The following is a 55439-nucleotide window of genomic DNA, read 5'->3' on the forward strand; positions in this document are numbered from 1 at the left end:
GAGGAGCGGTACTCCGAATGCGAGCTCTCCGATTGGAAAATTCGGTTCGACCCAGTGCCAGTAGCCCAAGACCTTGGTCATCGTGTATTCCATCGGAAGATCGACCAAGACGGCGATGAATCCGGCCGAGACTGCGGCGACCGCCCCTGACAGGAATCGGCAGCAAAGTTGGTAGCACGCTGCGGTGACCATCGCCCACGCAACCGGTAGCAAGACCGGAAACAACTGCTCACGAGGAAGTTCAACGACGGGTACCCAGGCGTGGGTGTAAATGTATTTGCCAAATGGATAGCCGGTGTAGAGGCTGCAAATTTCTACCGCCGCGCCAAGGAGAACCAAGGCTAAGAAGGCTCTGAACGCAACTACGAACCCGCGATCAGTTGCAAACGGGGCGAACAGCGCGATGCACCCGACCAAGAGTGTGGCAACACTGGCGATTGGCTTGATCGGGCCAGGATCTAGTTTGAGAAAGGCGGATAAGACCGAGCCGAGCAAGCTAAACAAAATCAGCCCGATAAATGATTTTGTCCAACCGGAAACTCGTTCTTCAGCCAGCATCGAACCTAAAGTTACCTGTAAATCGTCCTGCAGGCAGAAAGATGTTTTGGGGTAGCATATTGCTTCGGCTGGAGAGATGGCTGAGTGGTCGAAAGCGCCCGCCTGCTAAGTGGGTAAGTGACGCAAGTCGCTTCTCGGGTTCGAATCCCGATCTCTCCGCCAGCCTAAGCACATCCGGATTCAAGACGATGCGCTCGATTTCCCCCCTCCTTTTACTTTTGGTTACTGCGATCAGCCAGGCTCAGGTTGATGCACTTCAAGATTATTTGAAGATCCGCAAGAGTTCGGGAATCACCACAGCATCTGGCGTGGAAGCGCTGGAAACCGTTTTCGGCAAGCGCACTTTCGAGATCGTTGGTCATGTCAAAGGATCAATTCGAAGCGGCGAGTCCGGCACGATCATGGTGGAGGCGAGCAACGGCATGCCGCTACCAATTCAAGCGAACCCGGTTCCAGACTGGCTGATCGGAGGCAATGTCGAGGCGCGACTGTTGATCCGCGCCGAGCGATCGCACGAAACCGCTCCGATCCGAGCGACCTTAGTTGGTGCGGTCCCCGAGCACATGATCGCCGCATGGGAGCTCAAGGACAAGCCCAAGCCGAGCACCAAGCCCGTTACCAACCCACCCAGAACTGGCAGCAACGGAAGGCCGGCACCTCTCCAAGGTCAGCTAAAGCCACCCTCGAATGGCAAGGTCTGGAACCTTCCGAGCAGCGACGCGTTGCCCTTCTACCGCGATTTCATCCAGAAGCAAAATAAGCGACTTTCGTTCGCTGAAGCTGACCGTATCGCCCGAGGCGTGATCGGCTTCAGCATTAAGTACGGTGTTGACGCTCGTCTCGTGATGGCCATGATCATGGTGGAAAGTGGGTTCAAACCGAATTCGAAATCTGGTGCCGGAGCGATGGGGCTTGGGCAATTGATGCCCGGCACAGCCCGTGAATTGGGAGTTTCAAACGCTTACGATTCCATCGAGAATCTTTCTGGGATGGTGCGGCTGGTTCGGTCGCATATCGACCGTTACAGCGCGACGACGGATAGTGATTACGAAGCTCTGGTTTTGATGCTCGCTGCCTACAACGCCGGCCCTGGCGCGGTCAGAAAGCACGGAGGCATTCCGCCGTACCGCGAGACTCAAGACTACGTCCGTAAGGTGACTTCTATCTATCGCCAGCTCTGTGGTGAGTGAGATTGTTTGCTCTAGAATCCAGGTAAATTCGAAGGAGTGGGCTCACGGGATGTGGCTCAGCTTGGTAGAGCGCCTCGTTCGGGACGAGGAGGTCGGAGGTTCAAATCCTCTCATCCCGACCATTCCTGCTGCCATTTCCTCATAAGAGCCAATTTGGCCCTCTGTTCTTACAAGGATAGATTGATTCAGAACTCGTCGAAAACATGACGTAGATCATAAAACCCCAGAGCAGGAGTTCGCAAAATTGTCTTGGGCCTAGAAATCCGGCCCGGGAACAACAATGTTAGAAACTCAATCTGAATCCCTCTTCGCCAAGTTGGGCGGGTCTGCCGCCGTCGATGCTGCTGTTGACAAGTTCTACCGACGCGTGCTCGCCGATGACCGAGTCAACCGATTCTTCGAAGGCGTCGACATGGACAAGCAAGCCACCAAGCAAAAGGCATTCTTGACCATGGCGTTTGGTGGTCCAAATAACTACACCGGCCTTGACATGAAAAAGGGCCATGAGCACCTGCTCAAAATGGGCATGGATGACACTCACTTTGACGCGATTGTCGAGAATCTCGGCGCGACGCTTAAAGATATGGGCGTTGCGGACGAACTGATCGCACAGGTCGCAGCCACGGCAGAAACAACTCGTGAAGCCGTGATGGGGCGAATCTAAATCATTGGGCACGGGCATGCTCCTGCTTGCTGGCGAAACCTTGGATGTTCTGCCAGGGGAGACCGTTCTTGACTGCTTGGTGCGGCACCAGGTGGAGGTTAAGAGTGGATGCAAAGCTGGAGCATGCCAAAGCTGCCTCGTTCGAACGAACAACGTCCCACCCGCAAAATCGCAGAAGGGCCTACGCCAAGATCTGATCGACCGCGGCTACTTCATGTCTTGCCAATGTTCCGCGGACGAACTCGCCGAAATCGAACTCGCAGATACCGAAGTCTTTCCGTCGTACGAAGCAAATTTGATCCAGGTGGATCAATTAGCGCCGAACATCTTTCGCTACTGGCTCTCGCCAGAATCACCGATTCCGTTTCGGCTCGGTCAATTTGTGAAGCTCAAATATCACGCCGTTGAGAGGTGCTATTCGATCGCTGAGGAGCGGGACGGCATGCTCGGATTTCATGTGCGATTGATCGAGGACGGAGCCATGAGTTTGCTTCTTCGGCACGCCAAGCAGGGTGGTAGCTTTACGATCACTGGCCCGCTTGGGAATTGCAGCTATCAGGCCAAATCTAAAGAACAGCCGCTGCTGTTGGTTGGATCGAGCACCGGGCTCGCCCCGCTTTATGGCATTCTTAAAGATGCCCTATGCGCGGGCCATTCTGGACCAATTGCGCTGTATCACGGGGCGGCGGATGCCACCGGAATCTATCTTCAATCCGAACTTCTGCAACTCGCGGATAATCATCCGAATTTCAGCTATGTGCCCTGCACCGATGTTGAACAAGACGAATTCCGAACCGGGAGCCCGGTCACTATTTCATTATCCGATCTGCCGGATTTGACCGGATATCAGGTTTACATCTGCGGGAATCCTGCGATGTCCCGAGCGATGCAAAAGAAGGCGTTCCTCGCGGGAGCAAATCTCGCCGATCTCTTTATGGATCCGTTTGAAGCTCAGTAACTGCGCTACTTGCTGCCCAAAATTCTAGAGATTTTTTTCCCGGCGCGTTTACCCAACTTCTGCATTTTGTAGAGCTTCCCACGCAAACCGGTGTAGGTATTCACTGGAACGCTGAGCAATTCCGGCCAAGCGTCTTTACAAGTTTCCACCAGGAAAGACTTGCCAATACGATCTTCCCACTGAATTTGGTGCATGAGCATTAAGTTCTCCTGGCTCAGCATGGGTGCCAAGTTTGGAGCCTGTCTGCCTAAAGTATTTTGATAATTTGCCCATCCACCGAGTCGAATTTCGGCGAAGCTCATGCTCAACACGCTATGGAGGTCGTCCCTCTCCAGTTCGTGGATGTATTTTTCCATCCTAGAGATGTATTCAGGAATAATAGCCAGTCGCATTCGCTTTAGAACTTCTTCAGCTGTAATTTTGCGATCCGGATCATCTTCTGGCTTCTGATAGACATAGCGGAAGTTCTCACCTCCCAGTCCGTTCAAAATCGTTGTCTTGGGCATGTAATCGGAGACAGTTCTCCAACAGTACGCCAACCCGCCACTGATGGTGTAGCCCACCATCTCGAAAAATTGCTTTCGTTCTGCTTCCGTGGACTCCTGCACTTGAACAGATTCCCAAGGTATCCCGGCAATTTTCGCGATCTGACCAGCGATTTTGGCTTCAATCGGGTCAATTTTAGGGCTCACCATAGAAAACGCTGTGAGATCTTCAATTCCTCGGGAGCAGGCCAACACGAATCTCGAATCGTTCCCAGCAGTTAAGGCGAGTACTGCCGGACCGAGTTTCTTTATTCCGCGAATATGGAGGTTGGTATTCGTTGCAACTTTCCGAACCGTCTCAGAATAGGTGTGATGACCGTGGCCCGGATGTCCGCGGAGACGAAAAGTCTCCAACGTGCTAAGGTTCAATCCGTGATTCGGCAGAACTTCTTCGACATCTAAAAACGGTGTAAAACCGAGCGGGTAGTAGCCATCGCTGTTAGGGTGCCCTGTGATTTCGACGAGCCTATGATTCAGATTTGTCGAAAGCAAATATGGGTTTGAGCTGACGACGCCGTCGGAAGGACGAAATGACATGGGCATCATCATCGTGGCGCCGCCTTCGGCATACCCCGCATCAAAATCAAATGCTACCCATCGCCCGCCCCAGTTAAATCGCCTGTTTGGGTTGCTCGCGGGAGAAACAGGGTTGTCGGCATCAATTGCATGACCGATGACGACCGTGTTCCCTACCTCTATGATTGGTAACACTGGGTGGGCAGCAAATGTCCACCCTGCCTTTTCGATTGACCGAAAGTCTTCTGGGACTTGAAAGCTACCGATTGGACCCGCAATGTAGTGGCCGTGCCGTGCATGAGGCATTGTCGCAGGTTCCAAAGTTGCCATAGTCATTCAAAATTATTGGGCAAGATCTGGTTCAACTTTAGCAAGGAATGAGGTCGACACACTCGATTTCGAAGACCAAATCTGTGTGTGGGGGAATCACATGGCCTGCACCGCGCTCGCCATAACCCATCTCGCTTGGGATGTGCAGAGTTCGCTTGCCGCCTTTCTTGATGCCGTAGAGTCCCATCGTGAAACCTTGAATCAGGCTCGTGACGCCCAAGGTCACCATAAAGGTTTGGTTGCGGTCTAGGCTGGAATCGAACTTCTCTCCATCAGTGAACATGCCCGTGTAATGGAGTTCGAGCTGATCCCCTTCCTTTGCTTCCGGTCCATCGCCGACGACTGTATCTTCAATCTGCATCATATCGGCAAGATTATATCTGGTTGAAGGTCGCCGGCTACGGGTAAATTCAAGGCAAGCGTGAGGCAACGTCGTCCCAAATTTTCATCGCTCGCCTTTGCGCCGCCCTATTTCCCTGAACCTGTGGTGGTGCCGCAAAACGTCGCCAGCGATGGGTACGATGCCCGGCTGAGTTTTGTTCGACGGGTGATTCTGGTTCATGCATTGACAGTTGCGATCGCAACCGCGCTCGCGATTTGGCTCCCGATATTCTTATCCAGAGAAGCTGCGATTATGGTTCTATTGGGTTCCATCGCCCTTCTGTCGGCATTTCGAAAGATTCTCCATGGGAAGATCGGAATCGCCCCGACGACCATTCTCGCCACAACAGCTATCATCGTCAGCGCATCTCAAGTGGCGCAATATCTGGAGCGAGATGGATGGCCGGTGATGGTGCTTCCGCTCGGAGTTTTAGGCGGTTTGCTCTACACCATCGCCTGCGGCAGAGACTTTAGCTTCGTGGGGCAATTCGTGCTCGCAGGACTATTCACGGTCCTGGGCTGCTTTGGCATCGCGTGGGCTTGGCCCGGCGCAGTGACAAATCCTGGCCTTGCAGGACTCTTCGGCGTCCTATCACTTTTGTACTATGTGTACGATCTTGCCATGATTTTAAAGCGGCGTAAGTCTGAAGAATGGGCTTATGCCGTGGCAGATCTGTATTGCGACACGCTGAACGTGTTCACCTATCTCTGGCGTGTTGTTCAGCATTGGCGCAAAATGCAACTGTAGGTCCGATTCTTCGATGTACCAAGTTACTGCCATCATCCGACCCCACCGACTGGAGGACGTCAAAGCCGCAGTCGCCGATGTTGGCGTTACTGGAATTTCCGTGAGCGACGTTCGTGGTTGCGGAAACTCACCTGAGCCTCCAATGTTCCTGGCTGGACAAGAGATCAAGATCGCCTTGCCGCTCAAATCGAAACTGGTGACGGTCATCACCGATGAGCAACTTGAACCTGTTATCGAAGCAATTTTGATGCACGCACACACCGGAGAACCTGGGGATGGCAAAATTTTTGTCGAACGTGTTTCAGATGCGATTCGAATCCGAACGATGGAGCGTGGAAACTCCGCCGTATAACTAGCGAATTTAAGTCGTCATAATAAGTGCAAACTGCCATGTTGAATAAGAATCGATTTTTGCTGTCCGCTTTTGCGGTACTGGTTTCGGCCGCCGCCTTCGGCCAGATCAAAATGAAGTGCAGCGTCGCCGATGGTCAAACGATCAAAGGCGTCCAGGAATTTAAGGTCACCATTGAATCCAAGCATCTGGTAAACGATGTCGAATTCTATGTCGGCGACGACCTGAGATCAACCGACGATAGCACTCCGTACGAGTTTTTCGTTGACACGGTCGCAGAGGCAGAAGGACCGCTCAAGGTCAAGCTCCTTGCGTACGACAGCGAAGGTGGTAAGGCCGAGATCATGCTCAACCTGAAAGTGGACAACGAGGTCGGCAAGGGTGCCGATTTCCACGTCGACCTAGGTAAGGACGCTCTGTCTGAAGGCAAGTGGGAAGAGGCTATCATGCAAGGCCGAATCGCCCTCAAAGCCAAGGCTAAGTACATTCCTGCTCGAATGTTGCTTGCCCGAGCGAACTACGGCAAGGGACTCTATGATGCCGCTCAGAAGTTCGTGGAAGGCATTCTCGCCGAAGATCCAAACAACATCGAAGCACTCGATCTGAAGTCTGCAGTTGCACTCGAAAGCGCGTTTGGCGCCCGAACAGGATCGCGCGACACCCAAATCGTCGCCATCGGCAATGCGCTCAAAATGGCGGCAGAAAGTCGGGCAAAGGTGTACACCACTCAATTGGATGCATTCGGCGCCATTAACGAAGAGAACCGGATCAAGTGGGCTGACCTCGCCATTCGCGCAGGTCGCTATTCCGCAGTGATTTCTGAACTTGCACCGCAGTACCGGGCCAATATTCAAAACTCGTCGATCGTCAACCGATATCTCTACTCGCTCATCCGCGCGGGTCGAGATAGAACCGCGATGGAAGTTGCTCAGCAATATGCCAAGCGCGGAGTGCCAGACGCGGCAGGATACGCGCTCATCGCGCTGACCTATGAAAAGGCAGGAGACTCCGCGACGGCAGAATCGATGGAGCGAGAAGCAATCAAGTCCGACAGCACCGATCTCACCGTTCGATCGGCACTGGCTTACCTTGCAATGAGTCGCGGTCGATCTAGCGCATTTGTGCAGTTTGTCAACGACCTCGGTCAAGAAGAAGATTTCCGGTTTGAAGTGCTTTCTTACCGCTCGCAAGCTTCGTACCTGGGCAATGACTACGAAGGAGCACGAAACTACTTCGAAGAAGCGGTTCTGAACGAACCGACAGCGTCTGACACTTACGTTCAGCGCTCGGTCCAATTGATGGCTTATGGCACCGATCCAGGTTTGACTCCAGAAGATCGTGGTTACTACTTCGGTTTGGCGAAGGTGTTCTTGGATGCGGCCCTGGTTGCACGCCCAGAATCATACGAAGCGCTAACCGGCCTATCAATCATGAATATGATGGGGAACAAGGCTGCCGAAGGGCTGAGCTTGGCCCAATCGGCCGCAGCTGCCGGACCAGAATACGCCGCGGCTCACTACCAACTCGCCTTCTGTGCGAGCGTGGTAGCGAACACTTACAACGTTCAATCGCAAGCATTGGAATCCCAAGCAGAAGACCTCAAGCGGAATCGCCAATTTGACGAAGAAGCCAAGGTTCGCAAGAGCTCTGTTGAAGCGAGAGACTACAGCAAGAAGATGTCGAATCTGGCAGATTCTTCGCTGAAGAAGGCCGGGGAATTGGATAAGAAGAACCTGGCTGGCCGTTCGTTGCCAAACCTCAACGAATCTTGGATCTACTACGTTCGATATGGTCGAACTCCGATGCTGATCCCGCCACAGTACTGAGCTGAAGTCAGTGCCAATTAGCGCAAAGCGGAGTATCCGCTTTGCGCTTTAATTTATGAAGATGCAGCGAACGAAAGCAATGATCAAGTTGGCAGATCGTTTGTTTGCCGAACAATCTGACAGAGAGTTGTTCCTCGATACACTCTGTGAAGGACGAAGTCAGCGAAAGGCTGTAATCGATTTTTCGGGGAATTTAGACTGGGTTCAACCGTTGCCCGCGTGTCCGTTCGTGAAGCTTGTCCCAGACGGCATGCGCGTTGGCGAACTTCCGGAGTATTCCAACGGCGCCATATATCCGCTTGATCTTTCCTCCTGTCTTACTGCTTCTGCAATGGTAGCGCTTGACAACGCTCCGAAGAGAATTTTGGACCTTTGCGCGGCACCAGGAGGGAAGACAATGTTCGCGGCGGCCCAGTTTCCGGGTGCGTCGTTCGTTGCCAATGAGGTCATCGGCAAGCGGCATGGAATGTTGATCAGCAACCTGAAACGGTGCAATATTGATGCCGAAGTCTGGGGGGTTGATCCGAAAGAGATCGCTTTGCAGCATCCAGATGAGTTCGACTTGGTGATTGTTGATGCACCATGCAGCGGACAATCGTTGATCGCAAGGGGGCAAGATGCATATGGCTGCTTCTTGCCGGACACCATCCGCGCGAACGCCCGGCGACAAAGACGAATACTCAGCGAAGCCATAAAATTCGTCGCGCCAGGAGGCGCAATGCTCTACACAACGTGCACGTTTTCTCCTGAAGAAAATGAGCTAATAATTCAACAAATAATCGAGGAAAATAGTGATGTGCATGCCGTGGAAGTCGCCCACCTTCATGAATTTCAATCGATTTTTTCGGAAAATAAATGCTATCGACTTTATCCTCAAATGGGCTTTGGCGCAGGTGGCTTCTCTGGCCTCCTTGCGAAAACTAAGTAGGGAAACGAACCATTCGTTTATCGCAGGATCAAATTAGCAGGTTTGAAATGCGGGAGCTGCGCGCAGAAGCTCGTAGGCATTCCACAATTGCCCATAAAGCCACTCGTCGTTGCCAGATTGGAGCGGTTGCATCCCTCCATGTTTCTCGAAGTTTGACTTGAGTGATTGATAGCTCTCATCAGACAGTGTTGTGTCGAAATAGATCAAAAAGCTCATTACCAGCGCGTCGAGTGAAGCGATTTTGCGGTTCTTGACCCAATCGAGCATCTGCTGCCCGCATGGCCCTGCGCCCCATTTCTTCCGCTCGGGATCTTTGGGTTCCCAGGTCAAAATTCCGCCGAATTTCATCCGCCACATCATTGTGTTGGTGTTGATCCAGTCCTCGCCCCAGTCCCATCCGGCTACATTAGGCGGCATCAACAGGTTCATCCCGCATTGCCCGAGCATCCAAGTCACTCCCCCGATTGAATCCATCGCTTCTTTGCTCAAGGGTTCATTAAACCGCTTGCTGGAGCCTCCAACCAACGGCGGTACGCAGCTCATTGAATTCATGGCGCGACAGATTCCAACCAGATAGTCCACCGGCGACTTGATCTTCTGACGGTACGACTTCTCGCCATAGAATTCTGGGTGGCGACCGATCGCATAGAGAACAGCGCGAATAGAACCTTCGGACTTAAGGTAGGCGTTGATCAGCGGTTCGAGCACACGCCGATCTTCTGTCGGATACGCGAAGTAGGACCACAATTTCCCGCAGATGAACTCGGCGCATCGAGGAAGCATCGCGACATGCCTCAACAACGCCTCACCAGTAAAATTGGCCGTCTTACCAAGCACAGACTTCTGTCCAGAATCAAAGAACTCTGGACTGAAACAAAATCCGCTGTACGGCTGCTGGTATTTTTCCATCAGCTCGAGCTTGAGGTTGTTTGAACCTTCGATTGACCAGTACCGGTTGATGCTGCTCCAACCCGTAAAGCACCGCGAAGCCTCCTTGATATCGCTTTCTGAGTAGTGTCCGACCCCCAGTGTATACAGCTCAAAAAGCTCTCGAGCGAAGTTCTCGTTTGGATGGGCTCGCGTGCTGTCTGTCATCGTCAGCATCGCCATAAACGACGGATTCTTAGCGATGTTCTCAAGCAGGTCGCCAAATTTACCGGTCGGATTTGACCTCAATACGTTCATGTATTGAAGCATCATCAATCCGTCTCCGCCCGACTCTTCATCCACGGCAAAATGGTCGTGCCAGAAGATTGCCAGCTTCTCCCGCAGCGGAGTTTTTGTTGTGAGTAGGTGGTACACCCAATGTGACTTCAAGCGCCACGCGCCTGGCTCCGCGTCTTCGCCTTCTCTGAAGGCAAAGCGGAACGGGTGGACGGTATCAGGCTCGGGTTTAGCGTCGATCAGCTTCGCTAGTGTGCCTTCCACACGCAATGGCTTGTATTCGGCCATCTCGTAGTGGCTCGCGCCGAGGCCAAATCGCCTCAAAAGATGCGCAACCTTCTGATCTTCCGTCAACACCATGCTTGCATTCTATGACGAAAAAGCCCCGCAACTTTGTTTGCGGGGCCATTATTTTTGAATTAGTCTTTTGGTCGGTAGGGCCGGTTCGGTCTTGAACTACCACCCGAGCCATAAGGCTTCTTGGGACGGTCGTCCCGGTTGCCATAAGGCCGCTGAGGGCGATCTCCGCTTGGACGCTGTGGCCTGTCACCGTATGGTCGTTGCGGCCGATCTCCAAAGTCTCGCTTTGGTCGATCGTCCCGATTACCGTAAGGTCGCTGAGGGCGATCGCCGCTCGGTCGCTGTGGCCTGTCACCGTATGGTCGTTGCGGCCGATCTCCAAAGTCTCGCTTTGGTCGATCGTCGCGGTTTCCATAAGGTCGTTGCGGGCGGTCTCCGTTCGGACGCTGTGGCCTGTCACCGTATGGCCGTTGCGGTCGATCACCAGAGTCTCGCCGTGGACGATCTTCTCGATCACCAAACGAGCGCTGTGGTCGATCTCCAAAATCTCGTCGTGGACGATCTTCTCGGTCTCCGTACGAACGTTGAGGTCGATCACCAAAGTCTCGTCGTGGACGATCTTCTCGGTCTCCAAACGAGCGTTGTGGTCGATCACCAAAGTCTCGTCGTGGGCGATCTTCTCGGTCACCAAACGAGCGTTGAGGTCGATCTCCAAAGTCTCGTCGTGGTCGATCTTCTCGGTCTCCGAATGAGCGCTGTGGTCGATCTCCAAATTCTCGTCGAGGACGATCTTCTCGGTCCCCAAACGAGCGTTGTGGTCGCTCTTCACCATCGCCAAACGTCCGTTCTCCTCGCTCGCGTTCGCGCTCCATCGTCCGGCGTCGGTCTTCAGGTCGTGGCCGTGCATAGCTGCGCTGAACGTCCGGTCCACTCATTTCGAGCAGTTGGTTAATCTCAGCGACTCCGAGCCGGCGTGCTTGTCCAGAAGCCAGGCCCTTGATCAATAGGTGCCCAATTCGAACCCGGGTGAGTTCTTCGACTGGGTGACCCACGGCGTCGCACATCAACCGGATCTGACGGTTCCGGCCTTCGTGGATCACCATTTTGAGCTTGGTGGTATCCGTGCGCCGTTCGTAATTCAACAATTCGACATGAGCTTCGGAAGTCCACCGCCCCATGATGCAAACCCCTTCTCGGAGCCGCTTCACCGACTTTTCTTGGACCTCGCCCTTGACGATCACGTCGTACTCTTTTTCGACACCGAATTTCGGGTGAGTCAATCGATCTGCCAGGTTCCCGTCGTTTGTACAGATCAAGAGCCCTTCGGTGTCCATATCGAGCCTTCCAACAGGGCGAAGCATAACGCCCACATCAGGAAGATAATTGACGATTGTCGACCGCTTTCGGGGGTCGCTGAGTGTGGTCACGACGCCCTTTGGCTTGTTGACCAAGTAGTACAGAAGGCGCTCAGGTTGAACCGGAAATCCGTCTACCTTGACGATATCGGATTCGGGGTCAAGCTTGTGGCCCTGCGTGGTGACGAGTTGGTCATTGACCTCAACTCGGCCCTCTGAAATGAGTGCTTCGGCAGATCGGCGACTTGCAACGCCGCATCTAGCGAGATATTTGTGCAGTCGCTCAAGCTCAACTCGCACTGGTCGGTCAGAAAAGCTGCGTTCGCGTCGCTCACGGTCCGGTCGAGGACGATCATATCTCGACGCCGATGGATCGGCATGGTTGATCCCTTGAACTTCGTTAAAAAGGTGCTTGGCAGATCGACTTGGTGGTCGTCCAAAGCCTGGTCGTGCGGGCCTGCTCGGTCCGCTGGAGTTGGGTCGAAATGATTTCGAAGGGCCAGCGTCACCCCGACGCGGGCCTGCAGACTTTCCTCGGTTGGAAAAGTCGCCGTTATTTGGTTTTCTCAATAGATCCTCGTACGCTTTTTGTAGAGCAGTGCGCCACCAGCGACTGCCGCTCCAAGAGCGTACCACGCAAAGGCCGGAATTCGACCTTCAAAGTTGAACATTTGTGGCTTTACATCCACACTTTCTAGCGCGACTACCGGGACTCGGACCTGAAATCCCGTGCCGTCATCGGCAACCGCATAACCCAGCTTTTGCCCAGCCTTGATCGGTGCTACCGCGCGGTTCTCGAGCCGGAAGGTGAACTTCGGCTTGGTGCCAACCTTGCTCAATAACTGCGTATCGACCAATGGGGCGAGCCCCAAAGTGGGAACCGTTCCGCCGGTGATCGGTACCTCGCAAAGGAGTTCGCCGGGCCGGGCGGAGAGTCCGACTTCGTAGTTTGAGAACGACCACTTCAGCATCGCATCCTGATCGACTTGGGTATCCGGCGAATTCATGATCACGGTGATAACACGGAACCCATTGCGCACTGCGCTACCCACGTAGCAGTGACCAGCATCGTTTGTAAAGCCAGTCTTGATCCCATCCGCGGTTGGGTCTTTGAGCAACCACTTGTTGCGCGTCTCTAAGAAAGTATCTTCTTGATTGATTGACCTTTGGATCACGCGCTGCCTGGTTTTGGCGACTTCGCGAAACATCGGATTCTTCATCGCAACTCGCGCAATTCGGGCGAGGTCGTGTGCGGTGGTCACGTGCTCCTTATCGGGGAGTCCGTGGGGATTGTGAAAGTGCGTTCCAGTGCATCCAATCTCCTTGGCGCGCTCGTTCATCCGATCGGAAAATGCGCTGACTGAACCTGCTAGACGCACCGCCGCGGTGTAGCAAACGTCATTTGCGCTCCGGAGAATCATTGCGTAAACCGCGTCTTCAACCGAAATTTCCTCGCCGGGCCTGAGATGAAGGCTCGAACCCTCGACCGAAGTCACGCTTGCCGGCGCTTTCAGAAGATCGAACAGGTCCTTGCTTTCCAAAGTCAGCAACGCCGTCATGATCTTTGTAGTGCTTGCTGGATACCGCGGCACATCAGCATCCTTTTCCCAAAGCACTTTGCCCGTGGCTGCGTCGATGATGATCGCGCTTTTGCCCTGCACCGTCGGCGCCTGCGCGAAGCATGAACCGAAGAAAAAGAAAGCGAGAATGGCAGCAGGGAACTTCATGACTGAACGAACTCAGACGATTCTACCGGTTCGGATTCTGGCTGCGTTTCGATCGAATCAAAGTCGATTTGGGGGAGTTCGCTCAAATCGTTGAGCTTGAACTGATGCAAAAACTGTTCGGACGTACCGTATAGCAAGGGTCGCCCTGGGGTTTGCTTTCTGCCGACTTCTTTCACCATTCTCCGGTCTAGGAGTGCTCGGACCGTGTGGTCGCTTTGCACTCCACGAACAGCCTCAATTTCGGCCATCGTGACTGGCTGTCGGTAAGCGACAATCGCCAGAGTTTCGAGTTGACTGCGGGTGAGCTTCTGCCGGGCTGGACGTAGGAACCGAGCCACAATTTCCGCCATTTCGGGCTTGGTGCTGAACTGGAATCCTCCAGCGATTTGCATCAGCTGAATCCCGCGATTCTCGGAGCATACTTGTGCGATTTTTCGCAGTTCATCGCGCACGACAGTCTCTTCAACATCGAGTAGTTTTGCGAGCTCTGCAGCGGGTACTGGAGAGTCAGCGACGAACAGAATGGCTTCGATCTGATTCGAGAGGTTCATGCCGCCACCGCCATCAAATAGAACCGGACCTCGCCATTCTCCAGCACCGATACTCCTGCAGTGCCGAGTCGGATCAGCTCCAGCAAAGCGAGGAACCACCATAAAGCCTCAACTCGCGTGTACTCCCCTTCGACGAGGTCGACCAGTGATCGCTGGTCTTGCGAAAGGCATCTCTCGACCACCTGCATCATTTCGGCTAGCGACCGTCGAGGTCTGCTCAAGAACACTTCGGGTTGCTGTGTGGCGCGTTCTAGGAGAGCTTCCAACGCTCGAGCTAGATCGTTTCCGTTGACGCCTTTGATTTCGAACGGAATTTCGTAATTCGGCTCGCCCGCGCTCCGGAAAAACAGCTCTTGCCGATCTTCAAATGAAAGGCTCAACGATTTGAGCGCGGTTTGGAAATCGAGAATCCCTGGGCCGTCGTAAACGTGTAATTCATCTTCGAGCTCTTCAGGTTCTGGCACCGGCAAAAGGCGATGTGCCTTCCGCTCAACGAGGTAGGCAATGGCAATTAAAGCGGTAGTCGCACCTTCCAAGTCCTCGGAATCGCTGCCCATTACGTACTCGGCGTACGCCTGGCAGATCGGCAACATTGGGATGTCGTACAGGTCGACTTTTTGGTGTAGGACACAGCGCACCAACGCGCCCAAACTTCCGGTGTACGCTTCGCATTCGATCGCGATCTCGGGCGGGGCAGTCAATCCCAGCGGACCCTGAAACACCAGAGTCTCTTTTGCGCGCACGAGCGAAGTTGACATGCTGAAAAGGACGAACAAATTGCGCGATTTGGAGTTCGATTTTGATGCCAGCGGGTATCGTATTTCGTATGCGCAAGGGACTGTGTGGAGCACTACTCATCATCGCCAGCAGTGTTTCCCACGCTTCCACATCCTTTTCCACAAGTTATCCACCCGATGGCTCGATTGGCAACTACAAAAAAATCCTGTTGATCCCTATCGACGATCGTCCAGCGACAGGACAATTTCCGGCCATGATCGGCGCTATAGCCGATGTCCGAGTGCAAACTCCTCCAGCATTTTTGTTGGGTCGTTTCTTGAATCCGGGTTCACCGGACGCACTCCTGGACTGGTTGGAATCACAAGATCTGCGACAATATTCCGCAATCGTTGCTAGCGCAGACATGATCGCCTACGGAGGGTTGATCGCTTCAAGAACCGGTACGACTTCTTTGGAATCAGCTAAGTCGCGAGCTGCTCGGTTTGAAGAGATTCGTAGTCGTTTCCCACAAACAAAGTGCTTCGTCTTCAGCAGTTTGATGCGGCTCGCCCCGACCGCGACGACAGAGAACAGGCCCTGGCGCGAGAACCTCGTTCGAACGGTCATCTCCCGCGAGAGATTCTTGAAGCGGCCGATGTGGGAGAACTTCGTGCCGTTTTTCACAAACTCCTCACGGTTGCCCGAGAAGATTCTTGCCGACTTTGACGCTGTTCGGGCACGAAACTTTGAATTCCAAACCTACTTGATGAACCGGACGAAGGCAGGGAGTTTTGACTTTTTGGTGCTCGGGCAGGACGATGCACAGCCCGAAGGTCCGCAGATCGCCGAGCAACAAAAGCTGCGATCTTTCAACAACGATCCGAATTCCTTGGATCGCATCTATTTTTGCGAAGGAATTGATCAGCACGCGAACGTTTTGGTGAGCCGAGCGATCCTTTCGACGATTGGGTGGAAACCACGCGTTCGTGTGGTCTACACGGATAACCAAGGGGCCGAACTTACTCCGACCTACGAAATCCGTCCACTCAAAGAGTCTGTGAATGAGCAGATCATCGCGAGTGGCGGCGAGATCGCCAAATCCGTCGAGGATTCAGATTATTCGCTGTACATCAACACTCCAAACCCGAGTCAATCCAGCTTTGCCACTTTCTCCGGGAACCTAGGCGAAGAACTCGAAATGGGATTCCCAGTGGCGGTGGCCGACGTCAATCTTGGCAAGACTGGCACCGGCGATCCGAACCTTTTTGACGCACTCACCCAAGGCGACCGGGCCATGAAATTGATTGGATACGCAGGCTGGAACACGGCGGGGAACACGATCGGAACCACCATTCCGATGGCGAATGTCTACCTGGCAGCAAGGCGATTACCCGTCGATCCGCTTCAGCGCGAACTAAACCAGAGAGCATTTTTGTTGCACCGGCTCGTGAACGACTTTGAGTACCACCGGTTCACGCGCCCGATGGCCTACGAATTCATCGACAACAACCCGCCCGCAACCCGAGAAGAGACGTATGGAGAGCGATTTGAATCCGTCAACCGACTGGTCCAACAAGATCTCTCACAGCGACTGAACCGAGTTTTTACTCAACAATTCCTCGGCAGGACTTTCTTTGCGGGTACTCGCCAATATGTGCTCGACGGGATCGATGCGGTCAGCGTCGATCTACCTTGGCCCCGTGCCTACGAAGTTCGGCTCGGATTCCAACTCCGTGCGCAAGAGGTCAAGCGCTAAGCCATGATTTCCAGGCTCATGGGTGAACTCCTTGAGGTCGGCGGGGGCCGGGCGGTCATCCTTTGTGGTGGCGTCGGCTACGAAGTGTTGTTGCCCGAATCGGCTCTGCATGCGCTGCCACCAATCGGAAACAGCACGAATATTTACACGCGTCAAATCGTGCGAGAAGACGCCTTGTTTCTCGTCGGATTTCTTTCGGAAGGGGATCGAAAACTATTCGATCTACTCTCGGATGTTAAGGGCTGCGGTCCGAAAATCTCCTTGCAAGTGATCAGCGATCTCGGAGCAGAATCGGCATTCGAATCGATCGCCACAGAAGACGCAAAGGCTCTGGCCAAAGCCACCGGAGTGGGGCCGAGGCTTGCAGAACGGATCATTCTCGAACTCAAAGACAAAGTTCGGCAGGTCGGATTCGAGCGAAAACTCGTTGGCGTTTCGACGAGCGGCAAGGCGGTGGTTGCGGCCGAGGACGATCTGGTTGAAGCACTGATGTCACTTGGGTATCGCCGCGCCGAGGCCGAAGCTGCTGCCTCACAAGTCTTGCCGAGCGAAGGGGACCTCAGTGAAAGATTACGCATCGCCTTGCGAGGGCTGACGAAGTAAACCACCATGTCACACGGCCGCGATAACAAGGAACTCGATCCGTTTCAACACGTCGTTGACCGGGCGCCAGATTTGTCGCTTCGTCCAAAGCGGCTTTCAGAGTTCATCGGCCAAACAAAGCTGAAGGAAAATCTCGCGATCTTTCTCAAGGCGGCTCAAGTTCGCCAGGAGCCGCTGGATCACCTCTTACTTTACGGTCCGCCCGGTCTAGGAAAGACGACCCTTGCTCACATCGTCGCTGCGGAGATGAACACGCTCATCCACGTCACCAGCGGACCCGCTATCGAGCGTCCGGGCGATCTTGTAGGGATTCTCACCAACCTCGAACCTGGGGCGGTCCTGTTCATCGACGAAATCCACCGACTTTCGCGACCGGTCGAAGAAATTCTATATCCAGCAATGGAGGATTCAAAGGTCGATATCATGATCGGCAAAGGACCCGCCGCGCGTTCGATCCGCCTCGAACTACCGCAATTCACGGTGATTGGTGCGACCACCCGACAAGGCTTGCTCACCGGCCCACTCCGCGATCGATTTGGGATCGTGATGCATTTCGCGTTTTACGATTCTGAAGCGCTGTTCGAGATCATCACGCGATCAGCAGGAATCTTGGGCTACTCAATCACTCCCGACGGAGCGCGGGAACTCGCAAAGCGTTCTCGGGGAACACCGAGAATCGCCAACCGCTTGCTGCGACGGGTGCGTGACTTTGCTCAGGTCGAGGGTCTCGTAGAGATCACTCACGCCTCATGCGAGCGCGCATTGAAAATGCTCGAAGTGGACTCCTGCGGACTAGACGAAGTCGACCGAATGATCCTCAAAACGATGATCGAAAAGTACAACGGCGGACCAGTGGGTTTGGAGACGATCGCGGCTTCCACGGGCGAGGATAGCGGCACCATCGAAGACGTTTATGAACCGTATTTGATGCAGATGGGATTTGTGCAGCGGACGCCACGAGGCCGGATGGTCACCGCCTCGGCGTATGCTCATCTGGGAATCCCGAAGCCGAAAACAGCGGCACCAGACACTCAAGGCGACCTCTTTTAGCCGTGCAACAATTGCAGGAATTCGCACCCGACTCGTTCTACCTTGATTCCGAAATGATGGGGCCGGGGCACATTGGCATTTCGCTCCTGCGCTCGGGCGGTGAATTCGCTATCGTCGATACTGCGATGGCGCCAGCTGCATCTCGAATCATCGATTCCATCCAGGCTCTTGGCGGCTCACCAGAGGCAGTCACCGCCATCTTTGTGACCCATGTGCATCTCGACCATGCTGGAGGCGCAGGAAGTCTTGCAGAGCTATGCCCGAACGCCAAGGTCATCGTTCATCCGCGAGGAGTCCGGCATATGGTTGACCCGAGTCGGCTCATCGAAGGCACGCGGGCAGTCTGGGGAGAACAGAATTACTCAAAGTTCTTTGGCGAAGTTCGACCTGTTCCAGAGCGACAAGCAGTCGAAGCCGATTTCAGCACTGAGGTTCGGTTCGGGGATCGCACATTTCAAATTTTCGATACTCCGGGCCACGCCAAACATCATTACTCGCTATTCGAACCCGCATCGGGAGTTCTCTTTCCGGGTGACACGCTCGGATTGGCCTATGATGGCCAATCGGTTTTCCCGTCGAGTAGTCCGGTCCAATTCGATCCGGATGCTCTAAAGGAATCTGTTCGGCTCTTCGCAAATCTAGGTGCTTGCTGCGCTGCCATCGCGCACTTCGGAATTCTCACCGACGTCGAAGGCGCCTGCGATCAAATGCTGACGCGCATCGATGGATTTGTGGACGCCTGCCAAAACTCCGATTCTGAAAATGAACTTAGGGAGAAGCTTTTGCAGCTTCTCCCCAGTTCGGTCCGGTCCATGTATGAGCTAGACGCTCAAATCAACGCACAGGGCTTGATGCACTGGAAGGCGTCTCAATAAGCCTTCGCGAAGATCACGCGCTGCTTTGACGGCTTGCCAGAAAACACGCACGTTCCTGGCTTAGCGTCGTCTGGATGGAGCGGCTGGAGCGGGATGCACCGAATCGTCGCCTTCGTGATCTCAGCGATTTTGTCTTCGGTTTCCTGAGTTCCGTCCCAATGCGCGATCACGAATCCGCTGCCGCCTTCGCCTTCGAACACCTTTGCGAACTCGTCCCATGTGTCCACGCGCTGAGTCATCTTTTCTCGTCGTTCGGTTGCGATTTGGAGCAGATTGTTCTGCGCGGATTCGAGGTAGTCGAGCACCGTGTTGCCAAGCTGATCAAAGCCAACAAACTCTTTACCTTCGGCATCTCGGCGCGAAACAGGGCAAGCCTGATTGTCGATATCTCGAGGACCGAGTTCGATGCGGATGCACGCTCCTTTCAGCTCCCAATCATTGAATTTGAATCCAGGTGAGAGGTTCTCCCTGTTGTCCACATGGACCCGGACCTTTTCGTCCTTCCAGCGCAAGCCTCGGAGCTCTCCGGCGATCCGGTTAGCTTCTTCCATGACACGCGGTCGATCTGCGTCCTTACCGATCGGTACGATCACAACCTGAATTGGCGCGATGCGAGGTGGAAGAACCAAACCCTTGTCGTCGGAATGCGCCATGATCAGCGTGCCGATAAGCCGTGTCGAAACGCCCCAGCTCGTGGCGTAAACGTATTCCAACTTACCGTCTCGGCTCTGGAATTTGACGTCAAATGCCTTAGCAAAATTCTGCCCGAGGTGGTGCGATGTGCCCGCTTGAATCGCACGGCCATCTTGAACCAACGCCTCGATGCAGTACGTGTGATCGGCTCCGGCAAACTTCTCGCCTTCCGACTTAACGCCGGTAATGACGGGTACGGCCAAGAACTCTTCAGCGAAAGTCTTGTACACGCCGAGCATCTTCATCGCCTCTTCTTCGGCCTCCTCGTAGGTTTCGTGCGCGGTATGACCTTCTTGCCACAAGAACTCCGCCGTGCGCAAGAAGAGCCGTGTGCGTCGTTCCCATCGGACCACGTTTGCCCACTGGTTAACGAGAATCGGCAGGTCGCGATAACTTTGAATCCAGTTTCGGTATGTGTTCCAGATGATCGTTTCGCTGGTCGGACGAATAATCAGTTCCTCTTCCAGCTTGGCCGTTGGGTCCACAATGACACCGCCACCGTTCGGATCGTTCATCAATCGGTAGTGGGTCACCACGGCACACTCTTTGGCAAATCCTTCGACGTGATCGGCTTCTTTGCTCAAGAATGACTTCGGGACAAACAAGGGGAAATAAGCGTTCTGATGCCCGGTGGCCTTGAACATGTCATCCAAGCCACGCTGCATGTGCTCCCAGATGGCGTAACCATGCGGCTTGATCACCATGCAACCGCGAACATCAGAGTGTTCGGCGAGCCCGGCCTTTTCGACAACGTCGTTGTACCAAGCGGAGTAGTCCTGCTCGCGGGGTGTAACGCCCAAATTGTTTGCCATAAGCCCTATTTTGGCATAGGCAAGGTCACTTTCGAACGATGCGAAGCTTCACCAGCTGGCTAGCCATCAGATTGCCGGACTCATCGTAGGCCTCTGCCCGCAGCAGATGATTGCCAGGCTCATAGTAATTTGGATCGATCATCATGCCCCAGTCGCGCTGAGAATCGCTGCTGAACAGCGGCTTCCCGTCAAATACAAACTTGACGAAACTGATGTCTGCATTGGCGTCAATCGCTACGCTGATTCGGGTCCTCTCAGAGATTTCCAAGCTTTTCGAAACTCGGACTGAATAGCGGCCCTCCTTTGAACCTGAATCCTGCGGTGCAGAGAGGAAGTAATCGTTTCGAATCGCCCGCCGATACGCTTCTAGCACTCTCGAATCGTGTAGCAGTGAGTAGTTATTATTTCGGCGGTGGGCTAGCGCCAAGTTGTTCGAACTGAAGTAGTTGATCGCCTTCACACGTGGAAAGTCGGTGCGAAGCGACTTATAAAGGTCCAAGATGTTATTCGCTGCAAAATAGCCCAGCGACCGGTTCTCGAGGGCAGAGAAGTGAGTCGTGGCGTACTCGCAGATCATGATCGGCTTGCGGTCGGCATATCGTTCATAGACCGGAGTCAACAGGTCCATCGGAGAAATGTCTTTCGCAGGGGCCATCGGGTCTTGATTGAAATAAGACACGTTGTACAGGTTCACACCAACCCAATCGACCTGATCGTCGCCCGGATAATACTCTTCGATGTTCTGAACGGGAAGCGCATAAGGACACCAAACCATCGCGACATTTGGCGCGTTGTCTCGCATGATTCGAGTGACCAAGCTCCACTTTTCTTTGTACAGAGTCGGATCGCCGTGATACTTCACCCAATCCCCGTTCATCTCGCTGGCAAATCGCAAGAAAACTCTGGTACCACTAAGCCGCAGGTCCTTGGCGAGTTGGAGGAGGTACTCATCCTCGTTCACCATTTCGAGGCCGTCATTGGGTTCCAACGCGATGTGAACAAACTTGTTTTGCGAAGCGAGATAGCGCAACCAATCGAGCGGAATAGGCCGGCCATACCCGAGGTAGAAGAAGTACATGGCATGGGGTTTGTCCACCCACTTCTCAAACTCGTCAGGACGTCTTCGATCAGCGTGATTCGAATCCTTGTAAATCTGCTTCAGGTTGGATTCGAGGTCAATGTAGGCACCCAAGTAGCAACCTCGCGTGGGTTCAAACTTGGCCAATCCGATTGGTTCCTCGCGCACTGGATTGGTTTTCTCGGCGAGGACATACAGCCGGGAAGGGTGAAGCGTTGGTTTGACTTCTGCAGACTTAGACAATTCCGAACGCACCAAGACGGCGCCCGCGACAACCACGAGAACCGCCAGCATCCATCGGAATGCTGCCCCTAACCCCATGCTACTTTCATTCCACATCCGGGTTCAATTCAACCACGACCGGAACGATAAAGTGCCCTAATCGAGTTTCTCGCCAAGTTCAGGCTCGGCGGCAAGGCCCGGGAACTCGGCCCTAGAATTCGCGCCCGTAATGTCGTTATCGGTGGCGACTCGTGCAATGATCTCGCCCATCATCGGAGCACTCACGCCTTCCCATCGGCCCTGAAGGATCCCGCGCTTGCCGATGTAGACCCAGGTCGGGCTCTGCTTAACCTTGTACGCCTGCGAAGTGCGGCGGTCTGGATCCGCAATAGTTGGCACTGGCAAATCGACCTTGGACTTCCAGGTATCAAACTCCGCAACACTAACTTGCGAGACGATCAGAACCTGTGCAGACTTCTCGCCGAGAGCGGATTGCAGGATTCCTGTCGCCTTGATCGCCTTGGCTTCGACGGCCCCTTCAGGACTTGTGAACAACACCACGAGAGGGCGATTCATCGTGATATCCAGCATGGAATAGTTTTGCTTGTCTTGGGCTTGACCTTGGAACGGTGGAGCCAGTTCGCCGGCCTCACTCCGCATAAGCGCACAACCCGAAATCATTCCGAGCCCGATCAACGCAATTGCAAATTTCTTCATGCTTGCTCCGTGGGGACCAGCCCCGAAAACGCGACGAGTAACCATCCCGTGATGAATGCAACACCTCCAAACGGTGTGATCATTCCCAACATTCTTGTCCCAGTTGCCGCCAAGGCATACAGTGAACCTGAAAAAAGCAAACAACCGACCAGAATCAAGGCAAATCCAGCGAAAGCCCGCTTCGGCACGGAGCACCGGTCGAGAAGCAATAAAATCAGTAATGCTCCAATGGCTTGAATCTGGTGATACTGGGCACCGGTGTGAAAGATCACCATCGATTCCGCAGGAACTTTCTCGCGAAGGCTGTGCGCGCCGAAGGCCCCGATCACGATCGAAAGTGCGACGTTGATGCCCGCCAAAGGCAATGCCCATTTGGGTGTCATTTCAAGGTAGAGGGTACCGAATTCTAAGCGGCTTCGGCGGAAGTCTTGGTCATTGATTGAAGCGCGTGAACAACCGAATCCGCAGTCTCTTTGTTCTTCTTGGCTTCGTTCATTTGGGCTTGGATGCTCTTGTACTTCTCTGAGTACTGTTCGTTGACCTGATCCACCCCTTCATCGGATCGCATTTTTGCGACCAAGTTTCGCCTGTTGAGCTCATTTTGTGCGGCCATTCGCCGCAGCCCGTCCACGATCGTGAAGATGATTCCTAGCGCAATCGGAACGCTAATGGACAGCAAGATAATCCGCCCCAACGAACTGCTCGGGCCAATAGCTCCCGCCATCCCCGAAACGAAGGTGAGCAGAATCGCATAAATCGCGAATCCGGCGCAGCCCATGCTCGATGCGAACATACAGCCGACTTGGGTTCGGTCGCTCGAAGTTGTCAGGCCGACTTCTTGGCGATTGATCGCCTCCGTAGTCTCGCGAGTGTAGCGCAACATGTTGATCTCGTGATCGCGCCAAGCCTTCAATTCTTCAAGCGATTTCGACGAATTCGTGATCTGAATCTGGTGAGATTCGGATTCGGTTTTGGCTTGCCGGATGCAGATCGAAAGTGTATCCATCGATAGCCGCTTGCACTCTTGGCGGCTGAACCATGCCACCAAAGCGTCGTTGGAATTCACCGCCTCTTCCAATTCTGCCAGCGGCCCAGTGACGGTCAACGGCGGTTCAAGGTGAACCCCGTGCTGTTCGCCTGTGCTTTGAATTCGATCCAGCAACGAGCGCCATTCCGCAACGTCTCGCTTTGCTTCACGGACCTGAACATCGGCAAATCGAATTGCGGACTTGTACCAATCTCCGGCTTGAGATGCTAGCTCGGCATCTCCAAGAAGGCTGAGAATTAATAGAGGGCTTGCCTCAAACGCTTCATCCAGCAAGGTCGGAAGCTCGCTCGTGTGATCCGAAAGGATCGTATACCGAACCATTTCTGCACAAGTCGAAAGGGTCTTTTCGGTTTGGTAGACCTTGAGCATGGTCTGGTACGCCGCTTCGTGCAATCCGCGCTGGGACTGTAAATGCGCGAGACAGCGACTTGACTCAATGAAAATTGCGTCGCGATACTTCGAGGTCTGAAGGGTGGCTTGAATGAACGCGGTGATCGCCGCTTCGGCGCAATTCTCCCGCATCATGTTCACATAGCCCTGCATCATCCAGGTGTATCCGTCACGCTGGCCGATCGGCTGCTCCAGCACTTCGCTAAGGCGACTCAGCGCCTCGTTGATCCACTGCTCTTTGTCTGCGGCAGATTCCGCCATGGCACGTTGGATCGCTTGTTCGCCGAACTGGCGCGCCTTCAAGATTCTCTCAGGCATGCTGTCCAGCCGCTGGACGCTGGCGAGCCGAAGTTCTTTGATTTGATGAGTGGCTTCGCTGGCAAGGGTGTCGATCTGGTCAGAAACAAACGCTGCCGTTCGACGCTGGCACGCACCATCCTGCTTGTCCGATTGCCCCGCATTGAGCACTCGGTTGAGACCTTGATGCAGCGGATGATCTTCGTTTCCAAACAAAGTGCGCATCGCCGATTCCGGCAATACCGAAATCACGCTATTGGCTTGATCGATCGCGCTAGAGATTTGCGCGGAGAAAAATCGCTCGAGATCTTCTTGGTGTGGAGCTAAATAGAATAGCCCCAGACGGTACTCCGCCTGAGTAAATAGTCTCGGTGCGCTATGCAATGACTCAGTCAGAAGATGGGAAACGTCAATGCTACGCATCAAACTCATCCTCCGATAAGGTCATAATCCTTTGCATGCTCCTTGACGGTAAGAAAGGTCTCGTCCTAAACGTGGTCAATAAGAATAGTATCGGTTGGGCAATAGCAGAAGCTGCAGTGTCCCACGGTGCAAAAGTGGGTGTTGGTGCCCAAAATGATCGATTGTTGGAGGCCGTCGAGAAGCTCACGGGCGATAATCCAGCCTATAAGAACTTTGTCGTCGACTTTACAGACGATGCCCAACTTGAAGCATTGGCAGAAGCCGTGAAGAAGGAATATGGCACGATTGACTTCGTGGTGCACTCTGCTGCCTACGCACCAAAAGAAGACCTTCAGGGACGATTTATCGAAACTTCGCGAAATGGATTTCAAATCGCAATGGACATTTCGGCGTATTCGCTGATCGGTCTTTGCCGCGTTTTGGAGCCATTGATCAATGACGGAGGTTCGGTGATGGCACTTTCTTATCTCGGTTCAACTCGCGCCGCGATGAACTACAACGTGATGGGCGTCGCGAAAGCCGCACTAGAATCCTCAGTGCGGTACCTCGCTTCGGACCTTGGTAAGCGTGATATCCGAGTGAATACTCTCTCACCTGGACCAATCAACACAGTCGCCGCGCGAGGCGTCAAGGACCTCACAAAAATGATCGATCACGTGATGGAAGTCGGACTTTTGCAAACTCCGTTCGGTCAGGCAGAAGTTGGAGGATCAGCGGTTTACCTGATGAGCGACCTCAGCAAGGGCGTCACCGGTCAGATCATCTTTATCGATAACGGCTATAACGTCGCCGCGCTGTAGCGGAGCAACAAAAAAAATGCGATTGCTCACCGTGCCCAATTGGTCCTTTGGGCGCGACAAAGATTTGTTGCGGATTTTTGAAGACCTCCTCACAGGCTGGGATTTGAAGGTCCACTTCTTGCAGTCAGACCTCGATCACAACCGAACGGTGAGCGCATTTTCCGGCGATCCAGAACTCGTCTTTGAGCGGCTGGAAAGGTTGGCAGAAGCTGCCTTCGAGCGAATCGACCTCAATCGGCACATTGGCGTTCACCCCAGAATCGGAGCCTTGGACGTCTGCCCATTCATCGTATTGGAGCCAGGTGCTTACCCGCTTGCATCCAAGATCGAATTGTTTGCCAAAAAGCTCGCCGACCGATTTGAATTGCCGATTTTTCTGTACGAGAAGTCTGAGCATGGAGTCCATCAGCGTGATCTTCCAGCATTGAGAAAAGGTGGCTTCGGATCGCTGCTCGCGCGAACGCTTGAACCGGATTTCGGCCCGAACGCCGCGCATCGATTTCTCGGCGCGACGGTGCTCGGTGAACGCGATTTTCTTATCGCGATGAACGTCAACTTCAAGGGCAATGACCTCGAAGTCGTGAAGGGAATTGCAAAAGCCATTCGCCGCTCGCGCGATTCTGGAGACGACCGCTTCGCTGGAGTGCGCGCGCTCGGATTTCCGCTTGCTTCGCGAAATCAGGTTCAACTTAGCCTAAACATCACTCAGCCGGACCTCGTTACACCCGATGAAATGATTCAATGGGCCTTGCAGCAGGCTCGCGGAGTCCGGCTCGCTCATGCGAAATCTGAACTCATCGGCGTCATCCGCCGGCGCGATTTGCCCGGCAGCCAATTCCTTCCCATCCACCCGTCACAGATCGTAGACTGAGTATCCTCTGGGACGAAATGGCACGTCGCGCGATCGTTTTGGTACTGGATGGATGCGGAGCAGGTGCGGCACCCGACGCTGCAGATTTTGGTGATTCGCAAGGCGTCTCTACGATCAAGAATGTCTGGAATGCCTGCAATGGTCTCAACTTGCCGAACTTGCGCAAAATCGGATTCCTGGAAGCGTGTGGCATCGACCAGCAGTCGGAGTTCGGTCAATTCGGTCGTCTGCAAGAGCTCTCAAAGGGCAAAGACAGCGTCACCGGCCACTGGGAGATGATGGGAATTTTGACGAAGACCCCGTTCCCAACCTATCCGAACGGATTCCCCGCAGAGATCATCGCCGAATTTGAGCGTCGCATCGGCACCAAAACGGTCGGAAACAAACCCGCGAGTGGGACCGCGATCTTGGACGAGCTCGGCGAAGAACACCTCAAAACTGGATTCCCGATCGTGTACACCAGCGCCGACAGCGTCTACCAAATCGCGTGTCACGAATCGGTCGTACCGATCGAAAAACTGCACGAGATGTGTGTGATTGCCAGAGAAATCTTGGTCGCGCCAAACCACGTCGCGCGGGTGATCGCTAGGCCGTTTGAAGGTGACAAGCCCGGAGAATTCAAGCGCACGGTACGCCGAAAGGACTTCCCACTCGCTCCACCGCATAACCTCGTCGACGAAATCGGCAATGTATTTGGGATCGGCGTCATCAGCGAGCTTTTCGGTGGACGAGGATTCCGAGAAGTCCACCGAACACAAAGCAATCCGGAGCATTTTGAGATGCTCAAAACCGCCATTGCTAGCGACGCCGAATTCATTTTCTGCAATTTTGAAGACTTCGACATGCTCTATGGCCATCGAAACGACCCGGCCGGATTTGGCAAGTGCTTAGAGCAGTTTGATGGCTATCTGGGTCAGATTTTGGCGATGCTACAGCCCGAAGATCTGCTCATCATCACCGCGGATCATGGCAACGACCCAACTGATGCCAGCACCGATCACTCCCGCGAATACGTTCCGGTTTGCCTCGTCGCAAACGGGCTTCCGCCTCGAAACTTGGGCGATGTACCGGGTATGACAGCCGTCGGAGCCACCGTCGCGAGCTGGCTAGGGAAGACCTGGAACGTCGGCACCGACTTGCTCGAATCGCACTGAACACCGGCAAACTTCCAGCGTCGTTCCGGTTATGCAAATCTCGGATGATCGAAGCAAACTGAGGCACGTCCTTCGCCGATTCGGCTTGGGCGCCAGCGAAGCCGAGCTTGACTTTTACGAGCCTAAGGGTTTCAAGGGCGCGGTCGAATACATGATCGAGGCCGCAATCACCCCTCCCAGCCTCGAAATCAACCCACGAGATTTTGCCAACAAGCAGGGCGCGGTGAACCTGCGCGTGATGCAGGGGCTTTGGTACATGCGGTTCCTGACAACCGAAAAGCCGCTGCAAGAAAAGATGGTGCTGTTTTGGCACAATCACTTCGCGACCAGTGCCGAAAAAGTGACCAATCCGGCTACCATGGCCAAGCAGATCGAGCTCTTCCGCACGATGGGGATGAGCAATTTCCGAGATCTGCTCCTCGCGGTTTCTCAAGACCCCGCGATGATCTTCTGGCTGGATAACCAGCTCAACGTCGTCGGAAAACCGAACGAGAACTTCGCCCGTGAAGTCATGGAGTTGTTCACCCTCGGCATCGGGCATTACACCGAAAAGGACATCCAAGAAGCAGCGCGAGCATTTACCGGATGGGGATACAGCCAGCGCGGACAGAACCGGCGGGACGATGTTCCACGACCGTTCGACAGCTTTGTTTTCAGCCCGAAACTGCACGACGACGGTCAGAAAACGATCTTTGGAAAGACTGGAAACTTCAACGGAGAAGAGGTGATCGACATGCTCTGCAAAAACCCGCAGACCGCGCGCTATCTCACCGAAAAGGCGTGGGCGTTCTTCGTCAGCAGCACCCCAAACAAGGCCGCGATCGATCGAATTTCGAAGGAGTTCTTCGATTCCGGGCTAGAAATCACCGTGCTGGTCCGGTCCATCATCAATTCGAAGGAGTTCTTCGCGCCAGAAGTCGTTGGCAAGCTCATCAAAACTCCGATTGACTTTGCAATCGACACCGCGCGGCAACTCGGCGCGGGCGGAATCATCAAGCAGTTGATGGCCGACGGCAAGGCGAACCCCGATGTGAACGAAGAGAACGGGCTCAATCGCGGATTGGTGCGCGCTCTATCGGGGCCAATCGCGGCGCATTCCAGCACAAAGAGCATGGGCATGGAGCTGATGTATCCGCCCGACGTGTCCGGCTGGGATTTCGGCGAATCTTGGATCAGCACCGGCACCATGATCGCCCGCATGAAATGGGCCGACAGCCTTTTCCCGGTTGGTGCACGCACCGGGCAGCCTCTTGGCGGCGCAAATCCGGCTCAACGCGCAGGGCTCATGCCGCTGGCGGCGTACCCGCTGTTCCAAGACGACCCCACTGCCGAGGGCATCGTCAAACGCCTCTGCTCGATCTACGATGTCGTGCTGTCGCGGGACAAAATGGAATCGCTGACCTCCGTCGCTGAGCAAGAACTCGGCTCAAGGCTGACCCTGCAAAACGCCAATCAAGTCGCCCGGCGCGTGTCGATGGGCATCTTCGCCAGCCCCGAATTCCAGTTCTGCTAACGCCCCGTGATTTAGGGAGCTTGTGGATGCAGAGGTCGAGCTTTGAGCGTATATGAGACATCCGTCAAGGCATAAAGTTTGAGCGCTTACTTCGAATGCCGAAGTTCAGTTGCAGAGGTTGGTGCAGGTTGACAAGTGCAATTGACGGCTAAAAACACCATGAAATCATTGGAGATTTCCAAAGGTCCGGTCGCGCTCCTGCTCGCAACATTCGCACAGATAGTGCTCTTTCTGATTATAAATACGAAGAGTCTTGATGCATGGGTGATCGGAATTTTGATATACTGTCGACAATACTACTCGGGAATGTTTCATGGAGGAAGGCAAAGAAAACTCAACGCCCGTTAAAGTGACCAAGCGATTCGTCGAACCACCTCCGATTGTCGGGCCATCGCTTTATTATTCGGTCGAGCAACGGCGGTACCTATTGAAGGTGAGTCTAGTATTCAACTTTGTAGCACTGTTCTTCCTGACTGGTGGCTTCTTCCTCAGACATCCTGGTCAGGGCGAAGAAATTTCGTTTAGAGCCACTCTCTTTCGTTTAACCGTGTACTCAATTGGGAATTTCTTCCTCTATCGGTATCTCCTCAAGGCTGATTACTCGGGTACCAAGAAATCCACCGTTCATCTGATCACAGCGGTCCAGATGGGAATCATTATTGCAAGCTTGTTCCATTGCGTGAGCTTGTTAACTGCGAGTATGACCGTTGCCGATTTAGGGCCCGGGAATAGTAGAGAAATCACCTACTTCTTCACAGGATTAGTCGGAGTTGGAGAGTACGCAGTCTATTACTTCATTGTTTGGCTGTTCTCAGAAAAATCAAACGTGCTAAATGAGCGTAATCCGAATTCAAGGCTCTAACTAAGAGGAAACAATGGCAAAGAATAGAGAAGTTGGCAGAAAATCTCGCATCCCTTCCGAGGTGTTAAAGCGCTTGTCAGGCCTGAAGAGCGAGGATGCTTCCGAGCGCGCAGCAATTGCCCTGATAGTATGCGATATCCGCTCACCTTGGAGTGCAGCTCACGTGTTTGAGGCTGTGATGCGCGAGGATGATAACTACACATTTTGTTCGATGCTGTATTCTCTAGCCGAAAATAGTCCGCTATCCGCGAGCCTCGCCGCACAGACATGCTTGAACTATCGAGACGCAGACAAGAAGTTCATTTGTATGGCGGTCGCTGTCGAATTAGGGCTGATGATTCCGGAAGCAGTCATTGAGAAATCATTCAATGGTGCAGATTGGGCATTGAAGCTCCTGCTGTTGACGTATTGTCTAAAGAGCAGCTATCTGGAACTGGCGACCAAGAATCTGGAAGGAAATTTCGATCACATTGTTTCTGAAGAATGGGAACCAATTTCCTCTGATCTGGATGTTAACATGGAAGCGGCATGGCTGACTTCCAGAGAATTCGCGAAGCGATATTTTGAGAATATCCAGTTTCAAATTTCGGCCTTCTGGGACGAAAGAGATGGGGAGAACTAGAACCGCAGTGGTGCGGCCACGGTAATATTGATAGTCTTTCTGCAATGTTAACTGGCAGGAGATCCAGTCAATGAGTGTTATTGGAATTTGTTTACTGATATTGGGTCAACCTCAGGCAATTCCGGAGCGATATGGTCTCTGTGTCATCGGTAATGAAGCAACTATAATTGACCGCCAAGCCAACGTGGTCAAGTTCTATTCCATAGGAAAATCTGGTGCAATTGAACAGTGGACCCACAAGGCAGCAGGTGGGATCCTTGTCGACGCGCTGCCCACTCCAACTGGAGTATCCGTGCTTGAGTTGAATGAAAACGGCGTGTTGCATAAGGGACGCCTTTCTAAGAGTGGCAAGTTGGCGGAGTCATTGGACAGTAGTCTTGAACTTCCCACTAATTTCGCACCATTTTTTGCGAAAGCAGTTACGTTGAGTGACGGAACGCTGATTTTTGTACTCGGGGAGGCAAAAGATAGCGGCAGCGTGCGTGGCCTCACCTACTTCTACCCAAATAATTCTCGAGATCAGAAGTTAAAGCCCTTTGAACGACAGAGCGCACCGATTGGGGCACCTTTAGCTACTATTCCAGGTGTTGGTGTACTCGGAGTTCATGAGTTTTCGAACTCACACGAATATTCGATGCCAATGCGTCAGAGAGTGGTACTTCCAAATTCTCAAAGGGACTGGATTCCGGTGTCTTGTTCTGACAAACGCAATCGCTGTTGGATTGCACAGGAAGGAGTTCTCACTTGGCAGTATCGCAGCTTTAAGGACGGGAAGCTCGCAGAAGTCGGAACACTGAAGTTCGATAATGTTGTAAAGAAATATCGCGAACAATTGCCTCTCTGCTACTTGGGAAGCAAGCAATTCGCCTACGTAGATAGTCGAGGTAGCGTCGTAGTAACACGTACAATGGAGATAAATCGCCTAGCTCCTGGGACTGAAATTGAAATTGTTCCGTAGCGGCAAGGGTTATTGAGGGGGTGAATGGTCGGGGCGACGGGATTTGAACCCATGACCTCTTACCCCCCAGATAAGCGCGCTACCGAGCTGCGCCACGCCCCGAGAACCCACAGGATACCCAAATTCGGGGGATGGTCCCGGTATTGGTTGAGTGGTTTAAGTGGAGACTTTGCTCGCCGCACCTCCCCGAGGCCACTCCCTCGCGCCGTCCGCTTCGCGTCCACCGCTCCGCCTCGGTGCGGCGATAGCTGGGAAGTGAGAAGAGAAGAGAAGAGTAGCCTCAAATCTTTGCCTAGGTGAGGAAATAGCTGGGAAACGAGAAGAGCAGGGCAGAGTTGCCCTAAAGGCATTGACTCGGTGCGGCAATTGGTGGCAAAAAGAAAAAAAGTGCAGCCCTCAAGGCGTAACCTCGGTGAGGCGATAGCTGGGAAAAGGGAAGAAGCTGCGGCCCTTAAGGCATTGCCTCAGTGCGGCCATTGGTAGCCAATGAGAGGAGGAATGCAGAGTAGAGCGTTGCCTCGTTACGGCGAGCAGGAGTAAGGTCAAAAGCAAATAGCCCTCGACCGCTACGGCGGAATCAGTCACAGCGGGCCTCAAGGCGAAAGTAGTCGCCAAAGGCAAAAATGGTGCGAAGTGGAGGTGGTGCCCAGGGTGGGACTCGAACCCACACGGTATTGCTACCAAAGGATTTTAAGTCCTCTGCGTCTACCATTCCGCCACCCGGGCAACAGCAAAATCTAGTATACCGGCGGGCACAAAACCAGGCTCAAACCATCACGATCATTTAGGGCTTGCAAACAGCGGCAAAGATCGAACATAATCTTGGGGCAATCCCACCGTACACGACTGGTGTAACAGCAGGAAGAAATCATGGCCAAGAAGAAAGGCGAAAAGCGCGAAATTATCCGGGTCGTTTGTACCGAAGATACGAAAACGTATTACACGACCACCAAGAACAAGCAGAACACACCAGAGCGACTTGAACTCAAAAAGTACAACCCGAATCTCCGAAAGGTGACCTTGTTCCGGGAGAAGAAGTAACATGCCGAATCCAAAACGACGTCATAGCCACCAGCGCACCGCAAAGCGCCGAACAAACTACATCGCAGTCCTCCCAGAGATCGATGTTAACAAGACTCAGGGAGGGGAAGCGTTCAAGCTGCGACACCACGCCACTCCAGAAGGGTATTACAAGGGTCGCAAGCTTCCTGGCTTCAAAGACGCCCAGTAATTCTGCTGGAATCTTCGAATTTAGAACTAGCCTCGGTTTCAATGACCGAGGCTAGTTTGTTTTGGATCAAGGCTTGATCACGGGAAGGTCGCCGTGCGCCTTCTTTCGATGTTCAATTTCGTGCATAAACGGCTCAAAATGCACGCTGACGGTCGCTTGCCCTAGCGCATTGCCTAATTCACCCTCGATCTCTTCAGCAAGGTCGTGAGCCTCCACAAAGGTCAAATTATCGTCAAGGAGCACATGCAGATCAATGTAGCGATTGCTCCCCACCGTGCGCGATCGGATGGCATGGAAACCTTTGACATTCGGGTGGGATTGCAGCGTGTTCACCAAAATCTCGCGCTCTTCGGGTGGGAGGGCGCCATCCATCAACTGGTGGACAATCACTCGAAGCTGCTTGATCGCGAGGAAAACGACGAGCACCATGAGCGCGATGGCACAGATCGGGTCCAACTGTTGAATCCCGGTGAGTCGGACCAAGATCAATCCCAGCAGCACACCTAGGCTGCTAAGCGTATCGCCTTGTAGATGTTGCACTTCACCCAGCAAAGCGGTCGAACCGGTTTTCTTGCTCACCGCTAGCAAATAGCGGCTCACGATGAAGTTCGCGATCGCCGCAAAACTCATCGCCGCAAGTCCCCAATCCACCTGAATCGGTTCGGGATGTTTTAGCCGCGCGATGGCTTGGGAGACGATAAAGCCTGCCGATCCCATGATCAGCACCATCTGGAATGCGCTCATCAAGACTTCTGCGCGGCCATGACCATAGGGGTGGTCCTCATCCGGAGGCCGGGCAGAAAACCGAACGGATTGTACGACGCCAAACGCAATCAGGACGTCCACCAGCGATTGGGTGGCTTCGGCCAGTACACTGACGGAACCCGTGGCCCATCCTGCGAGCAACTTCACCACAACGACAACGCTGGTGACGCACAAAGAGATTTTTGCGGCGCGCTCAGCCTGTATTGCTAGTGGCAAATGGTTGTCCATCGGCGTCTCTATAGTCGTACACTTTTAAGATACCTATGATCCTGGAACTGAGCGTTGAGAACATCGCGGTGATCGAAAAGGCCCAAATCGGCCTTGGTCCGGGTTTCACTGTTCTTACCGGCGAGACAGGAGCCGGTAAGTCACTGCTTGTCGATGCCATCGCACTCGCTCTTGGTGGCCGGGCCGATGCTGATCTGTTGCGGGCAGGCGCACAAAAAGGACCTGTTCACCTAGTCGCCACCATCACCAACAATCCTGCCGCCAGGGCATTGTGCGACGAACTTGGTGTTTCTCCCGAAGAAGACACCATCTTCATCGTCCGGGAGATCAGTTCCGAAGGGCGAAACGTGAGTCGCATCAACGGTAAAGCCCATCCCGTAAGTAGCGTCAAGCAGCTTGGGAGTGTGCTCGTCGACTTGCACGGTCAGCACGATCATCAAGCGTTGCTTGATCCGGTTCGGCACTTGGAATATCTCGATCTCTGGATCGGGGCACCGCTGCGACCATTGCTGGATGCTGTTGGCGCGGCCTACGACGAGTGGCACGAAACGCAAGAGAAGCTGAACACTTTGCGAAAAGCTGGCCGAGACCGCGAGCATCGGATTGATCTCCTTTCGCACCAGGTCAGCGAGCTGAGCGAAGCCGGCTTGAGAGTGGGTGAACTTGAAGAGCTTCAGGCGCAACTAGTCAAATCCAAGCATGCCGCCGCGATTTCGGAAGCGACTTACTCAGCGATTTCTGCGCTGGACGACGAAGAAATCAGCGCTTCTGGTCGGCTAGCGGAGGCAATCACAGGACTTCATTCGGTTCAAAAGTACGATGAAGACCTCGCTGAGATCGTATCGATTTTGGAATCTGCGGAGACACAGCTCAAAGAAGCGCTTCTCGAACTTCGGAATCACGCCGAAGAACTTGGCAGCGAATCTCAGGACGTCGAGGAAATCGCGGAAAGGCTGGACAAGGTCAAGCGAATCCTGCGGAAATATGGCGATGACGAGCAGTCGGCCCTAGATTTCTTAGCCGAGGCCGAGCAAGAACTCTCGCTGCTTTCCGATGCCGAATCGAGCGAGGTTGAACTACTTTCCCAGCTAAAGGTTCGGGAGCAAGCACTCAATGAAGCGTGCTCGAATCTCACCGAGCTTCGTACGCAGTCCGCGGCGAATTTTAGCGCGCTTGTCCAGAGCGAGATTCAGGAACTCGCCATGGCAAAAGCCAAGTTCGAGGTTGCCGTTTTGCCTTCGGCTCCGAGTCGGCTGGGCGCCGATAGTATCCAATTCATGTTCTCAGCGAACACGGGTGAGCCGATCAGAGCCTTGGACAAGATCGCCAGCGGCGGGGAAATGAGCCGCGTCATGCTCGCGCTAAAAGTCGCGCTGGCGGGGAAGGCTGGCGTGCCGACCTTGATCTTCGACGAGATCGACACCGGCTTAAGCGGATTTGCGGCTGCAGTTGTTGCCCGCAAGCTCAGCGAACTCAGCAAGCATTACCAAGTCGTGGCGATCAGCCACCTACCGCAATTGGCAGGCCGTGCGGACGTGCATTTTAAGATCGAAAAGAACGAGCGTGAAGAGCGCACGTTCACCGAGATTCGAAAGCTGGAAGGCGAGGAGCGCGTGCGCGAACTCGCACGGATGCTCGCCGGCGAAGAGATCGGAGAGATGGCTATCGCCAATGCCCGCGAACTCCTCGCCTCAACGTAGATCCTTAGTTAGACTTTTGCGCCCAGAGCTCTTCAAACCGCGTGATCAGCGATTCGATTACCGCAAAGCCGCCGTTCCAGAACTCTTCTTGTCGAAGGTCAACGCCGACGATTTCCATTAGCTCCTTAGGCGACTTTGAGCCTCCGAGAGTCAGCATCTGAATGTACTTGTCTTGGAAGCTTGGTCCTTCTTTGGCCGCCATTTGGTAAAGCGACATCGTCAGAAGCTCACCAAAAGAGTACGCGTAGACATAAAACGGTGCGAAGATGAAGTGGCCGATGTAGCTCCACCAATCTTTGTGTTGTGGCTCCATTTTCACGCTGTCGCCAAACATTCCTTGCAGCTCTTCTTGCCACAGCTCGCCGAATTCCTCGCCGCTGAGTTCGCCCTCGGTGCGGCGCATTTCGTGGCACTTTTGTTCGAATCGGAACATTGCTGCCTGCCGGAACACTGAGGCGAAAATGCCTTCAATCTTCTCTGCATAGAGCGCGAGTTGATCGTTTGTTTGCGCCTCGGAAACCAACCGTTCAAAGACGAGTTGCTCTCCAAAAATTGACGCGAGTTCCGCCAGCGGCAACGAACCGTGGAAGTTGAAGTACGACTGTGCTCGGCTGAGCGATGCATGAACGCCGTGTCCTAGTTCGTGCGCCAACGTCATGACATTGTCCATCTTGTTTAGATAGCTGAGCATGATTACGGGGTGCAGATCTGGGGTGATGTAGCTGCAGAATGCGCCTCCAGTCTTGCCTTGCCGTGGTTCAGCATCGATCCATCCCTTGTCGAAGAATTCAGATGCCCTCGCACCAATCTCTGGGCTAAACGCATTGAACGCATCCAGCACCATCTTTCGAGCAGAATCCCAATCGATCTGTTCTTCGCTCTCGAACAACGGCGCATACCGATCGATGTGGGTCAGTTCTGGCAGTCCAAGGATCTGGCGCTTGACTCGGTAATACCGAGCGACAAGCTCCTCATTCTTCTTGCAGAGCCGCATGACGAGGTCGACCGTCTCTTTGTCCAACTCGTTTGCCATATGGCGGCTGTGCTCGGCGTATGGCCTTGTGCGCAACTTGTCTTCGACGCGCTTGTCCAGCAGAACATTGTTGTAGATGTAAGTTAGAACGTGATTCAGCTCCTGTAGTCCCTTTGAGAATCCATCCGCCGCAGCACTTCGGACATCGCGGTTGGCGTCTCGGAGTTTGGCGAGAATCGAACTCTCGCTCATCAATTCTGTCTCGCCAGTTTTCGGGTTGACGAATTCGAACTGCTTGTTTGCGAGAACCTCGTCGTGGAGTCGTACCCAGGCGCGGATTCCGGTGTTCGCGGTTTCTTCCAGGATCACCTCTTCCTTTTCTGTGAGCATAAACGGTGTGGCCTCTCGGACTCGCTGCAGGAAGTGGTGGTACTTGGCGAGAATTGGATCTGCCAACAGGGCGTCAAACTTGTCCTTAGGAATCGCCTGGAGTTCCAAGTTACAGAAGATCAACTTGACTTGAACTTCCGATTCCTTCTCGCTCTGAGCTTGCATGAACGCGGTGATTTCCGGATTGTCTGCTTCAACCGCAAACATTAGGCTCGCAAACGAACCTGGCTTGGCCATTTGCATGTAAAGGTCTTCGAGTTCAGCAATCGCCGCCAGCAGTCCGTTTGAATCGAGGCTGGCCAGCTTTCCGCGATATTTGGCATCAAAATCATCAGCTCGCTTTTGTACTTCTGCCCAAGTCTGATCGATCTTTGGGTCATCCATCGAAGAGAAAAGGGCGTTCAGATTCCAGCGAACCTGTGGGGGAGCGATCTCGTTTGCGGTGCTCATACCCTTATTTTGAACCAAAATCGGCACAAATCACCTAAAGTTGTGATAACGATATAGTTACTTGATTCCGAAAATATGGAATGTACTAGGTACTGACCATGCGAAATCGCCGAGCTTTTACATTAGTTGAGATAATGATTGTCGTTCTCATTATCGGAATCTTGCTCGCGGTCGCTACTCCACAGTGGATCAAAGCTCGAGAAACCTCGCGAACGAAATCGTGCCTGAAGAACCTTCAGACGATTGAATCGGCTAAGACCAATTGGGCATTAGAGTACAAAATGCCAGAAACCTCGACGCCTACCGAAGGAGATATCGCACCGGAATTTGTCAAAGGCGCAATGCCCCTTTGCCCGAGCAGTGGAACCTATACAATCGGAGCAGTGAACGACGAACCCTCATGTTCGGTCCACGGCGTTCCTTCCGCGCTTATCCCGTAGACTCACTCAGAGCGGAGTGCATCGACCGGGTCCTTTCTAGCCGCATGGCTGGCAGGGATCAATCCAAACACGGTACCGATTAGCGTCGAGACTCCAATGCTGAAGGCGACCAGACCGAGACTGATTTCAGGCTTGATCACCGTGTATTGGGTCAGGATCGCCGACACCGTGTAAGAAATCGCCAGTCCAACCGCGCCTCCAGCCAGCGCAAGCAAGATCGCTTCAAACAGGAATTGGAAGAAGAGGTCCTTTCGGGTGGCACCGGTAGTCTTCCGCACTCCGATCTCTTTCGAGCGTTCATTGACGCTCATCAGCATCACCGTCATGATGCCGACTCCCCCCACGAAGAGCGCGATACCTGTCAACCCCGAAACCAAATAGGTCAGGATTTTCATCATGCGATAGATAAGCCCGAGCAGTTGCTCTTGGGTCAGAACGCTGTATTGCTGATAGTCGAGCTGCTTGCCAAGCGTGGATTCAATCGCCGGAACGAGTTGTTTCGGATCGGCCTCAGGGGCGGTCTGCACCATGATTCGATCTACCTGAGCATTCGAGTTCTTCTGCTTAAAGCTCTCCCACGGAATGTAGAGCACATTTTGAAAGCTCGCCATGCTGAAGAGGCTATTTTCCGCGCTCTTGTCTTCTGTCACGCCGATAATCTCGTACGACTGACCGTTGACGAGCACTGATTTGCCGATCGCCTTCTTATCCGGGAATAGCTCATCGGCGGCGATGCTGCCGATCACGCAAATGGGTTGATTTCCATCCGTTGTCGCATACAATCTGCCTTCGCGCAGCTTGACTTCATGCATCGAAAACCAGGATTGCTGTGCGGCAATCACCACCGGATACGACTCTTTCTTGCCGTATCTAACTCCGCCACCGACAAAGGTCAAAAGCGAGGTGTCGATGACGCCTGATATGGACTTCAGTGAAGCCGCATTCTCTTTGGTGAGATAGCTCTGGCCTCCAAGATTTGGATTGAAGCTGAATGCACTCGGATCAACTCGTGCTGGGAGGACGATCACGACGTTGACTCCGAGGGACTTGATCTGCCCTGCGATGTCCGTCTGCACTCCGCGTCCGACTCCGATTAGCAAGGTGATCGCAACAACGGCAACCATGATTCCGGTGGCGGTGAGCGTGGCACGCTGCCACTGTTCTCGTAGCCCGCGCGCTGCCTCGGCCAAATTGATCCACGCTCGCTTCACGTTGAGGTTCAACGTTGATTTGCAGGAGTTAGTTGCCAACAAAAAAATAACACCCCGAAGCAGAGCTTCGAGGTGTTATCAATCGAACAAGTGAGTTTAGTTGCCTGACTTCGATTCAACGCCGGATGGCGCTTCAGTGCTACCTTCAGCTGGCAGACCACCGATAACAGGCTTTGGATCTTCTTGACCCTCAGCAAGAGGTGCTGGTTTTGTATCCTTGGAGGAGTACTCAGACGAACTTTCGCCGCCTTGGCATCCCGCCATTAACATTCCCGCGAGAAGAACCAAACCAAAAAGAACCTTCTTCATTATTCGGCACCTGCCCGCACGTACTGCGACCAGAGCGAGCCGTTGACATCAGCAGGGCCCATCACGGTCATGAAGTCGAGGTACTTCGCGTGGCCGTCAGCCATAACGCAGTGCAAGTAACCCGAGTCGATTGGCACAACACCCTTACCTGGGCAGCTCAATCGCGCATAGTTGATGTATGGGCTTGGGCTGCGTCGGCATCGCATGTCGTGTCGACCAATTGGACCGAGTGTGACGTTACGAACGTCATCGTAGGAGGCCAAATAATAGTTGAAGGTGTTGTTGATAACCGTCGCACCGCCAGATGCGCCGAGGTAAACGCCCCACCATTCTGGTCCGGTTGCTTCGGTGATCATCGCAGTCTTGGATGGGTTTCCAACATCGCTACTAGAAGCCGAAGGTGCTCCACTCTGTGCAAACACTGGAGTGTAACCGTTGTCAGGGAATGCACCCAACAAGCCGTTCCACTTCACTGCTCGGCTCCAGTAATAGCTATCCGAGAAGTTCTGAACACCAAAAATCTGTCCGCGTGGCGGAATACCGTAGTTGATGTACAAGTGCTTTCGGGCTGGGCTTGGGTTGTTGTACGGAGTGAACGCGTAGCAGAAGAACAGATCTCGAGTCTTGATGTACGGCCGTACAGTGTCGTGCCAAGACAACACCGAGTAGTTGCCCGCCGTGTTGCGATAGAAAACTTCGTCGTTGGTGAACGTAGATCGCACAAAAGCGAGAGGGAAGAGGTCATCGTTATCGGCCTGGTAGGCGATGTTGGCGATGCCCAATTGCTTCATTTGAGAAAGTTCAGCAACCCGTCGTGCCTGTTCTCGAGCACGGGCAAACACTGGGAAGAGAATTGCAGCCAAGATCGCAATGATAGCAATCACGACCAAAAGCTCGATCAGCGTGAAGCCAAACCTCCTATTAGATTTAGGATTTACATGGAAAAATGCCATACGACATTTTAACAATAAAATCTGCAAACGTACGGGGAAATCAGAACTTTTTTTGATTAAACCGGCAGAAGCTTAAGATTTGAGTTCACCAACGACTTTCCATTCTTGACATAAAAGTCAAATTCTTCTGGAAATACCTTGATGGCTCCCGCCACAGGCCACGCCGCCGCATCTCCCAGGCCGCAGAAACTGCGACCATCAATCTGCTTGGTGATGTCCATCAGCAATTCAACGTCGCCTTCTTGGCCGTTGCCTTCAACGATTCTTTCGAGAATTTGGAGCATCCATTTGGTGCCTTCTCGGCAAGGGGTGCACTTGCCACAACTCTCGTTGGCATAAAACAGTGCCGTTCGCCAGATGAACTGCACGATGCACGTTTTGTCATTGAGGAACATGCAACCGCCAGAGCCCACCATTGAACCCGCATCCCACATCTCTTCATAACCAATCACTGCCTTGTTGACCTGATCGGCATTCATGATAGGTACGCTGGATCCGCCAGGCACACATGCCTTCAAAGATCCGCCTTTCATTCCACCGCTCATTTCGAGCAGTTCGGCCAAAGTTGTTCCGAACTCGATTTCGTAGTTTCCGGGCTTATTGACATGACCACTCACGCTGAAAATTTTGGTGCCACGACTATTCTTGGTGGAAGCACCAAGCGTTGCGTACCATGCGCCGCCCTTATTGACGATGAATGGGGCACAGCAGTACGTTTCGACGTTGTTGATCAGGGTTGGGCTATCCCAAAGTCCAGATATCGTTGGGAGCGGCACGTGTGGGAACTTGAGCCGCGGCATTCCGCGCTCACCCATGATGCTGGACATTAGCGCGCTTTCTTCGCCGCATTCGTATGATCCCGCACCGAGGTGGATATAAAGATCGAAATTCTTGCCTGATCCCAAAATGTTTTGGCCGAGATATCCATTAGCGTAGGCTTCGTCAATAGCCGCGCGAAGGGCCTTTGCAGCGTCCAAGAACTCGCCTCGAATGTAAATGAATCCGACATCGCCACCAGTTGCCATCGCCGCTAGGGTCATTCCCTCGACCAGCAAGAACGGTGTGGCTTCCATCAATTGCTTGTCTTTGAAGGTTCCTGGTTCGCCCTCGTCAGCGTTGCAAACGATATAGTGCTTTTTGCCGTGCGATTTGTCCTTTGGCAATCCGTTCCACTTGATCCAAGTAGGGAATCCGGCGCCGCCACGACCTCGCAATCCGCTGGCCTTCACTTCATCGATGATCGACTGGGCAGGTATACCAATCGCCTTTTTTAGCGCAGAATAGCCACCCTTTGCCAGATAACCCTTCAGGGTCTTAAATTCTGGGTCGTGTGCGTGTTCGAAAAGCAGTTTGTATTCAGCCATGATTTTATGCTTCAGAAATCTTTGAATTAACCAGTTGCGTCTACTTTCAGTCGGCCCCGCTTTGCGGCGGTCGGCGTCGGATTGGTCGTTGGGGAAGTTGGCTCGGTTAGAGGCCCTGTCTGGACCTTGACGATGCAATCAGCCATTTGAGTGACTGTGTTTACGTCCGAAGTGCGGAGTTGTTCGATCAATCGATCCACGTAGGCTTCGTCAACTGGACCGTGGTATTGATCGCCGACCTGGAGAACTGGTGCGCGATCACAAGCATTAAGGCATTCCACTTCGTGTAGGGTGAACATGCCATCTTCGGTGGTCTCACCAAAATTGATGCCGAGTTTCTTCTTGATGTACTGGGCTAAGGGATAAACACCACAGACCTGGCAGCTGAGACAAGTGCAAACCTCGATCATGTGTTGACCAACGGCGTGCTTGGTGTTATACATCGAATAAAACGTCGCTACGCCTTCTACCTCCGCATAGCTTCGCTCGAGTCGATAGGCGACTTCAGCGATGGCCTCACCGGAGAGATAACCGTTGTATTCGCGTTGGGCAATCCAGAGCCCAGGCAAAATCGCACTCTTCTTGTCTGGATAGTGAGTGAGAAGTTGGTTCAGCTCAGCAATCGCAAGATCGCTAAATTGGAGCTGGAGTTCGTCCGCACGCGGCGGCCTCGGGCGCTCGTTCACACTGCCTAGTTGCACAAACTCACTCATGGTGAACGATAAGAATACCCGTCTAGCCCCATTTGCTTGCGCGTGGGACTCGACTTCTGAGGCCAGATTCGGGTACCTTTCGCCCGTTATGCCAAAGGTAAAGAAGGCCGCACTTGTCCGGGGTGGCAAATTGAATTACGGACAACGCCGAATGAAGAAGAAAGCTCGAGCCGCAGGCAAGAAGTAATCTCTATTCACTCGCGATTATCGATCGATTTCGCCAAGCACGATGTCGATCGAGCCAATGATCGCAATTACGTCTGAAATCAACCTTCCGACCGCAAGCACCTCCAGCGACTTCAAATTCATGAAGCTGGAGGGTCTTTCGTGCCAACGATACGGCCGATTTGTCCCGTCGGAGACCATGTAGAACCCGAGTTCGCCCTTGCTTCCTTCGATTCCGGCGTAGGCCTCACCTACTGGAGGGTGGAAGCCTTCCGTCCAAAGCTTGAAGTGGTGGATCAAGGACTCCATGCTGGTGTCCAGTTCCTCTCGCGGTGGCGGAACCACCTTGCGGTCGCTCGTGTTCCAAGGACCTTCCGGCAGATTGTCGAGCGCTTGGCGGAGAATTTTGCAACTCTCTTTCATCTCGGCGATGCGCACCAAGAACCGGTCGTAAACGTCGCCATGCTCCCCGACTGGGATATTGAAATCAAAATCTTCGTAGCTGCAGTACGGGTTGCTCTTTCTGAGGTCCCACGCCACGCCACTCGCCCTTGCTATTGGGCCGCTGCAGCCGAGTTCTAGTGCCTGCTGCGCAGTGAGCACGCCTACACCTTGTGTGCGCTCCATCCAAATCGGATTTTCGACCAGAAGGTCTTCCACGACGCCGAGCTCCTTGGGGAAGTCAGCGAGGAACTTGTTGAGCTTCGCCTCGAACCCTTCGGGCATGTCTCCGCGCAGTCCGCCCGGGACGATCCAGCTCGGCATCATACGCACGCCAGAGAACATCTCAAACATGTCGAGGATGTACTCACGCTGTTGCATGATGTAGAAGAACGGAGTCATTGCTCCGAGGTCCAGAGCGTGTGTGCCGAACCAAACGCAGTGGCTGGCGATTCGGCTCAATTCTGCAAGAATCACCCGCAGATACTGTCCGCGCTTTGGAATCTCGATGCCGAGCAGTTTTTCGACCGCCAATGCGTGAGCCAAATTGTTGCCGTTAGCATTCAGGTAGTCCATGCGGTCGGTCATCACCACGCATTTGGAATACTGCTGGTACTCGGCTTCTTTTTCCATGCCAGTGTGCAAGTAGCCGATCACGCAGCGGCATTGCACGATGGTTTCGCCGTCAAGTTCGCAAATCACGCGGAGAACGCCATGCGTCGATGGGTGCTGTGGCCCCATGTTGACGATCATGGTGTTTTCACCGGTGCGCTCAAACACGTTCTCGGTTGACGGCATGAAAGATTGCGTTGACATGAACGATAGGAGTTTACACAAAAAACGGGAGGCTCATTTGAGCCTCCCGCAACTTTCTTGATATGTAACGGACTTTAGTCCAAAGTCATTTGCTTTGAGTCTGAACCGGTGTTACCCTTATCGACTCCGTGCTCGGTTGTCTGACCGGCACCTGCGTTAGCAGCATCCTGCTTAGGAGTGTTATCGCAAGCGGCCAAGAAGGCAACGGCAATGATTCCAAGAACGATGAACTTAGCTGTTTTCATATTTTAGAATTGGTTTGATGGGTTGAACGCTGGTGGCGTGTTGATACCCGTCAAGACGGTCGAGGTCTTTCCAAGATAGAAGTACGATCGAGTGTCTTGAGCCTTTGCAGACGAGTCAGTTCCAACGAAGGTCGACTTACCGTCTGGCACCGAGAAGGTTGTGGCAGTCGCCGGGATGATACCGGTTCGGCCAAGGTTAGCTCGGGTGGTAGCTGTGACAGGAGCCGAGTAGGCTTCGCCTGGGTTCGGATTGTAAGTTGCGCCTGGGATCCATCGAACAACGGTGGAAAGTGGGCTGTCAACGAACATGAACCAGCAATCGAAGTTACCGGATTCAACAGCCAAGCAGGTTTGAGAAGGATTCTCAATCGAGCTGAGCGACATCGAAGGAGCTGGGTAAGCCCAACCGGTGTAGATGGCGTCCGAGTTCATACCAGCGATACCATCGTATCGGATTGGTGGTCGGCCAGCAAATGTAGTTTGGAAGTAACCCTGAGTTCGGATGGTTGCGTTTTGGTTAGCCGCAGCGCGACCTGGCATACCGATGTACTGCAATCGCTTCCAAGTTTGGTCGCCGCCCGAAGATGGTCGAGGTCGCTTGATGTTGAGCAGGATGTCCCAGTTCTTGATGTATGGCTGGGTCAAGTCTTGCCAAGCAAGGTCAGCAGTTGAAGTCGAGCTCAATGCTGGGCTCATGACGTCGTCGTTGTCGCCGGCGTACATGATTTGGCCAGTTGCGCCCTGCTTCATCTGAGCGAGGAGCTGTGCATTCTTAGCGGATTCTCGAGCCTGAGCGAACACAGGGAAGAGGATGGCAGCCAGAATTGCGATGATCGCGATAACGACCAAGAGTTCAATAAGGGTAAACGCTTTTCGCATTTTCATTTTATGATTCCTTCAAATCGGGGTTCTCCCGACTTGTCTTTTTTTCCATTTCTACCGTCACTGCGAACTCGACGAGAAAGGAGATCAAAGTCAAGCGAATGTGATATCCGACTATGACTGCTTGATTGAATGAATGACCAAGATCACCACTCCATTCGGCGTCCGCAATATTCAGCTTTCACGGAAGAGTCCTAATCATTCGTTAACACGAACTCATAGGTGGGGATATCTTACGATATCTTGCCCCGAACTGCAAGGCCCGAGCCAAGTTTTCCACCACTTTTTTGAAAAATAATGGAACTCTCAGCCCAGTGAAGGCGGTACGTCACGTTGACCTGCCGTTCTCTAACTCTTGGACGGAGTAGCGCGAACGTCTGTTCCAGAATATTTTGTCAGCGACCGCTGACGTCTGTGGAACCTGTTCGGCCTTCAAAGCTCTCACCGGCGTGAGGGCGCATCATATCTTCCACGGCTGGGCCGCGGGTGTTCTGATCGAATTCCACATCTTCGCCGCCAAGAGGAAACTCTTTGCGCAGCGGGAAGCCAACCCAATCGTCAGGAAGCAGGAACCGTTCGCCTGGAATCGGCTCGTTTCCTTCGAACATCACACCAAACAAATCTTGGATTTCGCGCTCTGGATACTCCGCACCAAGAAAAACGGTTTTCGCCGTTGGCACTTTCTGGCCATCGTCCACGCCGATCTTGATGAAAATCCGCGAGAAATCGTTGAGCGACAACAGGTTATAAACGACTTCGAAGCGCTCAGTCAGGTCGCGCTCGTGAGTCCAAGTAGAGTAGTCCACGCCTACGCACTCACAGAAATAGCTGTAGCCGAGTGCTGGGTCTTCCTTCAAAAATTTCAGGACATCGCGGATCGACTCTCGCTCGACGCAAACAAAAGTGTCGCCTCGGTACTCCTTGACTTTGAGCACCTTAGGGCCAAATTTGGTCTTGATCGCTTCAGCGGTCTTCGTTGCAGACATCTTAGTTGCCGCCTCCGACCGAAACAGGATTCGACTTTATCGCCGGTTCAAAAACCTCAACCACTTCGTCGCGATCGACGAGCGTGCCCATCTTCGCAGAGTCGAGCGATGCTTCTTCGTCCCAGTTGATCGCATCAACCTTCAGAACGTACCAATCGCCGATCACCCAGAGCGCCATGTAAACCATCACCGCCCAGAAGCTAAAAATCTGGAAACTAAGATCAGCTTGAGGCGAGCCCATGCCTGGATTCACAAAAACGGTCAACCAACTCCAGATGAAAACGACTTCAATGTCGAACAGGATGAACAACATCGCGACCAAATAGAACTTGATCGGGAATCGTTCTCGGGCGGAACCGATAGGAGCCACGCCGCACTCATACGGCGACGCCTTAAAAGGGGTGACTTTCTTCGGGCCAAGAACCCAGCTCAAAGTCACCATCGCGGCGCAAATCGTTGCGGCAACCGCGACCAAAATCAGGACAGGCGTAAAGTCTCCCATGCGCTTAGCTTCATTCTACACCGACGAACGAGAACTTTTTCGCGATGGTGAAAAAATGCGGAGAGGTTGAAAGGAGAGTAAAGTACCTCCCCGCGAGTGTTGTGCCAATTTGTCCTTGTCTCCCACAACCAACTTTTTGAGTCAGTATCGCAAGGATCTCGTTTGGCGTTTTCCCCATACTACACGGAAATTTCATTTCTGGGGGAATGCCTGACAAAAATTGCAGGAAAATTGTCAACTTTGGGGAGTGATTCAGTTCGGATCGTTGTTACCATCAATCGTCGCGGGGAGGATTGGTATACTGCCCGAGTTTCTACATCGGCTTTCTATTTGGGATGCCAGCAATTTTACGGGAGGTGCTCCAAGAATTGGGAGTTGCCATTAAAACCACTCAGCTAACTAAAACTTACAAAACGAAAAACGGCGCAGTCAACGTTGTAGATGGCATTGACTTGCACGTCGAAGAAGGTGAAATCTTCGGCTTCCTCGGCCCGAACGGCGCCGGGAAGACAACGACGATTAAGATCCTTTTGGGAATCATCGACCAGACCGCAGGAGAAGCTGAAGTGCTCGGTTCGGAACCTACCGACACCCGAACGCACTATAACATCAGCTACCTCCCCGAGAAGCCGTACTACTACGAGCACATGACCGGGATCGAAATCCTGCGATTCTACGGCTCGCTGTTTGGCATCAAGGACGAGGCTAAGTTCAACATGCTTCTCGAAAAGGTCAACCTCGCTGAGGCTGGGCACAAGACGATTTCACAGTATTCGAAAGGAATGCAGCAGCGAATCGGTCTGGCTCAGAGCCTGCTGAACGATCCAAAGTTGCTGTTCCTCGATGAGCCGACCGCCGGTCTCGACCCGATCGCGCACATCGAAATCCGCGACCTCATTTTGAACTTTAGGAATGAAGGCAAAACCGTTTTCATTTCGAGTCACGAGCTGAGCGACGTTGAGCGAATCTGCGACCGAGTGGCGATCATTGTCAAGGGCAAAATCAAGGCACAAGGTCGTCTGGATGAGTTGCTCAAAGGCGGCCGAATTGAAATTCAAGCCACCGACGTGAATCAGGAATTGGCAAGCAAAATTACCGGGGAGGATGTCAGTGTACAGTTCTCGCACGGCACGTTGCTCGTCGACATGCCAGACAACCAGAGTCCGAATGCAGTGATCGATTCGATCCTCTCCAGCAAGGGCAAAATGGTGAGCGTCATCCCTCGCCGAAAGCGACTGGAAGACCTCTTTGTAGAAACCGTTCGAAACGTGGGAGCAAACTCATGAGAGCCATTTTTTCAATCGCATCCACCACTGTCGGTGAAGCTGTAAGGCGACGAGTCCTTTTGGTGATTCTGCTCATCGGTCTCGTGTTCTTGGTGGTGGCCCCAGGTCTAAACATCTTGACACCACGCCAAGAGCGCACCGTTCTGATCGGTTTGACCCTTGGTGTGATCCAGCTCACTTCTGCGCTCATTGCGATCGTACTGACGGTCTACATGATCCCGAATGAGATTGAACGCCGTACGATTTACACGATCTTGTGTAAGCCGGTGCAACGATGGCAGTTCCTCGTGGGCAAGTACCTAGGCGCGGTAGCCGCACTGGGGCTGATGATTGGCCTGATGTCGATCGTGCTCATCATCACGTTCATTATCGCGCAGCAAGAACGAAATCCGGCGAAGATCGCCGAACTCGTGAAGGCACCGTTCATGTACTTCTTCCAAATGAGCCTATTGGCGGCGGTGGCGATCTTGTTTAGCACGTTTGTGACTCCGCTGGTCAACATCTTCCTGACTTCCGGAATGTATATGCTCGGGACCCTGTTCAGCCCATTCTTCCAGACCATGGTCGAATCGGATGGGGTGAATCAAGGCACAAAGGTTTTGGCAAAGATCATCCACTTCGTCCTGCCAAACTTCTCGACCTTCAACATTCAAAACCCGATCATCAACCCGGGGCAGGTGATTGCTGATGAACGCGCCTACATGATGACTTCGATTGCTTACGCATTGATTTACATCGTGGTGTTGCTCGTCACGGCGGCACTGGTGTTCGATCATCGCGAGGTGTAATTCACGACCATGAAGCTCAATCGACCATTGTTGTGGGCCTCACTCGGCGGACTTCTGCTCGCTCAGGGTGCGCTGAATCAGGGCTTTTTGTTCCCGCGATGGAAGACCAATTACGCCTCGAAAACGATCGGCGTGAGTGGCGGACTGTCGCCGGACCAACTCCTGGCCACCCTCGCGGGATTCCGCGAGATGGTTGCCGGTCTGCTTTGGGTGCGCGCCGACTCGTTCTTTGATTCGGGGAACTACGATGCGATCCTTCCGATCATTCGGTTGGTGACCATCCTCGACCCGAAGCAGCGCGACGTCTACGCGACCGGAATTTGGCACATCGCCTACAACTTCACCGACGAAGAATCCCGTTCTGATCGTCGGTACATTCCATCTGCGCTGGCCCTCGGGGCAGAAGGCGCCCGGAACAATCCGGAAACCTACGAACTGTTCTTCGAAACCGGCTGGACTTGGTACCACAAGGTGGATGACCTCTATCCGAAGGCTGTGGAATGGCTGGAAAAGGCGAAGGCTGTGCCAGACATCCCGCCTGCCCGCGGCAACGTGCTCGGTATGGCGTACCAACGCAACGGTCAGCCTGATAAGGCTTTGGCGCACTACTATGCCCAGTACGATGCGGCTGTCCAAGAAATCGAGAAGACAAAGGAACTCACTTTTGGCCTTCGCCAGCAGCGCGATACAGTTGAAGGAAACCTCGACAACACGATTGTGCGAATGGCTCAGCGGGGCGTATTTGGGCGCGCAAAGGGCACCAAACCGCCGATTCCATACGACACCGATCCTCCGTTCGACACCGGATTCAGCGTTCAAGTTCAGGTGATCGCTCCCAAGCGACTTCTGATCCGTGGAACATGGAACGTCCGACCGATTGGTACCCGCGTTCGAGTGGTGCTGAAAGACAAGGATTATCCAAACGGGATTCCCGCTGGGATGCAATGGGATGCGGTCGATGCCATCTCGCTGGATCCACCGCGCGACCTGACGTACATGCAGGATGCGTTGTTTGTTCGCAACCAGATGTTCCGACGAGAAGTGGACATGAGTAAGGACCCGACGATGTACCCGTTCACGAAGGACAATTACACGATCGAGTTCTACTACAACCCACGGAGCGCTCCACCGCACATCCAAGACAAATTTGGATACAGCGGGGAAGGGATGACCGACAAGAACTTCTTGCGGACGGACATCCGGCCCGGTCAACGCGTGGTCTACACCTCGCTCAATTTGACTAAGGCTCAGATCAATCGCACCGGAGAATGGCGAGATCGAACTCCAATCATTCAAACCCAAAACTTTGTCGAGAGCGACCGCCTGAGAAAGGATCAAAACATCATCCAAGTACCTGGGCTTCGAAGTCAACCAACGACTCCTCAAGGCAATCCAAACAAGACCGAATCTCTAAGAAATTCGCAGTAACAGTTGGGCGTCGACCTGGCAGGGTGCTACAATATCAGCAGCCTGCCGGGAACCGTGCGGCAGCAGGTTGGTGAACCCCGCCAGGACCGGAAGGTAGCAACGGTAAGTCGATTCTCTGTGCGATACGTTATTCCCGGCGCCCACTCTTTTTTTGATCTTTGAATCCATGAGCCACGTGGCCCTCTACCGCAAATATCGATCGCAGACATTCGGCGATTTGGTGGGTCAAGAACACGTGGTTCGAACCTTGCAAAACTCGATTAAGCAAGGGAATTTCAGTCATTCTTATCTATTCACCGGCCCCCGAGGAACGGGCAAGACCTCCACTGCTAGATTGCTTGCCAAGGCGCTCAACTGCGAGAAGTCTACAAACGGCGAACCTTGCAACGAGTGTGAAATCTGCGTTTCGATCACGGAAGGGCATTGCCTCGATGTCATCGAGATGGACGCCGCCAGCGAAGCGGGCGTCGATGATGTTCGACAACGAATTGTCGATGTTGTCGAATATCGCCCAGCCGTCGCGAAGCTCAAGGTCTTCATCATCGACGAAGTTCACGATCTCAGCGCGAAGGCGTTTGATGCGCTCCTCAAAACGGTCGAAGAGCCGCCAGCGCACATCGTTTTTATCCTGGCGACTACCGAATTGCACAAGGTCCCGCCGACGATTCAGTCTCGATGCCAGAAGTATCAATTCAATCGCGCGAGCTTGAACGACTTAATTGCCCGAATTGAGCATGTCCTTCAGGCAGAGGGGTTCGAATACGATGCTAACGCTGTCGCCCTAATTGCGAAGATGGCCGATGGCGGTTTTCGAGATGCGCTCTCGCTCCTCGAGCAAACCCTGATCACCGTCGATGGCAAACTTAGCGTCCAGCACGTGATCGACCAATTGGGATTGATCCCAGATGAAGTGATCGACAACCTTCTGATTGCAACGTTCCATCACGAACCGGCGAAGATTCTCGAGACAACTGACTCGATTTTTCGCACTAGCCGTGATCCGCTTTCCATTCTGCAAGGGATGCTCTCGCGGCTTGCCGAACTCACTCGCTCGAACTACGGTATCCAGATCGGTGGCACTGGGGAGTCGACTCAAGAGTCGGCGATGAAATCCACAGCGACCCAAATCGGAGCAGATAATTTGATCACCTTCCGCGAGAAAGTCGCTTACGCGATTTCAGACATCAAGGATGTCAGCCTGCCCAGGCTTTGGCTAGAATCCGTGCTGCTCGGCATGTTCGCTCCGAACAATCAGCCTCGCCAAATCGCCGCCACACCTTCGGTTCCAGCAACTGTTGCGCCGGCTCAGGTTATCGAGCACGCCGTGGCTCAGCCCGCAGAGCCCAAGCCAGATGCGGTCAGTGAGCCGGCAACGCCTCGCTATGAGCCAGCCACCCCGACGGGCGATCCGCTCACCGATCAAGCTCAATCCATCTGGGGCGAAGTGGTCAACGCGCTCAGTGCTAGTTCCAAAACTGCCGCTGCTCGGTTGCAAAAGACCTCTGTTGGGGCCGTCAATTCTGAATCGGTGACCATTGAATTCAACCTCGAAATGGAACGCGATCGGGTTGTCGGCGCGCCAAAGCTGGTCGGCGCGATCCAAACGGAATGGAACGCACGGCGTGGCGCACTTCCCGAGCTGCTTCAATTTGAACTAAAAAAAAATGATCGTGTGAGGGCTGTTGACGATCCCGTCTCGGCGGTAGAATTGCCAGCAGAAGGTCCTCGGCTCGCAAGTCTTGTTGAGGAAGTATTTAAGGATTTTTGAACGATGAAATTGCCTAAAGGATTTGGTGGTCAAGGTTTTGCTGGTGCGCTTGCGCAGGCTCAAGAAGCGATGAGCAAGGCCAAGAATCTTGATCAAGAACTCGCTAGTGAAACTGTCAAAGTGGAGCAAAACGGAATCGTGGTCGTGTTTGATGGTCGAGGCGAACCTCAGTCGCTCAAAATCGATCCAAATCTGATCGACCCAAGTGATGTCGACGGGTTGGAGTCTGCGCTTGTGGCCGCCTTGCGATTGGCATACGAGCGAGCTAATGATCTCCGAACAAAGCGAACACAGGAAATCATGCCCAACATCCCTGGGCTCGATCAACTGGGATTCTAAGCGTTGGCGTTTGCTCGGCCCCTTGGCGAACTGATCGCCCAGTTAGAAAAGCTCCCTGGAATAGGACCAAAAATGGCCCAACGGCTGGCGTTTCATTTGGTCCGCCAACCTGAAGAGGATGTGCTACGGCTTAGCCAGGCACTCGTACACGCCAAGCAAGCGCTCAAACTCTGTGAGATCTGCCAGAACATCTCGGAAGGGCAGAACTGTCCGATTTGTAGCGATCCTCGTCGCGATTCTGCACAGATTTGCGTCGTCGCCGAACCGCGTGATGTGGCGGCAGTTGAGCGCATCAACGAATACCACGGACGCTTCCATGTTCTTCACGGCTTGATGTCTCCGATGGACGGGATCGGACCGGAGCAAATCAAGATAAGGGAGTTGCTCGCTCGGTGCGGCGGCGAGATCAGCGAAGTGATCATCGCAACCAATCCGACAATCGAAGGGGATGCCACCGCTCTTTATATCGCCAAGCTGATCAAGCCGCTTGATGTGAAGGTCACCCGGCTAGCATTCGGAATGCCAGTGGGTGGCGAACTCGACTACGCCGATTCCGCCACCCTCCACAGCGCTCTAGAGTATCGCCGCGAACTTTAAGCCAGCTTCGCCTTGAGCCAATGTCGTCGGCGAGGTCGAAGCGCTCGGGCCACCATCTCACACAGCACTCCGACGATCGCAATGAGCCCACTGCCGACAATCGCCATTGGAATGACCCTTTGGAGCACGCGCACCATGCTCGGTGTGTCTAGCAGAGCTTGAAGCCTTACGCCCTCCGATCGATGAGTGCTCGCTGCATCCAAAAGTTGCGGTCGCAGCCGGTTGACGATAGAATTCAGATCCTTCTCAATCAGTTTCTCCGGTAGCTTCTGAGTGATCAGCTCGATCTTTGGTGCCGAGCTGAGCTTTGCCGCTGCCAAATCTTCTGCGCTCAACGAACTTACCGGGCCGAGTCCAGTAGGAACGGTCATGAACTCCGCTGTCGATAGCGATCGGTTGTCAAAGTTCGCCTTTGCAGATTCAAGTGTTCGTAGGTTGGCTCCGGCGAGTTCGCTCATCGAAGCATGAACTCGAATCGCCGTTTGCGCCTTGTCCAAATCCCACTCGGTATCGCCGACATAGACGTGCCGGGTTCCCTGGTGGAACGCCAGTGAAACGGACGCGACAACCATCAGCCCTCCGAAGATTCGCCAATTGACCTGTTTCAATAACCCGGAACCGATCAACAAGGCCAAGCCTCCCCAGAACAATCCAAATCCGAACAGCGGATGGAATTGTGCGTCGGTCAACAACGCTGCGAAAAGCATCGAGCCTGCCATCACCGCGGCCCCACCGTAAACCAACTGCTTACCAAACTTGAGTTTACGGCCACTCGTATTCCGAGCCAATTCTTCAGCCGCAATCTTTTCTGCACTTCCGATGGCTTCGAGCGCGGCCAATTCCGCCTCTTCGATCGACATCCCTTTTGCCGTGCGTTCCTGTACCGCATCTTGCAAATGGCATTCGATTTCTGAAAGAAGTTCGTGCAACCTTTCGGCGGACACAATCCCGCGCAATAACCCATCCAATTCGACGAGATACCAATGAGTGAACTTAGGCACGAGCGACCTCCTTCGTCCCATTCAAAACTCGGGATACGTTCTCAGCAAAGTTCTGCCATTGGTTCAGCTGCTTCTGAAGTTCCGCCAAACCACTTTCAGTGATCGAGTAGGTTTTTCGAGCTGGCTTGCCCTCCTGCAGTTCCCATTCTGCGGTGATCAAGCCTGATTCTTCCAATCGGTGCAAAGCCGGATAGAGTTGTCCTTCGCTGAACTTGAGCGACTCTTGGCTGCCAGACTTGATGCGCTTGCTGATCGCATAGCCATGTCCAGGCTGTTCTCTGAGTGAGGCAAGAATTAGCGCCTCGATTCCACCCTTAAATGTCATAGATGTTCCTCAACAGTATCTATACATCAGAAATTGAGTTATGTCTAAAACATAGGTACATAGACCTACAAAAAGCCCCTTCTGCCAATGGCAGAAGGGGCATTGCTCACGAAATTTGAATTATCGCTTTCGTCGGCGAGCTAGTGCCGCCAAGCCGGCGACTATGGCAGTCATCGTGCCTGGTTCTGGAACCGCTTGGATGTTGTCGAACCCAACGGACGCAACAACTCTTGTACCGTTCGCATCCAAGTTCACCGCGTGTCGAATCATGATCCGATCCACATTCTGATAAGAAGTTGACCAATCGCTCGACCCGGCAACCAATGTCATCGTGCCGCTATTCATAGCCAGGAACACACTCTGCCAGTTGGATCCCCCAGCCACATCGAACGAATTGGTGCTTGTCCAGATATTGCCTGAAGCATCAAATAGTACTGCTCGAAGGTTCATTGTAGTCGTGCCGAAATTCTTGAAATCGAACTTAAGACCCGAAACTCCGGCTGACTCATAATCACCAACCCATTCGGAATTCAGGTTGTATGTCGCCATTCGCGAACCCGATCCGCTGCTGCCAGAGGAGTTGACATGGTAATAATTGTCGCTTGCTCCACCAGGGCCGCCACCTGTCACCGAGCGATCTGGTCCGCCGGACCAGCCTTCCGTCAGTCCGGATGTGAAGGTATCGACATCAAACATTGTGATGGCCTGTGCACCAAGGCTAGCGCAAGCTGTAGCCAAGACCAGCGAGGACTTTAGTACAAACAATTTCATGTGTCTGACGTTATTATGCGACGAATTTCATGCCAATCCAAATCGGATGCAGAAACCTGTCAAAAATACGGTTATCGCAAGGCCGTATACTTGCCGTGAACAATGAAGATTTTGGTGATCGGCAAAGGTGGAAGGGAACACGCACTAGCCTGGAAATTGGCCCAAGAAGCCGAAGTTTGGGTGACGCCCGGCAATCCCCTGATCAGCAAAGAGATTCCCTGTTTTGATGTCAAGGAAACCGATTTTGCGGGACTGATCGCCCTTTGTGGGAGATTGCAGCCAGACCTCATTGTTGTTGGCCCGGAAGACCCTCTCGTCAACGGTCTCGCCGATTTTCTGACCAAAGATGGATTCAATGTGTTTGGCCCCCGGCAAGGTGGCGCGTCGTTGGAAGGAAGTAAGGCCTTTTCGAAGCAAGTGATGATCGAAGCAGGAGTTCCAACCGGCGAATCTGGCACTTTTCGCGACGCTGAACTCGCGGCTGACTACGCACGAGCGAGATTCGATGCTGGAAAGCAGGTCGTCGTCAAGGCATCCGGAAATGCCCTGGGAAAGGGTGTGTTCGTCTGTTCGACCCTCGATGAAGCCGAAGATGCCATTGGCGCGATGTTGGTCGAGAGAGCCTTCGGTGAGGCCGGCGATGAAATTGTGATTGAAGATCGCCTCATCGGACGAGAATTTTCTCTGTTGACCGTCGTTGGCGATCATGGATTCTTTAGCCTGCCGGTGGCTCAGGACTACAAGCGCGCGCTGGACAACGACCGAGGCCCAAACACGGGTGGAATGGGCACCTATTCGCCTTGCGATTGGGCTCAGCC

The 55439-nt window shown here is 53.4% G+C and carries 56 protein-coding genes, 4 tRNA genes, 1 other RNA gene and 1 pseudogene (2 of these 62 only partly in view); 32 read left to right on the forward strand and 30 right to left on the reverse strand.

The window, feature by feature from the left end; all coding sequences use genetic code 11:
* Positions 1-558: the 5' portion of a carotenoid biosynthesis protein gene (locus J0L72_08775; protein MBN8690870.1), read on the reverse strand. The gene continues 165 nt to the left of window position 1, outside the view; 558 of the gene's 723 nt are visible here — the first part of the coding sequence; it begins with the start codon at positions 556-558; its stop codon lies off the left edge, out of view.
* A 70-nt stretch (positions 559-628) separates the two neighbouring features.
* Between J0L72_08775 and J0L72_08780 the strand changes: the two genes are divergently transcribed.
* From J0L72_08780 to J0L72_08800, 5 genes are all read left to right on the forward strand, one after another.
* Positions 629-720 (forward strand) — tRNA-Ser (locus tag J0L72_08780).
* 401 nt (positions 721-1121) lie between these two features.
* On the forward strand, positions 1122-1748 hold the full coding sequence (locus tag J0L72_08785) for a lytic transglycosylase domain-containing protein (GenBank protein ID MBN8690871.1): 627 nt from the start codon (positions 1122-1124) through the stop codon (positions 1746-1748).
* A 45-nt stretch (positions 1749-1793) separates the two neighbouring features.
* Positions 1794-1870 (forward strand) — tRNA-Pro (locus tag J0L72_08790).
* A gap of 158 nt (positions 1871-2028) precedes the next feature.
* A complete protein-coding gene (locus tag J0L72_08795) occupies positions 2029-2412 on the forward strand; it encodes a group 1 truncated hemoglobin (GenBank protein ID MBN8690872.1) in 384 nt (127 codons plus the stop codon).
* A gap of 16 nt (positions 2413-2428) precedes the next feature.
* Complete coding sequence (locus J0L72_08800; protein MBN8690873.1) at positions 2429-3370, forward strand: 2Fe-2S iron-sulfur cluster binding domain-containing protein; 942 nt, start codon at positions 2429-2431, stop codon at positions 3368-3370.
* 5 nt (positions 3371-3375) lie between these two features.
* Here the strand turns inward: J0L72_08800 and J0L72_08805 are convergent, their stop codons facing one another.
* A complete protein-coding gene (locus J0L72_08805; GenBank protein ID MBN8690874.1) occupies positions 3376-4761 on the reverse strand; it encodes a hypothetical protein in 1386 nt (461 codons plus the stop codon).
* A 37-nt stretch (positions 4762-4798) separates the two neighbouring features.
* The gene (locus J0L72_08810; protein MBN8690875.1) at positions 4799-5125 is read right to left on the reverse strand and encodes an FKBP-type peptidyl-prolyl cis-trans isomerase; all 327 of its coding nucleotides are present in this window, start codon (positions 5123-5125) and stop codon (positions 4799-4801) included.
* Between the two features lie 57 nt (positions 5126-5182).
* Here J0L72_08810 and J0L72_08815 point away from each other — a divergent pair, with 57 nt between their 5' ends.
* From J0L72_08815 to J0L72_08830, 4 genes are all read left to right on the forward strand, one after another.
* Positions 5183-5890, forward strand: coding sequence for a hypothetical protein (locus tag J0L72_08815; GenBank protein MBN8690876.1), 708 nt, complete (start codon positions 5183-5185; stop codon positions 5888-5890).
* A 13-nt stretch (positions 5891-5903) separates the two neighbouring features.
* Entirely contained in the window at positions 5904-6242 is a 339-nt protein-coding gene (locus J0L72_08820; protein MBN8690877.1) for a P-II family nitrogen regulator, read from the forward strand.
* Positions 6243-6280: 38 nt separating this feature from the next.
* Positions 6281-8068, forward strand: coding sequence for a hypothetical protein (locus tag J0L72_08825; GenBank protein MBN8690878.1), 1788 nt, complete (start codon positions 6281-6283; stop codon positions 8066-8068).
* A 61-nt stretch (positions 8069-8129) separates the two neighbouring features.
* Positions 8130-8996: an RsmB/NOP family class I SAM-dependent RNA methyltransferase gene (locus tag J0L72_08830; GenBank protein MBN8690879.1), complete on the forward strand. Its 867-nt coding sequence runs from the start codon at positions 8130-8132 to the stop codon at positions 8994-8996.
* A 33-nt stretch (positions 8997-9029) separates the two neighbouring features.
* On the opposite strand, the gene J0L72_08835 is transcribed toward J0L72_08830, so the two are convergent.
* Genes J0L72_08835 through J0L72_08855 form a run of 5 tightly spaced genes read right to left on the reverse strand, consistent with a single transcriptional unit; the run spans position 9030 to position 14851 of the window.
* Positions 9030-10520 carry a DUF1800 domain-containing protein gene (locus tag J0L72_08835; GenBank protein MBN8690880.1) on the reverse strand — a complete coding sequence of 497 codons (1491 nt, stop codon included), beginning with the start codon at positions 10518-10520 and terminating at the stop codon, positions 9030-9032.
* 59 nt (positions 10521-10579) lie between these two features.
* Complete coding sequence (locus J0L72_08840; protein ID MBN8690881.1) at positions 10580-12385, reverse strand: pseudouridine synthase; 1806 nt, start codon at positions 12383-12385, stop codon at positions 10580-10582.
* Entirely contained in the window at positions 12382-13542 is a 1161-nt protein-coding gene (locus J0L72_08845) for a D-alanyl-D-alanine carboxypeptidase (protein MBN8690882.1), read from the reverse strand. Before J0L72_08845 ends, J0L72_08840 begins: the two co-directional genes overlap by 4 nt.
* Complete coding sequence (gene scpB / locus J0L72_08850) at positions 13539-14093, reverse strand: SMC-Scp complex subunit ScpB (protein MBN8690883.1); 555 nt, start codon at positions 14091-14093, stop codon at positions 13539-13541. Before scpB ends, J0L72_08845 begins: the two co-directional genes overlap by 4 nt.
* Positions 14090-14851 (reverse strand): segregation/condensation protein A, encoded by a 762-nt coding sequence (locus J0L72_08855; GenBank protein MBN8690884.1) that lies wholly within the window; start codon positions 14849-14851, stop codon positions 14090-14092. The genes scpB and J0L72_08855 overlap by 4 nt, the downstream gene beginning before the upstream one ends.
* 68 nt (positions 14852-14919) lie before the next feature.
* On the opposite strand from J0L72_08855, the gene J0L72_08860 reads away from it, so the two are divergent.
* Genes J0L72_08860 through J0L72_08875 form a run of 4 tightly spaced genes read left to right on the forward strand, consistent with a single transcriptional unit; the run spans position 14920 to position 19094 of the window.
* Complete coding sequence (locus tag J0L72_08860) at positions 14920-16566, forward strand: DUF4127 family protein (GenBank protein ID MBN8690885.1); 1647 nt, start codon at positions 14920-14922, stop codon at positions 16564-16566.
* A gap of 3 nt (positions 16567-16569) precedes the next feature.
* Positions 16570-17169 (forward strand): Holliday junction branch migration protein RuvA, encoded by a 600-nt coding sequence (gene ruvA, locus J0L72_08865; GenBank protein MBN8690886.1) that lies wholly within the window; start codon positions 16570-16572, stop codon positions 17167-17169.
* 6 nt (positions 17170-17175) lie between these two features.
* On the forward strand, positions 17176-18219 hold the full coding sequence (ruvB, locus tag J0L72_08870; protein MBN8690887.1) for a Holliday junction branch migration DNA helicase RuvB: 1044 nt from the start codon (positions 17176-17178) through the stop codon (positions 18217-18219).
* 11 nt (positions 18220-18230) lie between these two features.
* Entirely contained in the window at positions 18231-19094 is an 864-nt protein-coding gene (locus J0L72_08875) for an MBL fold metallo-hydrolase (protein MBN8690888.1), read from the forward strand.
* On the opposite strand, the gene J0L72_08880 is transcribed toward J0L72_08875, so the two are convergent.
* Genes J0L72_08880 through J0L72_08900 form a run of 5 tightly spaced genes read right to left on the reverse strand, consistent with a single transcriptional unit; the run spans position 19088 to position 24774 of the window.
* Positions 19088-20599, reverse strand: coding sequence for a proline--tRNA ligase (locus J0L72_08880; GenBank protein MBN8690889.1), 1512 nt, complete (start codon positions 20597-20599; stop codon positions 19088-19090). The genes J0L72_08875 and J0L72_08880 overlap by 7 nt on opposite strands.
* Before the next feature lie 25 nt (positions 20600-20624).
* Positions 20625-22016, reverse strand: a complete 1392-nt coding sequence (locus J0L72_08885; GenBank protein MBN8690890.1) for a hypothetical protein — start codon at positions 22014-22016, stop codon at positions 20625-20627.
* A 39-nt stretch (positions 22017-22055) separates the two neighbouring features.
* Positions 22056-22616: a redoxin domain-containing protein gene (locus tag J0L72_08890; protein MBN8690891.1), complete on the reverse strand. Its 561-nt coding sequence runs from the start codon at positions 22614-22616 to the stop codon at positions 22056-22058.
* Positions 22613-22999, reverse strand: a complete 387-nt coding sequence (locus tag J0L72_08895) for a DUF423 domain-containing protein (GenBank protein ID MBN8690892.1) — start codon at positions 22997-22999, stop codon at positions 22613-22615. The genes J0L72_08890 and J0L72_08895 overlap by 4 nt, the downstream gene beginning before the upstream one ends.
* A gap of 23 nt (positions 23000-23022) precedes the next feature.
* Positions 23023-24774 (reverse strand): hypothetical protein, encoded by a 1752-nt coding sequence (locus J0L72_08900; GenBank protein ID MBN8690893.1) that lies wholly within the window; start codon positions 24772-24774, stop codon positions 23023-23025.
* Positions 24775-24809: 35 nt separating this feature from the next.
* On the opposite strand from J0L72_08900, the gene J0L72_08905 reads away from it, so the two are divergent.
* The 7 genes from J0L72_08905 to J0L72_08935 all read left to right on the forward strand — a co-directional run bounded on the left by J0L72_08905 (position 24810) and on the right by J0L72_08935 (position 31554).
* Positions 24810-25574, forward strand: a complete 765-nt coding sequence (locus J0L72_08905) for an enoyl-ACP reductase (GenBank protein ID MBN8690894.1) — start codon at positions 24810-24812, stop codon at positions 25572-25574.
* A 16-nt stretch (positions 25575-25590) separates the two neighbouring features.
* Positions 25591-26445, forward strand: coding sequence for a hypothetical protein (locus tag J0L72_08910; protein ID MBN8690895.1), 855 nt, complete (start codon positions 25591-25593; stop codon positions 26443-26445).
* Positions 26446-26462: 17 nt separating this feature from the next.
* Positions 26463-27599, forward strand: coding sequence for a phosphopentomutase (locus J0L72_08915; GenBank protein MBN8690896.1), 1137 nt, complete (start codon positions 26463-26465; stop codon positions 27597-27599).
* 31 nt (positions 27600-27630) lie between these two features.
* Complete coding sequence (locus J0L72_08920; GenBank protein ID MBN8690897.1) at positions 27631-29112, forward strand: DUF1800 domain-containing protein; 1482 nt, start codon at positions 27631-27633, stop codon at positions 29110-29112.
* Positions 29113-29425: 313 nt separating this feature from the next.
* Positions 29426-29974, forward strand: coding sequence for a hypothetical protein (locus J0L72_08925; protein ID MBN8690898.1), 549 nt, complete (start codon positions 29426-29428; stop codon positions 29972-29974).
* A gap of 13 nt (positions 29975-29987) precedes the next feature.
* The gene (locus J0L72_08930; protein MBN8690899.1) at positions 29988-30596 is read left to right on the forward strand and encodes a hypothetical protein; all 609 of its coding nucleotides are present in this window, start codon (positions 29988-29990) and stop codon (positions 30594-30596) included.
* 70 nt (positions 30597-30666) lie between these two features.
* A complete protein-coding gene (locus tag J0L72_08935; protein MBN8690900.1) occupies positions 30667-31554 on the forward strand; it encodes a hypothetical protein in 888 nt (295 codons plus the stop codon).
* Between the two features lie 25 nt (positions 31555-31579).
* On the opposite strand, the gene J0L72_08940 is transcribed toward J0L72_08935, so the two are convergent.
* Positions 31580-31656, reverse strand: a tRNA-Pro gene (locus J0L72_08940).
* Between the two features lie 538 nt (positions 31657-32194).
* Positions 32195-32280, reverse strand: a tRNA-Leu gene (locus J0L72_08945).
* A 144-nt stretch (positions 32281-32424) separates the two neighbouring features.
* On the opposite strand from J0L72_08945, the gene rpmG reads away from it, so the two are divergent.
* Together rpmG and rpmF are read left to right on the forward strand one after the other, a co-directional pair.
* Complete coding sequence (gene rpmG, locus J0L72_08950) at positions 32425-32595, forward strand: 50S ribosomal protein L33 (protein ID MBN8690901.1); 171 nt, start codon at positions 32425-32427, stop codon at positions 32593-32595.
* A 1-nt stretch (position 32596) separates the two neighbouring features.
* Positions 32597-32785, forward strand: a complete 189-nt coding sequence (rpmF, locus tag J0L72_08955) for a 50S ribosomal protein L32 (protein MBN8690902.1) — start codon at positions 32597-32599, stop codon at positions 32783-32785.
* A gap of 66 nt (positions 32786-32851) precedes the next feature.
* Here the strand turns inward: rpmF and J0L72_08960 are convergent, their stop codons facing one another.
* Positions 32852-33766: a cation transporter gene (locus tag J0L72_08960; protein MBN8690903.1), complete on the reverse strand. Its 915-nt coding sequence runs from the start codon at positions 33764-33766 to the stop codon at positions 32852-32854.
* 47 nt (positions 33767-33813) lie between these two features.
* On the opposite strand from J0L72_08960, the gene recN reads away from it, so the two are divergent.
* Positions 33814-35478 (forward strand): DNA repair protein RecN, encoded by a 1665-nt coding sequence (gene recN / locus J0L72_08965; GenBank protein ID MBN8690904.1) that lies wholly within the window; start codon positions 33814-33816, stop codon positions 35476-35478.
* Positions 35479-35482: 4 nt separating this feature from the next.
* Here recN and J0L72_08970 read toward each other — a convergent pair whose 3' ends face one another.
* Positions 35483-37291, reverse strand: a complete 1809-nt coding sequence (locus tag J0L72_08970; protein MBN8690905.1) for a M3 family oligoendopeptidase — start codon at positions 37289-37291, stop codon at positions 35483-35485.
* Between the two features lie 134 nt (positions 37292-37425).
* On the opposite strand from J0L72_08970, the gene J0L72_08975 reads away from it, so the two are divergent.
* Positions 37426-37731, forward strand: a complete 306-nt coding sequence (locus J0L72_08975; GenBank protein MBN8690906.1) for a hypothetical protein — start codon at positions 37426-37428, stop codon at positions 37729-37731.
* 2 nt (positions 37732-37733) lie between these two features.
* Here the strand turns inward: J0L72_08975 and J0L72_08980 are convergent, their stop codons facing one another.
* The 10 genes and pseudogenes from J0L72_08980 to ndhC form a co-directional block, all read right to left on the reverse strand.
* Complete coding sequence (locus tag J0L72_08980) at positions 37734-38942, reverse strand: ABC transporter permease (GenBank protein MBN8690907.1); 1209 nt, start codon at positions 38940-38942, stop codon at positions 37734-37736.
* 96 nt (positions 38943-39038) lie between these two features.
* Positions 39039-39251 (reverse strand): hypothetical protein, encoded by a 213-nt coding sequence (locus J0L72_08985; GenBank protein MBN8690908.1) that lies wholly within the window; start codon positions 39249-39251, stop codon positions 39039-39041.
* Positions 39251-40204: a prepilin-type N-terminal cleavage/methylation domain-containing protein gene (locus J0L72_08990; protein ID MBN8690909.1), complete on the reverse strand. Its 954-nt coding sequence runs from the start codon at positions 40202-40204 to the stop codon at positions 39251-39253. The genes J0L72_08985 and J0L72_08990 overlap by 1 nt, the downstream gene beginning before the upstream one ends.
* 56 nt (positions 40205-40260) lie before the next feature.
* Entirely contained in the window at positions 40261-41568 is a 1308-nt protein-coding gene (nuoF, locus tag J0L72_08995) for an NADH-quinone oxidoreductase subunit NuoF (GenBank protein ID MBN8690910.1), read from the reverse strand.
* 26 nt (positions 41569-41594) lie between these two features.
* Positions 41595-42281 (reverse strand): NAD(P)H-dependent oxidoreductase subunit E, encoded by a 687-nt coding sequence (locus J0L72_09000; protein MBN8690911.1) that lies wholly within the window; start codon positions 42279-42281, stop codon positions 41595-41597.
* Positions 42282-42485: 204 nt separating this feature from the next.
* Positions 42486-43685, reverse strand: a complete 1200-nt coding sequence (gene nuoD / locus J0L72_09005) for an NADH dehydrogenase (quinone) subunit D (protein MBN8690912.1) — start codon at positions 43683-43685, stop codon at positions 42486-42488.
* A gap of 92 nt (positions 43686-43777) precedes the next feature.
* Positions 43778-43948, reverse strand: a complete 171-nt coding sequence (locus J0L72_09010) for a hypothetical protein (GenBank protein ID MBN8690913.1) — start codon at positions 43946-43948, stop codon at positions 43778-43780.
* Positions 43949-44689: 741 nt separating this feature from the next.
* Positions 44690-44833, reverse strand: a pseudogene (locus J0L72_09015) (prepilin-type N-terminal cleavage/methylation domain-containing protein).
* Between the two features lie 392 nt (positions 44834-45225).
* Positions 45226-45816, reverse strand: a complete 591-nt coding sequence (locus J0L72_09020) for an NADH-quinone oxidoreductase subunit C (GenBank protein ID MBN8690914.1) — start codon at positions 45814-45816, stop codon at positions 45226-45228.
* Between the two features lies 1 nt (position 45817).
* On the reverse strand, positions 45818-46318 hold the full coding sequence (gene ndhC, locus J0L72_09025; protein MBN8690915.1) for an NADH-quinone oxidoreductase subunit A: 501 nt from the start codon (positions 46316-46318) through the stop codon (positions 45818-45820).
* Positions 46319-46653: 335 nt separating this feature from the next.
* Here ndhC and J0L72_09030 point away from each other — a divergent pair, with 335 nt between their 5' ends.
* The 7 genes from J0L72_09030 to recR all read left to right on the forward strand — a co-directional run bounded on the left by J0L72_09030 (position 46654) and on the right by recR (position 52524).
* Entirely contained in the window at positions 46654-47604 is a 951-nt protein-coding gene (locus J0L72_09030; GenBank protein MBN8690916.1) for an ABC transporter ATP-binding protein, read from the forward strand.
* Complete coding sequence (locus J0L72_09035; protein ID MBN8690917.1) at positions 47601-48392, forward strand: ABC transporter permease; 792 nt, start codon at positions 47601-47603, stop codon at positions 48390-48392. The genes J0L72_09030 and J0L72_09035 overlap by 4 nt, the downstream gene beginning before the upstream one ends.
* 9 nt (positions 48393-48401) lie before the next feature.
* Complete coding sequence (locus J0L72_09040) at positions 48402-49820, forward strand: hypothetical protein (GenBank protein ID MBN8690918.1); 1419 nt, start codon at positions 48402-48404, stop codon at positions 49818-49820.
* Between the two features lie 43 nt (positions 49821-49863).
* Positions 49864-49962: signal recognition particle sRNA small type (ffs, locus tag J0L72_09045), an RNA gene on the forward strand.
* Positions 49963-49986: 24 nt separating this feature from the next.
* A complete protein-coding gene (gene dnaX / locus J0L72_09050) occupies positions 49987-51588 on the forward strand; it encodes a DNA polymerase III subunit gamma/tau (protein MBN8690919.1) in 1602 nt (533 codons plus the stop codon).
* Positions 51589-51591: 3 nt separating this feature from the next.
* Complete coding sequence (locus tag J0L72_09055) at positions 51592-51927, forward strand: YbaB/EbfC family nucleoid-associated protein (GenBank protein MBN8690920.1); 336 nt, start codon at positions 51592-51594, stop codon at positions 51925-51927.
* Positions 51928-51930: 3 nt separating this feature from the next.
* Positions 51931-52524, forward strand: a complete 594-nt coding sequence (gene recR / locus J0L72_09060) for a recombination protein RecR (protein ID MBN8690921.1) — start codon at positions 51931-51933, stop codon at positions 52522-52524.
* Here the strand turns inward: recR and J0L72_09065 are convergent.
* The 3 genes from J0L72_09065 to J0L72_09075 form a co-directional block, all read right to left on the reverse strand.
* Positions 52521-53525, reverse strand: coding sequence for a hypothetical protein (locus tag J0L72_09065; protein MBN8690922.1), 1005 nt, complete (start codon positions 53523-53525; stop codon positions 52521-52523). The genes recR and J0L72_09065 overlap by 4 nt on opposite strands.
* A complete protein-coding gene (locus J0L72_09070; protein MBN8690923.1) occupies positions 53518-53850 on the reverse strand; it encodes a helix-turn-helix transcriptional regulator in 333 nt (110 codons plus the stop codon). Before J0L72_09070 ends, J0L72_09065 begins: the two co-directional genes overlap by 8 nt.
* 120 nt (positions 53851-53970) lie before the next feature.
* The gene (locus J0L72_09075; protein MBN8690924.1) at positions 53971-54621 is read right to left on the reverse strand and encodes a PEP-CTERM sorting domain-containing protein; all 651 of its coding nucleotides are present in this window, start codon (positions 54619-54621) and stop codon (positions 53971-53973) included.
* A 102-nt stretch (positions 54622-54723) separates the two neighbouring features.
* On the opposite strand from J0L72_09075, the gene purD reads away from it, so the two are divergent.
* Positions 54724-55439 carry the 5' portion of a phosphoribosylamine--glycine ligase gene (purD, locus tag J0L72_09080; protein MBN8690925.1) on the forward strand. It continues 529 nt past the right edge of the window, so the window shows 716 of its 1245 coding nt (coding positions 1-716); its start codon is at positions 54724-54726; the stop codon falls past the right edge of the window.

This window comes from Armatimonadota bacterium, from assembly GCA_017303935.1.
Classification (GTDB): domain Bacteria; phylum Armatimonadota; class Fimbriimonadia; order Fimbriimonadales; family Fimbriimonadaceae; genus JAFLBD01.

What these genes read in the sequence shown, in the direction of transcription:
- J0L72_08785 (MBN8690871.1), top strand. Translation starts at nt 1,122, where the DNA reads ATGATCGCCGCATGGGAGCTCAAGGACAAGCCCAAGCCGAGCACCAAG.
- J0L72_08795 (MBN8690872.1), top strand. Translation starts at nt 2,029, where the DNA reads ATGTTAGAAACTCAATCTGAATCCCTCTTCGCCAAGTTGGGCGGGTCT.
- J0L72_08800 (MBN8690873.1), top strand. Translation starts at nt 2,429, where the DNA reads ATGCTCCTGCTTGCTGGCGAAACCTTGGATGTTCTGCCAGGGGAGACC.
- J0L72_08805 (MBN8690874.1), bottom strand. Translation starts at nt 4,761, where the DNA reads ATGGCAACTTTGGAACCTGCGACAATGCCTCATGCACGGCACGGCCAC.
- J0L72_08810 (MBN8690875.1), bottom strand. Translation starts at nt 5,125, where the DNA reads ATGATGCAGATTGAAGATACAGTCGTCGGCGATGGACCGGAAGCAAAG.
- J0L72_08820 (MBN8690877.1), top strand. Translation starts at nt 5,904, where the DNA reads ATGTACCAAGTTACTGCCATCATCCGACCCCACCGACTGGAGGACGTC.
- J0L72_08825 (MBN8690878.1), top strand. Translation starts at nt 6,281, where the DNA reads ATGTTGAATAAGAATCGATTTTTGCTGTCCGCTTTTGCGGTACTGGTT.
- J0L72_08830 (MBN8690879.1), top strand. Translation starts at nt 8,130, where the DNA reads ATGCAGCGAACGAAAGCAATGATCAAGTTGGCAGATCGTTTGTTTGCC.
- J0L72_08835 (MBN8690880.1), bottom strand. Translation starts at nt 10,520, where the DNA reads ATGGTGTTGACGGAAGATCAGAAGGTTGCGCATCTTTTGAGGCGATTT.
- J0L72_08845 (MBN8690882.1), bottom strand. Translation starts at nt 13,542, where the DNA reads ATGAAGTTCCCTGCTGCCATTCTCGCTTTCTTTTTCTTCGGTTCATGC.
- scpB (MBN8690883.1), bottom strand. Translation starts at nt 14,093, where the DNA reads ATGAACCTCTCGAATCAGATCGAAGCCATTCTGTTCGTCGCTGACTCT.
- J0L72_08855 (MBN8690884.1), bottom strand. Translation starts at nt 14,851, where the DNA reads ATGTCAACTTCGCTCGTGCGCGCAAAAGAGACTCTGGTGTTTCAGGGT.
- J0L72_08860 (MBN8690885.1), top strand. Translation starts at nt 14,920, where the DNA reads ATGCGCAAGGGACTGTGTGGAGCACTACTCATCATCGCCAGCAGTGTT.
- ruvA (MBN8690886.1), top strand. Translation starts at nt 16,570, where the DNA reads ATGATTTCCAGGCTCATGGGTGAACTCCTTGAGGTCGGCGGGGGCCGG.
- ruvB (MBN8690887.1), top strand. Translation starts at nt 17,176, where the DNA reads ATGTCACACGGCCGCGATAACAAGGAACTCGATCCGTTTCAACACGTC.
- J0L72_08880 (MBN8690889.1), bottom strand. Translation starts at nt 20,599, where the DNA reads ATGGCAAACAATTTGGGCGTTACACCCCGCGAGCAGGACTACTCCGCT.
- J0L72_08885 (MBN8690890.1), bottom strand. Translation starts at nt 22,016, where the DNA reads ATGTGGAATGAAAGTAGCATGGGGTTAGGGGCAGCATTCCGATGGATG.
- J0L72_08890 (MBN8690891.1), bottom strand. Translation starts at nt 22,616, where the DNA reads ATGAAGAAATTTGCAATTGCGTTGATCGGGCTCGGAATGATTTCGGGT.
- J0L72_08895 (MBN8690892.1), bottom strand. Translation starts at nt 22,999, where the DNA reads ATGACACCCAAATGGGCATTGCCTTTGGCGGGCATCAACGTCGCACTT.
- J0L72_08900 (MBN8690893.1), bottom strand. Translation starts at nt 24,774, where the DNA reads ATGCGTAGCATTGACGTTTCCCATCTTCTGACTGAGTCATTGCATAGC.
- J0L72_08905 (MBN8690894.1), top strand. Translation starts at nt 24,810, where the DNA reads ATGCTCCTTGACGGTAAGAAAGGTCTCGTCCTAAACGTGGTCAATAAG.
- J0L72_08910 (MBN8690895.1), top strand. Translation starts at nt 25,591, where the DNA reads ATGCGATTGCTCACCGTGCCCAATTGGTCCTTTGGGCGCGACAAAGAT.
- J0L72_08915 (MBN8690896.1), top strand. Translation starts at nt 26,463, where the DNA reads ATGGCACGTCGCGCGATCGTTTTGGTACTGGATGGATGCGGAGCAGGT.
- J0L72_08920 (MBN8690897.1), top strand. Translation starts at nt 27,631, where the DNA reads ATGCAAATCTCGGATGATCGAAGCAAACTGAGGCACGTCCTTCGCCGA.
- J0L72_08925 (MBN8690898.1), top strand. Translation starts at nt 29,426, where the DNA reads ATGGAGGAAGGCAAAGAAAACTCAACGCCCGTTAAAGTGACCAAGCGA.
- J0L72_08930 (MBN8690899.1), top strand. Translation starts at nt 29,988, where the DNA reads ATGGCAAAGAATAGAGAAGTTGGCAGAAAATCTCGCATCCCTTCCGAG.
- J0L72_08935 (MBN8690900.1), top strand. Translation starts at nt 30,667, where the DNA reads ATGAGTGTTATTGGAATTTGTTTACTGATATTGGGTCAACCTCAGGCA.
- rpmG (MBN8690901.1), top strand. Translation starts at nt 32,425, where the DNA reads ATGGCCAAGAAGAAAGGCGAAAAGCGCGAAATTATCCGGGTCGTTTGT.
- rpmF (MBN8690902.1), top strand. Translation starts at nt 32,597, where the DNA reads ATGCCGAATCCAAAACGACGTCATAGCCACCAGCGCACCGCAAAGCGC.
- recN (MBN8690904.1), top strand. Translation starts at nt 33,814, where the DNA reads ATGATCCTGGAACTGAGCGTTGAGAACATCGCGGTGATCGAAAAGGCC.
- J0L72_08970 (MBN8690905.1), bottom strand. Translation starts at nt 37,291, where the DNA reads ATGAGCACCGCAAACGAGATCGCTCCCCCACAGGTTCGCTGGAATCTG.
- J0L72_08975 (MBN8690906.1), top strand. Translation starts at nt 37,426, where the DNA reads ATGATTGTCGTTCTCATTATCGGAATCTTGCTCGCGGTCGCTACTCCA.
- J0L72_08985 (MBN8690908.1), bottom strand. Translation starts at nt 39,251, where the DNA reads ATGAAGAAGGTTCTTTTTGGTTTGGTTCTTCTCGCGGGAATGTTAATG.
- J0L72_08990 (MBN8690909.1), bottom strand. Translation starts at nt 40,204, where the DNA reads ATGGCATTTTTCCATGTAAATCCTAAATCTAATAGGAGGTTTGGCTTC.
- nuoF (MBN8690910.1), bottom strand. Translation starts at nt 41,568, where the DNA reads ATGGCTGAATACAAACTGCTTTTCGAACACGCACACGACCCAGAATTT.
- J0L72_09000 (MBN8690911.1), bottom strand. Translation starts at nt 42,281, where the DNA reads ATGAGTGAGTTTGTGCAACTAGGCAGTGTGAACGAGCGCCCGAGGCCG.
- nuoD (MBN8690912.1), bottom strand. Translation starts at nt 43,685, where the DNA reads ATGCCGTCAACCGAGAACGTGTTTGAGCGCACCGGTGAAAACACCATG.
- J0L72_09010 (MBN8690913.1), bottom strand. Translation starts at nt 43,948, where the DNA reads ATGAAAACAGCTAAGTTCATCGTTCTTGGAATCATTGCCGTTGCCTTC.
- J0L72_09020 (MBN8690914.1), bottom strand. Translation starts at nt 45,816, where the DNA reads ATGTCTGCAACGAAGACCGCTGAAGCGATCAAGACCAAATTTGGCCCT.
- ndhC (MBN8690915.1), bottom strand. Translation starts at nt 46,318, where the DNA reads ATGGGAGACTTTACGCCTGTCCTGATTTTGGTCGCGGTTGCCGCAACG.
- J0L72_09030 (MBN8690916.1), top strand. Translation starts at nt 46,654, where the DNA reads ATGCCAGCAATTTTACGGGAGGTGCTCCAAGAATTGGGAGTTGCCATT.
- J0L72_09035 (MBN8690917.1), top strand. Translation starts at nt 47,601, where the DNA reads ATGAGAGCCATTTTTTCAATCGCATCCACCACTGTCGGTGAAGCTGTA.
- J0L72_09040 (MBN8690918.1), top strand. Translation starts at nt 48,402, where the DNA reads ATGAAGCTCAATCGACCATTGTTGTGGGCCTCACTCGGCGGACTTCTG.
- dnaX (MBN8690919.1), top strand. Translation starts at nt 49,987, where the DNA reads ATGAGCCACGTGGCCCTCTACCGCAAATATCGATCGCAGACATTCGGC.
- J0L72_09055 (MBN8690920.1), top strand. Translation starts at nt 51,592, where the DNA reads ATGAAATTGCCTAAAGGATTTGGTGGTCAAGGTTTTGCTGGTGCGCTT.
- J0L72_09070 (MBN8690923.1), bottom strand. Translation starts at nt 53,850, where the DNA reads ATGACATTTAAGGGTGGAATCGAGGCGCTAATTCTTGCCTCACTCAGA.
- J0L72_09075 (MBN8690924.1), bottom strand. Translation starts at nt 54,621, where the DNA reads ATGAAATTGTTTGTACTAAAGTCCTCGCTGGTCTTGGCTACAGCTTGC.